General features: G+C 38.0%; 35 protein-coding genes (1 of these 35 cut by a window edge). 13 read left to right on the top strand and 22 right to left on the bottom strand.

Features of this window, described 5'->3' with window-relative positions:
* Positions 1-118 precede the first annotated feature (118 nt).
* From IC610_RS20005 to IC610_RS11005, 10 genes are all read right to left on the bottom strand, one after another.
* Positions 119-268 (bottom strand): hypothetical protein, encoded by a 150-nt coding sequence (locus IC610_RS20005; protein WP_228462912.1) that lies wholly within the window; start codon positions 266-268, stop codon positions 119-121.
* 82 nt (positions 269-350) lie between these two features.
* Complete coding sequence (locus IC610_RS11045) at positions 351-887, bottom strand: adenine phosphoribosyltransferase (RefSeq protein WP_191736911.1); 537 nt, start codon at positions 885-887, stop codon at positions 351-353.
* Positions 887-2,065, bottom strand: a complete 1,179-nt coding sequence (locus IC610_RS11040) for a hypothetical protein (protein ID WP_191736910.1) — start codon at positions 2,063-2,065, stop codon at positions 887-889. The genes IC610_RS11045 and IC610_RS11040 overlap by 1 nt, the downstream gene beginning before the upstream one ends.
* Before the next feature lie 128 nt (positions 2,066-2,193).
* Complete coding sequence (locus IC610_RS11035) at positions 2,194-3,210, bottom strand: hypothetical protein (protein WP_191736909.1); 1,017 nt, start codon at positions 3,208-3,210, stop codon at positions 2,194-2,196.
* A 262-nt stretch (positions 3,211-3,472) separates the two neighbouring features.
* Positions 3,473-4,804 carry a hypothetical protein gene (locus tag IC610_RS11030; RefSeq protein WP_056083557.1) on the bottom strand — a complete coding sequence of 444 codons (1,332 nt, stop codon included), beginning with the start codon at positions 4,802-4,804 and terminating at the stop codon, positions 3,473-3,475.
* A gap of 8 nt (positions 4,805-4,812) precedes the next feature.
* Entirely contained in the window at positions 4,813-5,514 is a 702-nt protein-coding gene (locus IC610_RS11025) for a c-type cytochrome (RefSeq protein ID WP_056083554.1), read from the bottom strand.
* Entirely contained in the window at positions 5,507-6,028 is a 522-nt protein-coding gene (locus tag IC610_RS11020) for a DUF3341 domain-containing protein (RefSeq protein WP_056083551.1), read from the bottom strand. Before IC610_RS11020 ends, IC610_RS11025 begins: the two co-directional genes overlap by 8 nt.
* Complete coding sequence (nrfD, locus tag IC610_RS11015) at positions 6,015-7,412, bottom strand: NrfD/PsrC family molybdoenzyme membrane anchor subunit (protein ID WP_056083549.1); 1,398 nt, start codon at positions 7,410-7,412, stop codon at positions 6,015-6,017. Before nrfD ends, IC610_RS11020 begins: the two co-directional genes overlap by 14 nt.
* A gap of 26 nt (positions 7,413-7,438) precedes the next feature.
* Positions 7,439-10,510 carry a TAT-variant-translocated molybdopterin oxidoreductase gene (locus tag IC610_RS11010; protein ID WP_191736908.1) on the bottom strand — a complete coding sequence of 1,024 codons (3,072 nt, stop codon included), beginning with the start codon at positions 10,508-10,510 and terminating at the stop codon, positions 7,439-7,441.
* Between the two features lie 23 nt (positions 10,511-10,533).
* Positions 10,534-11,901, bottom strand: coding sequence for a c-type cytochrome (locus tag IC610_RS11005; RefSeq protein WP_191736907.1), 1,368 nt, complete (start codon positions 11,899-11,901; stop codon positions 10,534-10,536).
* 185 nt (positions 11,902-12,086) lie between these two features.
* Between IC610_RS11005 and IC610_RS11000 the strand changes: the two genes are divergently transcribed.
* Positions 12,087-12,620, top strand: coding sequence for an SPOR domain-containing protein (locus tag IC610_RS11000; protein ID WP_191736906.1), 534 nt, complete (start codon positions 12,087-12,089; stop codon positions 12,618-12,620).
* A 56-nt stretch (positions 12,621-12,676) separates the two neighbouring features.
* Here the strand turns inward: IC610_RS11000 and IC610_RS10995 are convergent, their stop codons facing one another.
* From IC610_RS10995 to ricT, 5 genes are all read right to left on the bottom strand, one after another.
* Positions 12,677-13,912, bottom strand: a complete 1,236-nt coding sequence (locus tag IC610_RS10995; RefSeq protein ID WP_228462911.1) for a DUF6080 domain-containing protein — start codon at positions 13,910-13,912, stop codon at positions 12,677-12,679.
* A 106-nt stretch (positions 13,913-14,018) separates the two neighbouring features.
* Positions 14,019-15,563 (bottom strand): protein adenylyltransferase SelO, encoded by a 1,545-nt coding sequence (locus IC610_RS10990; RefSeq protein WP_191736904.1) that lies wholly within the window; start codon positions 15,561-15,563, stop codon positions 14,019-14,021.
* A 77-nt stretch (positions 15,564-15,640) separates the two neighbouring features.
* Entirely contained in the window at positions 15,641-18,016 is a 2,376-nt protein-coding gene (locus tag IC610_RS10985) for a penicillin-binding protein 1A (RefSeq protein WP_191736903.1), read from the bottom strand.
* A 6-nt stretch (positions 18,017-18,022) separates the two neighbouring features.
* Positions 18,023-18,484, bottom strand: coding sequence for a gliding motility lipoprotein GldH (locus IC610_RS10980; RefSeq protein ID WP_191736902.1), 462 nt, complete (start codon positions 18,482-18,484; stop codon positions 18,023-18,025).
* On the bottom strand, positions 18,477-19,994 hold the full coding sequence (ricT, locus tag IC610_RS10975) for a PSP1 domain-containing protein (protein ID WP_191736901.1): 1,518 nt from the start codon (positions 19,992-19,994) through the stop codon (positions 18,477-18,479). Before ricT ends, IC610_RS10980 begins: the two co-directional genes overlap by 8 nt.
* Positions 19,995-20,276: 282 nt before the next feature.
* On the opposite strand from ricT, the gene IC610_RS10970 reads away from it, so the two are divergent.
* From IC610_RS10970 to IC610_RS10950, 5 genes are all read left to right on the top strand, one after another.
* The gene (locus tag IC610_RS10970) at positions 20,277-21,512 is read left to right on the top strand and encodes an OmpP1/FadL family transporter (RefSeq protein ID WP_056083524.1); all 1,236 of its coding nucleotides are present in this window, start codon (positions 20,277-20,279) and stop codon (positions 21,510-21,512) included.
* A 13-nt stretch (positions 21,513-21,525) separates the two neighbouring features.
* Entirely contained in the window at positions 21,526-23,061 is a 1,536-nt protein-coding gene (locus IC610_RS10965; RefSeq protein ID WP_191736900.1) for an SGNH/GDSL hydrolase family protein, read from the top strand.
* Positions 23,062-23,144: 83 nt separating this feature from the next.
* Positions 23,145-24,083 carry a ribose-phosphate pyrophosphokinase gene (locus IC610_RS10960; RefSeq protein ID WP_056083518.1) on the top strand — a complete coding sequence of 313 codons (939 nt, stop codon included), beginning with the start codon at positions 23,145-23,147 and terminating at the stop codon, positions 24,081-24,083.
* Between the two features lie 55 nt (positions 24,084-24,138).
* A complete protein-coding gene (locus tag IC610_RS10955) occupies positions 24,139-24,777 on the top strand; it encodes a 50S ribosomal protein L25/general stress protein Ctc (protein ID WP_191736899.1) in 639 nt (212 codons plus the stop codon).
* Positions 24,778-24,936: 159 nt separating this feature from the next.
* The gene (locus tag IC610_RS10950) at positions 24,937-26,157 is read left to right on the top strand and encodes a cysteine desulfurase (RefSeq protein WP_191736898.1); all 1,221 of its coding nucleotides are present in this window, start codon (positions 24,937-24,939) and stop codon (positions 26,155-26,157) included.
* 157 nt (positions 26,158-26,314) lie between these two features.
* Here IC610_RS10950 and IC610_RS10945 read toward each other — a convergent pair whose 3' ends face one another.
* Positions 26,315-28,510 (bottom strand): glutamine synthetase III family protein, encoded by a 2,196-nt coding sequence (locus IC610_RS10945; RefSeq protein ID WP_191736897.1) that lies wholly within the window; start codon positions 28,508-28,510, stop codon positions 26,315-26,317.
* 321 nt (positions 28,511-28,831) lie between these two features.
* Between IC610_RS10945 and IC610_RS10940 the strand changes: the two genes are divergently transcribed.
* From IC610_RS10940 to IC610_RS10925, 4 genes are all read left to right on the top strand, one after another.
* Complete coding sequence (locus IC610_RS10940) at positions 28,832-31,336, top strand: toxin-antitoxin system YwqK family antitoxin (RefSeq protein WP_191736896.1); 2,505 nt, start codon at positions 28,832-28,834, stop codon at positions 31,334-31,336.
* A gap of 176 nt (positions 31,337-31,512) precedes the next feature.
* Positions 31,513-33,204, top strand: coding sequence for a DUF6909 family protein (locus IC610_RS10935; protein WP_191736895.1), 1,692 nt, complete (start codon positions 31,513-31,515; stop codon positions 33,202-33,204).
* 220 nt (positions 33,205-33,424) lie between these two features.
* The gene (locus IC610_RS10930; protein ID WP_191736894.1) at positions 33,425-33,919 is read left to right on the top strand and encodes a DUF1572 domain-containing protein; all 495 of its coding nucleotides are present in this window, start codon (positions 33,425-33,427) and stop codon (positions 33,917-33,919) included.
* 177 nt (positions 33,920-34,096) lie between these two features.
* Positions 34,097-35,938 carry a M1 family metallopeptidase gene (locus IC610_RS10925; protein ID WP_191736893.1) on the top strand — a complete coding sequence of 614 codons (1,842 nt, stop codon included), beginning with the start codon at positions 34,097-34,099 and terminating at the stop codon, positions 35,936-35,938.
* Between the two features lie 153 nt (positions 35,939-36,091).
* On the opposite strand, the gene IC610_RS10920 is transcribed toward IC610_RS10925, so the two are convergent.
* On the bottom strand, positions 36,092-36,829 hold the full coding sequence (locus tag IC610_RS10920; protein WP_191736892.1) for a DUF6261 family protein: 738 nt from the start codon (positions 36,827-36,829) through the stop codon (positions 36,092-36,094).
* Positions 36,830-37,194: 365 nt separating this feature from the next.
* Positions 37,195-38,028, bottom strand: a complete 834-nt coding sequence (locus tag IC610_RS20180; RefSeq protein WP_191736891.1) for a M23 family metallopeptidase — start codon at positions 38,026-38,028, stop codon at positions 37,195-37,197.
* Positions 38,029-38,136: 108 nt separating this feature from the next.
* Between IC610_RS20180 and IC610_RS10910 the strand changes: the two genes are divergently transcribed.
* Positions 38,137-38,895: a type III pantothenate kinase gene (locus tag IC610_RS10910; RefSeq protein WP_191736890.1), complete on the top strand. Its 759-nt coding sequence runs from the start codon at positions 38,137-38,139 to the stop codon at positions 38,893-38,895.
* Positions 38,896-38,948: 53 nt separating this feature from the next.
* Here the strand turns inward: IC610_RS10910 and IC610_RS10905 are convergent, their stop codons facing one another.
* From IC610_RS10905 to IC610_RS10890, 4 genes are all read right to left on the bottom strand, one after another.
* On the bottom strand, positions 38,949-39,383 hold the full coding sequence (locus tag IC610_RS10905) for a nucleoside deaminase (protein WP_191736889.1): 435 nt from the start codon (positions 39,381-39,383) through the stop codon (positions 38,949-38,951).
* Positions 39,384-39,438: 55 nt separating this feature from the next.
* Positions 39,439-40,005 (bottom strand): DUF3575 domain-containing protein, encoded by a 567-nt coding sequence (locus IC610_RS10900; RefSeq protein WP_191736888.1) that lies wholly within the window; start codon positions 40,003-40,005, stop codon positions 39,439-39,441.
* A 69-nt stretch (positions 40,006-40,074) separates the two neighbouring features.
* Positions 40,075-40,656, bottom strand: a complete 582-nt coding sequence (locus IC610_RS10895) for an energy transducer TonB (RefSeq protein WP_228462910.1) — start codon at positions 40,654-40,656, stop codon at positions 40,075-40,077.
* A 155-nt stretch (positions 40,657-40,811) separates the two neighbouring features.
* Positions 40,812-41,669, bottom strand: a complete 858-nt coding sequence (locus IC610_RS10890; RefSeq protein ID WP_191736887.1) for a GLPGLI family protein — start codon at positions 41,667-41,669, stop codon at positions 40,812-40,814.
* Positions 41,670-41,814: 145 nt separating this feature from the next.
* Between IC610_RS10890 and IC610_RS10885 the strand changes: the two genes are divergently transcribed.
* The gene (locus IC610_RS10885) at positions 41,815-42,144 is read left to right on the top strand and encodes a HesB/IscA family protein (protein WP_056083599.1); all 330 of its coding nucleotides are present in this window, start codon (positions 41,815-41,817) and stop codon (positions 42,142-42,144) included.
* A 207-nt stretch (positions 42,145-42,351) separates the two neighbouring features.
* A protein-coding gene (gene sufB, locus IC610_RS10880) for a Fe-S cluster assembly protein SufB (protein ID WP_191736886.1) crosses the window boundary here: on the top strand, positions 42,352-43,725 show its 5' portion. 75 nt of this gene lie beyond the right edge of the window; 1,374 of the gene's 1,449 nt are visible here — the first part of the coding sequence; its start codon is at positions 42,352-42,354; its stop codon lies beyond the right edge, outside the window.

The raw sequence follows: 43,725 nt of genomic DNA, 5'->3' as shown, positions 1-43,725 counted from the left end.
AAAGCTTCTTTATCTTTACCTTCTGTAAGATTTTTCTGTGCAGAAAGATAAGTTTTTACTGCCTCAGCATTTTTTGGAGCTACCACAAACTGCTGGTATCCGAAAAATCCTAATACGCCTAAAATACACCAAAAGCAATACCTAATGGTTTTGAATATTTTTCAAGGAATCTTTCTGTGTTTAAAGCTTCTCTGTCAAGGTCTTTAAAGAATTCCACTGTTTCTTTACCTTCCTGCTCGTTCGGAGCCTTATTTCCCAATTTTGCCATAAATTCTTAAAAATTGAACTGCAAATTTAATTGTTTCTGAATGATTTACAAAATACTTTGCGAGTATTATTAGTTTTAAATTTTAATATTCTAAAGTGCGGTAAATTTCCGCATTGAATTTCTTTAATTTTTCATCTCCTTTAAGGTCTTTTAAACCAATCAGAAAGCTGAACTGCGAGACTTCTGCACCTTGTTTTTCAACCAGTTTTGCGGCAGCTTCGGTAGTTCCGCCCGTTGCCAGGAGATCGTCGTGAATCAGTATACGCTGTCCTTTTTCAATCTGACCTTCACGGGTTTCAATCACAGCACTTCCGTACTCAAGGTCATAGCTTTCAGAAATGACCGGCGGGGGCAGTTTCCCTGCTTTTCTGATTAAAATGAATGGAACTTCCAGCGCGGAAGCAATAGCAACTCCAAACAGATAGCCACGGCTTTCTATTCCGCAGACTGCATCGATTTTTCCTTTGCTGAACTGTACAAAATCTGCGATCACATCTTTATAAAGCTGATGATCCAGAAAAATGGTCGAAATATCTTTAAACTGAATTCCGTCAATAGGAAAATCAGGAATATTTTCTATTGTCTGGTTTAATCTCTTTACAAGTTCCTGAGACGCCATTAAGGATTGATTTTATAGCTTGAAATTTTCCAGTCTCCGTTTACATTTTTCAGTCCGAAAGTTACTTTCAGAGCCGTTGTTTTTCCGCTTTTGTCAGTGACGTCGTAAGTTGCATTTACACTTGCAGCATTAGGATTGGATGCGTTGGTACTGATATTTTTTACAGAAACATTTTTTACCGCTCCAAAACCTGAAGTTGGGTTTGAAAAAGCATCATAACTTCCCCAACTTGGGTTGCTTGATGCGTCAAATGCGGCTTTCAGATTTTGAGAACTTACATTATTCAAAAATTTATTTACTGTAGCTTTTGGATCTGCTGTTGGCTGCTTTGGCGTTGCCGGAGTTGTTGTTGAAGGATCTGCAGGTGTTCCTGTTGGTGTGGTTACATCCGGGAAAGTTGGTTCTGTAATCGCTATGGAATCTACTTTTGGAGGTGCCGGCATTTTTAAAGCAGAAGGATTGACATCCAAACCTATTTTTGTCATTTTTAAAGTCTTCGCAGAGGTTTTTACAGATACGGTGATATCAATTTTACCATCGGTCACCCTTTCTGCCGAAAGCGAAGAAAATTTTAAATAAAATCCTTTAAAATTATTATCCAGCATGATATTTTTTGCGGTAGACAGTTTTACACCATTGTTGAAAACTTCAAGAGTAGTCTCCAAAGTGGCACCACTGAAAGAAACCGGATTTCCTGATGCATCTACCAGTTTCGGGATGATCTGTACGGCAGTCGGACCACTTCCCGTGTCTCCGGAATATCTTGTGATAAGATTTACAGAGCTGGCGCGAACGTCATTTGAATCTACTTCTTTCGGATTCAGATCTCCGAAAATATCCATTTCACCTAAAGATGGCGGAGCTGTGCTCGTCCAGTCCATATTGTTTTTCTGTGCCACCTGATCGGCAAGAGAAAGAATTTCAGGTACTTTTTTACCGTCAATCAGTTTGCCTAGAGCTTTCAGTTCATTAATGTCACCTTCAGCCTCTACACCGAAAGTTTTGAGTACGTATAAAGCTTCATTAAATTTAATCTGCTGCAGTGTGTTCAGACTCGACGTCATATCGTTAATGCTCGACTGCAAAGACTGTGTGGAACTTGCGTCTACATGGTCTTTCTTACACGATGTAAGAAGTGCGAGACCAGCAATCAGTAAAAAGAATCTAACCTTTTTCATATGTACGTATTTATTTTTTTCCTGGCCACATGCAATCGCTATATCATGTTTGTTTCTCCAAATTATAGCGATTTCAATGGATGGTGGTTTGTTGCAAATTTAAATAAAACCTTTTATATGAGCGTTTTTTATTTGGCGTTTTGTTTTTCCTTTAAATCATCTTTAAAGAATGAACTGAAAACAGTCTGCATATTCGGAAATGAAGGATCTTCCCAGTATTTTGTGCTGTAGTTGCTTTGGTTTTTGTTGTATTTTACTTCTTGCACACTATCTTTATCGGCATAATCAAGTTCTGTTGGGTGAAAATTTTTGTAAACAATCACCTGATTATAGTCAGCCTCGCTTTTATGCTTCAGTTTTATGTACATAATCTCGTTGTATTCTGTAAAATCTCTCAGCTGTTTTTTTGATTCTTTTTCAAATGAAAGGTTCATGACTGATCTGAGGTCATAGATTCTGTAGCCCAGGAAAGAAAGTTCTTTTTCCTGAAATGCCTCTCCCGTAACTTCAATCTCGTCTTTGAATGTGCCTTTGAGTTCTTTTATTTTGAATCTTCTCGTTTGATAGTCTTCATAATTTCCTACATTCTTCATTTTTGGCATTTCCATCCACGAATTGTAATCCCACGATCCTGTTTCTTTCTTCTCATTAGTAGCACTTTCAAGACGGAAAATCCTGTACTGTTCAACATGAATGTCTTTAACCTTTCTTGTTTTATTGTCGAAAACATAGGTTGCAACACCGTCTACATAGCAGTTAAGCATATTGTTGACCGTCACATAAGCATTAAAATTTCCTTTGATGAAAAGATATTTGGCGGGCTTTGATTTTTTAATGACTACAGTTTCTATTTCTTTTACTTTATCATTTAGTTTTACAACATCTTTATTGATCTCTGCATAAGAAAGTTCTGCCAATACCAAATTGTCATAGATAAGTTTAAATTTTTCCTGTTCAGGTTTAACAGCAGATTTTTCAATTTTACCATCAATGTCAGAAAAGCCGAGAATATTTCCGTCTTTGCCGAAAACAGAAACTTTGGTAAGTGGTTGTCCGCTTCTTTCAGAAACGAAAGTAATGGTTTGGGCAAAGAAAAAGTTCAGGACAAAAAGCAGCAGAAAAGAAGTTTTAATTTTGAAATTCATAGTTTATTTGTTTTTTTAATATTTATTATAAAGACGAAGAAAATCCGGAATAGTTGTCTTGAATTTATAATTATTTAATGAGTGCTCTCAATTTAGTTTTTGTTACGGGAGATTTATTCTTTGTAAAGAGTACAAAATATGTTTTCATTATAAGCGATAGATAACCTCCAGCATCCATCTTCCAACATCCAACCAAAAAATTCAGCACAAAAAAAGACTGATCCGAAGACCAGTCTTTTGTAATATATTCTGTGACGAAACCTTAGAAAGGATATTCGTAGATTTCAGATTCGTGAAGGTAAGGGTTACCTGTAGGAATCAGTTTCAGTTTAGACAATGCAGAAAGCACAGTAAACATAAACAGTCCAACTACAAACAATACCGCTCCTGCTACCAATAAAAGTAATTCAGGTGTTTTCCAGAAAGGACCAACTGTTCCCGGCATTACCATATTAAAGTAATCTAAAAGGTGACCGAAGATAACGATGCAGGCCATTGTAGTTACCACTTTGTAATTTCTCTTGATGCTGCTGCTTACCAATACCAATAAAGGTAAAAGGAAGTTGAATACCAACATCGGAAGGAAAGTAGGCGAATAGTGCTGGAATCTTCCGAAGAAATAATTTACCTCTTCAGGAATGTTTGCGTACCAGTACAACATGAACTGTGCAAACCACGTATACGTCCAAAGTAAACTTGTAGCGAAAAGGAAAACTCCTAAATCGTGTAAGTGATTGTCATTAAACTGTGGAAGGAAACCATTTTTCTTAAGATAAACACTTAGTAAAATAATAACCGCAACACCACTTGAAAGACAGCTTACCATTGAATACCAGATATACATTGTTGAATACCAGTGAGGGTCAATAGACATCAACCAATCCCAAGCCCATGCTGCAGAAGCAAATCCGAAGAATGCAATGTAACCAACAGCCCATCTGTAAAGGAACTGATACTCAACCAGAGATTTTGTATCATCTACTTTTTTAGACTGTGCCTTAAGTTTCCATGCAAAGAATGATGCTCCACAAACATAGATAAATGTTCTGATCGCGTAGAAAGGAATATTCAGGAAAATTTTCTTTTCAAACAGGATTACATCAAAGTGTGCTGATGTAGGATCTGTCAAATCCGGATCCATCCAGTGGAACAAATGTCCCTGGTGGAAAATGTTAAGTAACATAATCACAATCAGGATTGCTCCACCGAAAGGAATGTATGAAGCAATAGCTTCCATTACTCTCGTGATGATGATTGGCCATCCCGCATGAGCTGCGTGCTGAATACAGTAGAAAAACAATACTGCAGCACTGATTCCGAAGAAAAATACAGCTACAAAGTGAATAGATGCCAATGGCGAATTGTGAATCTGCATTGTTGCGTGCTCAAGATGAGCCTGCTCGTCCTGTGGACCCACCTGCTGGCTTGAGTGCGTAGGTGCATCATGACCTGAAGCGTGTACTTCATGCATCATGTGCTGAATTTTCTCAGTAGATAAACCGCTATTCAGGAAATAACCGGCTATGAAAAGAACCAAACCTACAACAAGAAGTATGAGAGAAGTTGATTTTAATTTTGGTGAAAAACTATACATTTCTTTTCTTATTTTTTAGTTTCAGTAGATTCAGTAGTTGTTGCTGCTGGCGTAGCCGCCGGAGTTGCTGCAGGTGCCGGTGCTCCTTTTTTGAAAGCATTCATCACATACATTGCCACTCTCCATCTGTCGCCAGGGTTCAGCTGTCCTGCATAAGATCCCATGGCATTTCTACCGTTTGTTAATACATAATGCACAGATCCTACAGTTACTTCTCTGTCTGCATAATTTGGTACACCGGCGTAAGCTCCGCTCTGTACGATTGGACCCTGACCATCACCTCCTGTACCATGACAGGCAGCGCAAGTACGCTCAAATAAGAATTTTCCTCTTTCGATATCTTTTTCGGCGTTTGCAGGATTCAAAGGTGACGTTGTTACTGCTTTTGAAGCATCATAACCAGCGTTATATTCATCCGGATTTTTTGGAAGTTTACCTTCAGCAAAAATACCGTCTTTATTCTGAGCAACTGATCCTTCTACAGGAGACAGACCTGTTGCACCGTTATTTTTTACAAAAGCAGGAATTTCGTTTTCATGATCTGAATAAGCATCCTGAGCCTTCATCAAAGGATCGTAAGCTACAGGAAAATACATATCCGGAAAATATACCAAAGGCGTACTGTCTTTTGGTCCGCATGATGTAAACAATGCTGCTGAAAGACCTAAAACGGCTGTAATTTTTAAAATATTATTCTTCATCTTAAGCATCTTTTACAGTTATCTCTTCTACACCGGTCTCAATAAGAAGCTGCTTTACAGATTCTACATCGTCTGTTACAAATTCCATTAAGAATTTATCGTCAGTAGTTCTTGGGTCAGGATTCTGTGCCGGAGCTCCAGGATACATTTTATTTCTTACAAAGAAGGTTAATGACATCATGTGAGCAGTACAGAAAACCATCAATTCAAACATCGGGTCGATGAAAGCAGGGAAGTTATTCACCCAAGTGAATGCCGGCTTACCACCGATATTCTGTGGCCAGTCGTGGTTCATGATGTACCATGATAAAGTAATACCAATGGTTACACCATAAAGAGCAAAGATAAATGCGGCATCAGAAATTCTTGTTTTCTTTAATCCCAAAGCTTTATCAAGGCCGTGAACCGGGAAAGGAGTATAAACTTCGTTTATAGAGATCCCTTTATCGTTGAATGCTTTAACGCCGTTCATTAAATCGTCGTCATCAGCATAAAGTCCGTATACAATTTTAGTGGTGCTCATCTCCTTCTTTTACTTTATAGGTTTCACCTGAAATTTTTAAGATACTCTTCAATTCAGCCTGTGCAATTACAGGGAATGTTCTTGCATATAATAAGAATAATACAGAGAAGAATCCGATTGTTCCCAAATATACTCCAACGTCAATGATGGTTGGTTTAAACATCGTCCAAGATCCTGGAAGGTAATCTCTCGAAAGGTTGATTACAATGATGTCAAAACGCTCAAACCACATACCGATGTTGATAATTAAAGCAATAATAAATGTAGCAATAATGTTTGTTCTTACTCTCTTGAACCAGAATAATGCAGGAACAACAAGGTTACAGATAATCAATGCCCAGAATGCCCACCAGTAAGGTCCTACTGCAGCTCCCGGAGAAAGATAAGTAAAGTCTTCATATCTAGAACCTGAGTACCATCCGATGAAATATTCAGTTGCGTAAGCTACAGTTACCATACCACCAGTCAATACGATTACGATGTTCATAATTTCGATATGATACATTGTGATGTAATCTTCAAGGTGACACACTTTTCTTGCGATTAACAATAGCGTCTGTACCATTGCAAATCCTGAGAAGATAGCACCCGCAACGAAGTAAGGAGGATAGATCGTAGAGTGCCATCCTTTAATAACCGAAGTTGCGAAGTCAAAAGATACCGTCGTGTGTACCGAGAATACAAGTGGAGTTGCCAAACCTGCCAAAACCAAAGATACCTCTTCAAATCTCTGCCAGTGTTTTGCTTTTCCACCCCATCCGAAAGACAGTAATGTATAGATTTTTTTAGTCCAAGGCGTTTTTGCTCTGTCTCTGATCATTGCAAAGTCAGGAATCAAACCTATGAACCAGAATACCGTAGATACTGAGAAATAAGTTGAGATTGCAAATACGTCCCAGAAAAGCGGCGAGTTGAAGTTGGTCCAAAGTGTACCAAACTGGTTAGGAAGAGGGAAAACCCAGTATCCTACCCAAACTCTACCCATGTGAATTACCGGGAACAAAGCTGCCTGTACAACCGCAAAGATCGTCATCGCCTCTGCAGATCTGTTTACAGACATTCTCCATCTCTGTCTAAATAATAATAATACTGCTGAGATTAGAGTACCGGCGTGACCAATACCTACCCACCATACGAAGTTGGTAATATCCCAACCCCAGTTAATAGTTCTGTTAAGCCCCCATGATCCAATACCTGTTCCGATAGTGTATGCGATACAGCCGAATCCGTAGATGAAAAGAACTAAGGCTGCATATAGTGAAATCCACCATAGTTTTCCTGCTCTTTCTTCGATAGGTCGTGCAATATCTTCAGTGATATCGTGATAAGTTTTGTGACCAATAATTAGAGGTTCTCTTATCGGAGCTTCGTAATGTCCTGACATTTTTTACCTATTTATTATTTATAACTTTATTTTTCTACTCTGTTTCTTACTTTAGTGTGATAGAACACGTTTGGTTTTGTGCCGATCTCTTCAAGTAAATGATATCTTCTGTTGCTGCTGTATAGCTTTCTAACTTCAGATTCTTTGTCATTCATGTCTCCAAATGTCATTGCTCCGGTAGAACAAGCAGCTGCACAGGCACAAGAATTTTTAAATTCGTTGTCTGTCACTCTTCTGTTCTCTCTCTTAGCAGCTAAAATTGTAGCCTGAGTTTCCTGGATACACATAGAACATTTCTCCATTACCCCTCTTGTTCTTACAACAACATCCGGATTCAATACCATTCTACCTAAATCGTTATTCTGATTAAAATCAAAACGGTCATTTAAGTTATAAGTAAACCAGTTGAAACGTCTTACTTTATAAGGACAGTTGTTTGCACAGTATCTTGTACCGATACATCTGTTATAAGCCATGTGGTTCTGTCCCTGCTTACCGTGTGAAGTCGCCGCTACCGGACAAACAGTTTCACAAGGTGCGTGGTTACAGTGCTGACACATTACCGGCTGGAAGATCACATCAGGATTTTCAGCTGGATTTTCTAAAGAACCTTCAATTCCAAGAACTTTGCTTCCGTATAATTCAGGAACAGCTTTATCTTGTGCAAGACCGTCATAAACAGTTAAAGTTTCTTTTGAAGAATAGTAACGGTCAATTCTCAACCAATACATATCTCTAGACATTCTGATCTCTTCTTTTCCTACAACAGGAACGTTGTTCTCAGCCTGACATGCGATGATACATGCACCACAACCAGTACATGAGTTCAGGTCAACAGATAAGTTAAAGTGAGGTCCGTCTGTATCATCAAAAGCATCCCAAAGGTCGATTTTCGCTGCAGGAAGTGCTCCGCTGATGGTGTGATATTCCAAAGGCTTGTTCCATCCTTTGTGTTCGTCATCGAAAGGTACGTTGATGAAATCTGCCAAAGGAACTTCTCTTGCAATTTCGTAACGGCCCATTAAAGTATTCTGAAGCTGTACTCCAGCAAATTCGTGGTCTTCTCCCGTCTTATCGATTTTTACACCGGAAAGAACAAGGTTTGAACCATCAAACAAAGGATAAGCATTTACTCCTGTATCAGCAGTAGCTCCGGAATTTTTCTTTCCGTAACCAAGCGCAAGACCTACAGATCCTTCTGCCTGACCCGGCTGTACAAATACAGGAACGTTTTCTAATTTTACTCCGTTTACTGTAAGGTTTACGTAAGAACCATCCAGCTGCATTCTTGCGTTAAGATCATTTTTAATCTCAAATTTATCAGCATCTTTTGGAGAAATGGTAAGGTAGTTATCCCAAGACATTCTTGTAATAGGATCCGGTAATTCCTGCAACCAAGGGTTGTTTGCCTGAGTTCCGTCTCCCATCGCAGTTTTGGTGTACAATACCAATTCTAATTCGGCAGGTTTGAAGTTTCCTAATTCAGCTAATGCCTGACCAGCGTTTCCGCCAGCGTAAGAAAGCATTGTTGAATTTGTAGAAGCTACAAAACCGTTATATAAAGCTTTGTTGAATGAAGTTCCTCCTAAAAGAGAACCTGCATTTGCTTTTAAATAATCGTAATAGTTATTAGCAGCATTGTTTTTTCCATTCTTCCAAACCAATAAAGACTCTTCAATCTGTCTTGATTTGTAGATTTTCTGGATTGTTGGCTGCATTAATGTATAAGCACCTGTCTGAGGTTCCATATCTCCCCAAGATTCCAACCAGTTGGCTACAGGAATTACAGCTTTCGCTGCTTTGTACATTTCGTTTTTCTTATCAGCAACAGCAACGATGTACGGTACTTTTGCCAGAGATTTTTTGAAATCCTGACCTTTGTGGTAAGAATAAATCGGGTCTACATTGTTTGTGATTAAAACACCAACCTGTCCACCGTTTACCCATCCTAAGAATTCTTCAAATCTTGCTTTGTCAAATTCTTTAAGGAAGTTTGCTTTACCTGTGAAAGCTACAGAACCTAATTTTTGGTTGATTAAGTGTGCTAAAACCTGAGCAGCTTTAGAACCGTCTGCAAATACTACAGCTTTGCTTCCTTTAGCCTGAAGTTCTTTTACGATTTCTGAAGCAGTTTTGTCAGCCGGAGCAGTTCCTCCTACGATCGCGTTGTAAACTTCAACCAAAGTTTTGTTTACAGCACTTGGCTTCAGTCTGTATCTTGAATCGGCATTTGCACCGGTTAAAGACATATTAGATTCAACCTGAATGTGTCTCAACATCGTTGCTCCCGGAGTTCTTGCAGCAGCGTAAGAAGTTTCAAGGCTTGAAGCATTAAAATCTCCTAAGAAGTCTGCCTGGAAAGCTACTACCAATTCTGAACCTTTAAGGTCATAAACCGGTAAAGCTCTTGTTCCGAACACTTCCTGAGCCGCATCTAAAGCTGCATTGTGAGGGAAAGCATCATAAGTTACCAACTCTGCAGTCGGATATTTTGCTTTAAATTCCGCAAATAATTTTTTGAATGTAGGTGAAGCAAAAGACTGAGATAAAAGAACAATCTTTTTACCTGAAGCCTGTGCCTCGTTTAATCCTTTAATAACGAAATCATCTACTTTATCGAAAGTTTCGTCTTTCCCATCCAGTTTCGGCTGCTTTACTTTATCATTGTCATACAAAGAAAGTACAGCTGCCTGAGCTCTTGCATTAGTTTTACCTAAATCGCCTGCTGCCGGGTTCGGATCAATTTTGATTGGTCTTCCTTCTCTGGTTTTTACCAAAACGCTGGCGAAGTCGAAACCGTCAAAATATGTTGAAGCGTAGTAATTGGGTACCCCAGGAATAATATCGTGTGGCTTTACTACATAAGGAATCGTTTTGATTACCGGAGCTTCACAAGCCGCCAGCGTTACCGCTGCTGTTGAGAAACCTAATAGTTTTAAGAAATCTCTTCTGGTTGTACTTGCATCGCTGGTTTCCGCTTTGTCGATAAAATCTTCTACCGGAATTTCTTCCTGGAACTCTTTAAGAGCCAACTTACCGTTTAAGGCAGGGTCTTTAAGTTCGTGAATACTTCTGAATTGTATTTTATTTGAAGCCATTTATACTTCTAATTTTTTAGTTATTAATAATGACATTTACCGCACTCAAGACCTCCAATTGCATCTACAGTGATCTTACCACCATCCTGAGGATATTGTTTTTTCAACTTATCGTGTAGATTTTTGAAATAATCTTTATTATAACCGTTGGTCATATCTATTTCCGTAGTTCTGTGACATTCGATACACCATCCCATCGTGAAATCATTCGCCATCTGCACAACGTTCATGGTATCAATTTTACCGTGACATGCTTTACAGACTACATCGATTTTGCTGTCAGGATTCTTCTTGTTGAAAGAATTAATGATCGCTTTTTCTCCGGCAACAACGTGCTGTGAGTGGTTGAAGTAAACGAAATCAGGCATATTGTGAATTCTCGTCCATTCTACAGGTTCTGTTTTTCCTGTGTATTTCTGTGCAGCAGGATCCCATCCGGTAGCAGCATAAATCTTCTGGATTTCTCCGTCGTAGAATGCTTTATCTTTTCCTGGCTCCATGTAATGATCTTTGTTGTACTCAGAAATAGTTCTGTGACAGTTCATACAAACGTTCATTGAAGGGATTTCAGAAACCTTACCGTATTTTGCACTTGAGTGACAAAGCTGACAGTCGATTTTCTGTTCTCCAGCGTGAATTTTGTGAGAGAAATAAATCGGTTGTTCAGGCTTATATCCTTTGTAAACGCCAATCCACATAATCCAATTCCATACACCGTAAGCAGCAAGGATTGCAAGAACTGCAAGAAGTCCTTTACCCACCATGTGGTATTTCTCGTAGATTTCGCTGAAAGATTTTACTTTAGATTGATTGTAATCAGATAATTCGTCAGACTGACCTAATTTTACCAATTGTCTCAACTTCAGTAAAATCCAAACTAAAAGTCCGGCAATTGCTAAAAGAGAGATAATCATGATTGTTGTAACGCTTTTATCAACAGGAGCTGCGGCTGCAGTTCCGTCTGCGTTGGCTGCACCTGCACCAGCTGCAGGTTTTGGCTCTTCTACAGGAGGATTAGTTGTATAAGCTAAGATGTTATCAATATCCGCATCAGAAAGATTTGGAAAGACCTGCATTTCAGTCTTATTGAATTTTTCAAAGACCTCATTGGCATACTTATCGCCAGAAGCTCTAAGTGCCTTGTTGTCTTTAATCCACTTATGAAGCCATTCTGTATCCAGGCCCTGCTCAGACTTCAGTCGTTCTACCACACCTTTCAGTGCCGGTCCTACTACCTGCTTGTCTAAAGCGTGACATGCTGTACAATTTGCTTTGAAAAGTGTCTCACCTGCTTTAGGATCGCCATCTTGCCCGTAAATTGAAGCACTTGTCGACAGCAACATACCAATTGCAATCAACGTTTTTTTGTAATGCTTTCTCCAACTAATCATTTAAATTATCTTATATTAGTAATTATTGAATTTGTAATCAATCCCGCAAAAATAAGATTTTTAAGAAGATTTTAACGACTGCTGTAAAAGGTAAAATGTCATTTCCGTTTAATTTGTAACTATTCTAAATAACCTTGCTTGCTATGTTTTTTATTATTTATAACTTTGCAGAAACAAGGTTTTAAATGAAAAAAATTATTGCGACATTTTCTGTTCTTGCCTTATGTGGTATTAATACTGTTGATGCACAGCAAGTTGTAAAGAAAGATACGATCTCCGGAACTGAGCTTGTTTTGACGATGGATTCTAAAGTGAGCGATGCTTTGGGCAGTTTGGAAGAGCGTTGTGAGAAATCTACCTACGGCAAATCTTTTGAAGATCCGGACAGCGAAGTGAAAAAACCCGCTAAAATATATGTTCCGAACCGTGAACTGACAAAAGCTGAAATCTGTGCAAAAAACCCACGGATTTTAGGTTTTAAAATTCTTATTACAACTGTAAAATCTAATGAGGAGGCTAACGAGGTAAAGGCCTATTTCAGAAAGAGATTTCCCAATCTGAAAGTGGAAACTGATGCCTCTTTAAGACCAAACTATAAAATTTTAGCTGGAAGTTATTTCTCTAAACAGAGTGCTTCAAGCGATCTTTCAAGAGTAAGGGAATATTTTAAATCTGCTACCTCAGTTCAGTACAGAATCTTCTGTTCTGAAGCGAAATAAGAAAAATTTAATTGAAAATATAAACGTCTGCAGTGTTGACTGCAGACGTTTTTTTTTTAGTAATACCGGTTTACAAAATCGAAAAATTCTGTCATTCGGTAAAAATTATTTAAACCCAAATACAGGGTCATGATAAAGATTGAGCAAGCTAAAAATGAAAGTGTTTTAGGCTGACTTCTGTAGATAAAAAACAGCCATCCTAAAATCATTGGATAAACAAAAACAAAGTGACCGCCGTAAATATAGGAAGTATGAAGGCCAAATCTGAAAACGCAGTGAATTGCGATGTCAACAGCAAAAGAAATCATCAGAATCTGTACAAGTTTGTTTTTGAAATTTCTGAAATAGCTCCAAAATATCAAAAGAAGTAATAATCCGATGAAAATATACGGAACAGCAGAAGTGTACACATCCATGAACAAAGCTTTGTAATAAAAGCCCTGCATATTGTGTTTTTCTCTGATAAAGAAACTTGGGAACAGAATATTTCCGCCAAAAAAGTAAGAATAAATCATATCCCAAACCGGAGTGGAATTTACATTCGAGAACTTTTCATACTGCTCACCAGATTTAGAAAGAATATTTTCATACTTAAAATTGATTCTGTTTAAATACAGCAAAACAAAAACAACGCACGAAATTCCAACTCTCAATGCGGCAAATCCGAATTTTTTCCAGCTTTTGAAAAGTTCTTTTTCAAATAAAACCGGTATGAAGATCTTAACAATATTCGTTACCGTCAAACCTCCCACAACTGTTGATCCTAAAACCAAAGAAAGTCCTGAAATTTTGCCGTCATTTTTGAGTTTTACAGCTGAATAATAGTTGAATGCTGTGAGCAATAGCAAAGTGTAGGTATAAGTTTCCGGTGTGAATGATAAAAGAATGCACGTTGAAAATAAACCGAAAAACAAGACCAGAAGCAAATTGATGAAAAGCGGTGTCTGAACAATGTTTTTTAAATATTTATACACCTGAACGATGCTTAAACTCACAATAAAATTGCTGATCCAGACCAGAAAGAGCCTGAATTCCATGCCCATTTTCCCGTTGGTGAAAAGGAAAATAAATTCTCTTATCCAATTAAAAAAATACCAGGAAAGCGGATGTCTTTCAAAACTTCCCCCAGTCATCACAATCGCTTTGTTGTCAAAACTGAAATAGGCATCCCACGGAATCCGGCTGTCGAAAACAATTTTGTAATGCTGCGCCAGAAAAGTCCCGAAAATACCGTAAGCTGCGAGGAAAAAAATGAAAATTCCCAGTTCAACAAAAGTGGAGGGAAAAATCATTTTAAAAAAATGACTGAGTTTTGATTGAATAGACATTCAGTATAAATTTCTGCAAAAATAGGATTTACAAAAGTCTTTTCCGAAGTCATAGAGGTTTAAATTTAAATTATGAACTGCAGGAAAGCATCGAACAGCCCGCCACACCTTCAAAACCGTCAGGTCTTTTCACCGAAAATTCGGGGAATTTTTCTTCGTAAGGGTTTTCTAAAGCGGTAATCAGTTTTTCAAGTAAATCTCTTTTTCCATGTTCAAGCTCTTCAATGCATTGGTACAAAAGATAATTTCTTAAAGTGAATTTCGGGTTATTTTCCTGCATCAGTTTTTTAGATTCCTCGGAAGAAATTGAGTTTTGGGATAATCTTTTTTCATACTCAGACAAAAAACTTGTGAATTTTTCAAGCTTTTCATCGTCGATCAATCCGTAAGAAATTTTTTGAAGCTGTTCAAAAGTTGTTTTTTGGTTGAAATGACTTTCAAGTTGGTTAAAAAACAGGGTGTAATCTAATGAAAGTTCCTGCATCAGGCTTTGCCATTGAGAAAAGAAATCATCATCGCCGGAAATCAGTTTTTCAAAACCGAATTTTCTGCACAACATCTCATCATGCTTTTTCCAGAAGTAAGTTCCGAATTCGTTTAATGTTTTCTCCAAAAACTTTTCATCCTTGATAACCTGAAAAAGTGAGTTGGCAAGCTGCCAGAGGTTCCACTGCGCAATCTGTCCCTGCTTTCCGAAAGCATATCTTCTGCCCGGCAAATCTGTGGTGTTTGGGGTGAAATTCAAATCATATTCATCCAACATCGAATAAGGACCAAAGTCGATACTTAAACCTAAAACCGACATGTTATCGGTATTCATCACACCATGTACAAAGCCCACGCGATACCATTCAACCATCAAATCAGCCGTTTTGGTGCAGACTGCTGTGAAGAATTCCTGATATTTCTGTTCGCCCTCAGATATTATTTCGGGGAAATAATTTTTAACAGTGAAATCAAGTAATTTTTTTAAAGTATCTGTTTCTTTCTGTGCGGCAAGAAGTTCAAAGTGTCCGAATCTTAAAAAGCTTTCGGCTGTTCTGATGACTACTGCTCCCTTTTCGTATTGAGGATTTCCGCTGTACATGATGTCGCGGACTACATTTTCTCCGGACAATGCCAAACTTAAAGCTCTTGTGGTAGGAACTTTTAAATGAAACATCGCTTCACTCATCAGATATTCCCGGACGGATGATCTCAAGACAGCTCTTCCGTCTGCGTGTCTTGAATACGGCGTGGCACCGGCGCCCTTCCACTGGATTTCAGACTTTTTGCCCATATCATTCTTAATTTCTCCTGCGTAAATCGCTCTTCCGTCACCGAGTTGTCCTGCCCAGTTTCCAAACTGATGTCCTGCATAAGCGGTTGCGTAGGTTTTTATATTTTGAGGCAAATCTGTACCGACAAGAAAATTTAGATCAGATTTTTCATTAAACTGACCGAGACCGATTTCATCAGATAATTTTTGATTAAATATAATCAGTTCGGGATTTTCAAAACCTGAAGGTTCAACAGTTGAGAAAAGCATTTTTGGTGTCTGCCGCTGCATGGTGTCTCCGGAAAAATCTCCCGGAAACTGTTCTGTGAAAGGTTGTTTTATCTGATTGAGATTCATATTTCAAAATTAATCAAAAACTTCATAAAAAAAGACCTCCCAATATGGAAGGTCTCTATAGTTATAGTTGAGTATTCTTATTTATTGAAATCTATTTCTTCAGACTTATTAAGATTCTCATTTACATTCTCTTCTTTTCTGCCAGGTTGTTTGGTGGTGTTATCGGCAGGTTTCGGATTTTTGATTTCGTCAATGGTCTGTAATCCGCCTTCGTCACCGTATCCTGAACTTAAACCTTTGAGATTTGTGCATCCGTCTTTCCATTCTGACGGTTTTACGAATTTGTCATCAGGTGAGATTTTCAGAGACTTGTCTGCCCAAACTTTCTTCATAAAGATAGCCCAGATCGGCAATGCCATTTTCGCACCCTGACCTTCGCCTGTTCCGAGGAAGTGAGTTGCTCTGTCTTCCCATCCTACCCAGGCTCCAGTTGCTAATTTAGGAGTAATTCCCATAAACCAACCGTCTGAGTTGTTCTGAGTTGTTCCGGTTTTACCTGCAATTTCAACTGCTTTAGAAATTCCTTTTCTTCCCAATTCTCCTGAAGCAGTTCCGTATTGTGCAACACCTTTCATCAATTCAATCATGGTGTATGCGTAATTAGGATTCATTACCTCTTTAGGCTCAGCATTAATTTCCTTGATAACTCTGTTGTTGGCATCTTCAATTCTCCAGATCATCTCCGGTTTGTTGTAGTTTCCGTAGTTGGCAAAAGTACTGTAAGCACCCACCATTTCGTAGATGGTAATATCTGATGCACCTAAAGCCATCGGTAAACTCGTAGAAATATCCTGAGTTACACCTAAATCCCGTGCAGTCTGAATAACACTCTGTGTTCCTGCCATTTCAGCAAGACGAAGCGCAACAGGGTTTTGGGAGTGTGCCAATGCATCTTTTAATGTCAGCATTCCGCCACGTCCCGGTACACTGTAGCTTCCTTTGGTAAACGTTCCGTTGGAAACTACCGAACAAGGTGTCATTCCCAGTTTCATAATTGCTGTCGCATAAACAAAAGGTTTGAAGGTAGATCCTACCTGTCTTTTTCCCTGTTTGATGTGATCGTACTGGAAGTGCTGCCAGTCGATACCACCAACCCATGCTTTAATTTCACCTGTTCCCGGAACCACAGACATCAAACCTGCCTGAGCAACCTGTTTGTGCCATCTGATGGAGTCCCATGGAGACATTTCAACTTCTTCTTCACCATTCCAGGTAAATCTTGACATTTTAATAGGCTTGTGGAATTCCATCATGATAGAATCTTCCGGCATATTTTCAGCTTTCAGAAGTCTGTATCTTCCGGTTCTCTTTACTGCCTGCATCATCACATTGTTTACCTGCTCGTCGTTAAGATAGTAGAAAGGTCTGTTTTTCCTTCTGTTCTGCTCGGCATCAAATCTTTTCTGAAGATCGGTAAGGTGTTCTTTAATTGATTCTTCGGCGTATTTCTGCATTTTAGAATCCAGAGTAACGTAGATTTTTAATCCGTCTTTATAAAGATTCAGTTTTTTTCCTGTTTCTTTTTCATAATCATCCAGATATTTATCTATTTCTTTCTTCAGATAAGATTTAAAATAGGCAGAATATCCCTGAGTAACATCTTTAATAGGATGATAATCTACCACAACTGGAGCTTCAATTGCTTTCTGATAAGTTCCGTTATCGATATATCCTGTTTTAAGCATCTGCTCCAAAACAACATTTCTTCTTTCCTTGGCTCTTTCAGGGTATCTGTGAGGATTGTTTTTGTTCGGGTTTTCCAGCATTGCTACAAAAGTGGCAGCTTCCGGAAGAGTAAGCTCTGAAGTTTTTTTATTGAAATAAATTTTAGAAGCCATCTCAACACCATTGGCATTGAAAAGGAAATCGAATTTGTTAAAATAAAGCTCGATAATTTCCTGCTTGGTGTATCTTTTCTCCAAGCTTACGGCAACTACCCATTCTTTCAGTTTTTGGATACCTCTTTCGATTTTATTTCTGGAAGCAGTTCCTGTAAATAAAAGTTTAGCAAGCTGCTGCGTAATTGTAGATCCACCACCACGCTTACCTCCGTATGCAACGGCTCTTACAACAGACTGCAAATCGATTCCTGAGTGCTCAGAAAAACGCTCGTCTTCTTTTGCCTGTAAAGCATAAATAAGATAAGGAGGAAGCTCCTGATATGTAATTGGCTGTGTTTTCTCTTTTTCAAATTTACCTAAAACCACCCCGTCTGATGAGATGATTTCTGAAGCCACAAAAATATCGGGATTTTCAAGCTCTTTCACATCAGGCATTTCTCCCAGAAATCCCTGTGATACTGCAAAAAATAAACCTGAAATTCCCAAAACAACAGCTAAGAAACCGATCCAGACAAATTTCACTCCTCTTTTCCAGCGGGTATCTTTCTTTTTTTTAGGCGGAAGCGGGAAAGTTTTCCCTTTGCCTCCGGAAATGTTTTTATTTTCTTCCATGTATGATTACGGTTTTGCCGTTTCTACTTTAATTCCTAAATCTTCAATGCCCGGCAGATTATCATTTCTCATAGCCTGCGTTACATTGATCTCATACTTTCCGTTTTTCGGAAATCTGTAGTTCACTTTATAAAGAAACAGGGTCTCCTTAGTATCTCCAAAACCAGTTCCCAGCCACTCGCCGTTGGGCTTTGCAAGAATGTAATTTAAGGTATCGACTTCACTTTTTTTGTTCTGAAGATCCTTGAAATCAACAATAAATCTGAGATTGCTGTAAGGATAACTGTCGTTGTTTCTCACAACAAATATAATATTTTTAGGATTTTGATTATCAGAAATACTCACATTATATTTCTGCACTGTTTTTCTGTTCCATTTTCCGTTTACAGGATTCATGATGACGTCTTCCGATGAAGAGCCACAGCTGATGAACAGGGCAAAAACTAATAAACCTAAAAATTTATGCATTATTGTTGTTGTCTTTTTTTGGAGGATATTTCTTCTTAAAATTCTTTTTGTTCGGATTCGGATTCTGAGGTTTTGGCTTGTCAGAATTTACTGCATTTTCCACCTTTACCACTTTTTCCGGACGTTCAGTTTTTTCATTCTGACCCTTTGGCGGCTGATTTTTCTGAGGTCGCGGAGTGTTTTGATTTTGATTGTTCTGATTCCTGTTTTGCTGATTTCTTCCTGAATTTCTTTCAGTATTTTTATCTTCTGCAGGACGTTCATTACGTTCAGGTCTCTCAGTGCGTTCAGGTCTCTGAGGACGTTCAGTTCTTTCCGGGCGGTCTGTTCTTTCACCACGGGGTTTATTTTTCTGTCCGCTGTTTCTGTTTTGATTACTGCCCTGTCCCGGATTTGAGTTTCGGTTTCTGTTGTTTCTGCCTTTCTTTTCAAAACGGTCAACACTGTTCTCCTGAATAAGATCTACCGATGTTACTGAGAGTTCAGGTATTTTAAGATCTTCAAGCGGAGGTGCTTTTTCACCTTTCTTGTTCTTGGCAATCAGTTCTTTAACCAAATCGATATCGAAATCGTACCACGCCATAGAATTATCTACGTAGGCGAACCACATTTTCTTTTTGAAAACGTCGATTTTTATACAGAAAGCTCTACCTTTTTCAGTGTCTAATGTGGTTGAAGAAGATGGAAAATGGCTTAAGGCATCCAGATAACTGTCGAGCTCGTAATTAAGACAGCACTTTAATTTTCCACACTGGCCTGCCAGTTTTTGAGGGTTAATGCTCAATTGCTGGTATCTCGCAACGTTGGTATTTACAGATCTGAAATCTGTTAACCATGTTGAACAGCACAATTCTCTTCCACAAGATCCGATTCCTCCTACTTTTGCAGCTTCCTGACGGAAACCAATCTGTTTCATATCAATCTTTGTACGGAATGCTGATGCATATTCCTTAATCAAAAGTCTGAAATCCACTCTGCTTTCTGCAGTATAGTAAAAAGTTACCTTTGAGCCGTCTCCCTGGTATTCAACATCAGTTATTTTCATCTCAAGACCAAGTCTGTGAGAGATTTTTCTGGCTTCAACCTTGATGGTTTCTTCCTTTTTTCTGGCTTCCTGCCATACTTCGAGGTCCTTTTGGTTGGCCTGTCTGTATATTTTAAGAGCAACATCTTCGGGAGCTCTCTTTTTTTTCATCTGAATCTTTACCAATTCACCGGTGAGACTTACTACGCCCACATCATGCCCGGGGCTTGATTCTACCGTCACTACGCTACCTATATGTAAAGGAATACTGTTTACATTTTTAAAAAATGCTTTCCTTTCATTTTTAAATCTAACTTCCACAAAGTCACATCGTTCTGATGTAGGATTTTGAATGTTAGACAACCAGTCGAAAACACTTAATTTATAACTATTACCACAGGTATTTACACTTTCGCAGCCACTGGCGGTTTTTTTAGGTCCGCACGAATGGGTAGAATCGCCGGACGTTTTACATCCACAACTCATATATTGTATATTAATTTAATTTGCAAATTTATCGATTTTTATTTTTACATAATTCCAAAAATAACATTTATTCTGTTTGTTAAATGTTTAAGTTTAAACGGATGTATAATAATTTTTATATTTTAATCATAAAAGTCTTGTTAATAGTTACTTATCTCACCTATTCGGGGAATTGTTATTTTAAACATAGTTTTCTTTTAACCTAATGTTTAAAAATTATACTTTTATTAACAGACGTTGCCAAAATAATTTTATATTTGACTTAATTAATAATAATACCCTATGAAAAAAATATTAGTATCAACGGCTTTGCTGGCTGGGGTCTTATCTTATGCAGGAGGCTTCAGGGTTTCGCTTCAGGGAGTAAGACAATTGGCGATGGCACATACCAGTGCGCATACGGAAGATGCGAGTGTTGCATTCTTCAATCCGGCGGGAATGTCTTTCATACCTTCTAAGCTAAGTATTGTGGCGGGAGGTTTTGGAGCAAGTAATAAGGTTACATTCCAAAATCTAAACACGCTTCAGAGTACAGAAACAGATAATCCTATCGGAACACCTATCTACGCTGCTATTGCTTATAAGCCTATTGAGAATTTATCTGTAGGTTTCAGTTTTTCGACCCCGTTTGGAAGTACAATTGAATATCCTTATGATTGGGAAGGCCGCGAAATGGTGCAGATGCTGGAACTGAAAAGCTTTTATTTTCAGCCAATGGTTTCTGTAAAAATGGCTCCATGGCTGTCATTTGGTGCGAGCTATATCTACGCATCAGGAAAAGTAAACTGGGATAAAGCTGTAACGCAGTTCGGTGGAGACGTAAATCTGAAGAGTGAGGATGCCAGTGGCCACGGATTTGGTTTTGGTTTCTACTTTAAGCCGGACGATAAGTTTGAAGCGAGTGTTGCATACCGGTCACCGGTAGATATGAAAGCTGAAAATGCAACTGCAACATTCAGATTCCCATCACAGTCAGTTTATGGACTTTTAGGATTAGGAACAGACGGCATTGACAATTTTAACGCTACCCTTCCTCTTGTTGACGAGTATACAATCGGTATGACTTATAAAGTAACACCAAAATGGCTTGTTTCCGCAGATTTCAACTATCACGGATGGGAAAGATATTCAAAACTGACTATTGATTTTGCTAAAGCTCCGGCAGGAAACCAGGCAGATCCAACAGTTTTGGTTGCGCCGAAGAACTTCAGAAATTCTAAAACTTTCAGACTGGGAACTCAATATGCCTTCTCAAATATGATCTACGGAAGATTGGGAGGTTACTATGACGAATCACCTTACACAGACGAAAATTTCATCCCTGAAACTCCATCATTCAATACATTTGTACTTACCGGTGGTTTAGGATTTAAACTTAAAAAATTCGGTGTAGATGTAGCCGGAGGATACACATTCCCGCAAAGCAGAAGTGTAAACAACAGCTACTTAGGATTTAACGGACAGGCAAAAGCGCAGGCTTTCTACTTCGGTCTGGGACTATCGTATAACGCCCTTTAATTTTGATTATCTTATGAAAAAAATATTAATATCTTCTATAGCTGTTTCAGCATTGTTTTTTACAACAGGCTGTGAAACAGATTTTGAAAATGACGTAACCGACATTGCCGTAACAAGCGGTGAGGCCAATTTTACCACTTATGTAGCATTGGGTAATTCTTTAACGTCAGGATACAGAGACAACGCTTTGTATATCGACGGGCAGAATGAATCTTACCCGAGTATGATTGCAGCACAAATGCAGCGTGCCGGCGGAGGAGCTTTTGTACAGCCTCTGATGGCAGACAACAACGGAGGACTGGTTTTTGGGACAACGCCTATTCAGGGAACGAAACTTTATATTAAATCTTTTGTAGACGGATCTCCGGTGATTGAAAATGTGGCTGGCGCACCTACAACTAGCGTTACAACAAAAGTAACAGGATCTCTGAATAATTTCGGAGTTCCGGGTGCAAAATCTTTCCATCTCATTGCTCCGGGATATGGTAATGCTGCCGGACTTTTATCCGGAACTGCAAACCCTTATTATGTGAGATTCTCATCCAGCGCAACTTCTACAGTCGCTGATGATGCTGCTAACAGAAATCCTACTTTCTTCTCACTATGGATTGGAAATAACGACGTATTGAGTTATGCAACAAGCGGAGGTTCAGGTATCTATCAGTCATCTGCAACTACCAATCCTGCAACTTACGGTTCTAATGATATTTCTAATCCGGCGGTTGTGGCAGGTTCCATTCAGACTGTACTGGAAAAGCTGAAAGCAAAAGGAGCAACAAAAGGAGTGGTGGCTAACATACCTTATGTTACTTCAATCCCGATGTTTACTACAGTTCCTTACAATCCGCTTACACCAGCTGCTTTGGGAGCCAATCTTAATACTTTAAATACAAGTTTATATGGGCCTCTTAAGCAGGCTTTAACAGCTTTTGGTGCAGGTAACAGAATTAATCTGCTTTCATCTACGGCATCAAACCCTGTTTTAATTAAAGATACATCTCTTACAGATCTTTCTGCACAGCTTACTGCAGCTCTTACTCCTTCTTTAGGATTGCCAACAGCAACAGCTTTCGGCCAGATTTTCGGACAGGCAAGACAGACGACATCTGAAGATTATATTCTTTTAACGTCAAGATCAGTTATCGGAACTACCTTTGCAGGAGCACCGGCACCTGTGAATGTCTACGGCATCTCTTATCCTTTACAGAATCAGCATGTTTTAACTAAAACTGAAGCTGCTACTGTGAAAACAGCTACTGATGCTTACAATACTTCAATTAAAACGCTTGCAGATACTTATGGACTTGCGTTCGTAGATGCCAACAAAAAAATGGTGGAACTCAACGGGGCTTCCGGGATCTCTTTTGACGGCGTGAAGTATACTGCTAAGTTTATTACCGGAGGAACTTTCTCATTAGATGGTGTGCATCTTACAGGAAGAGGCTATGCTGTAGTCGCCAATGAGTTTATAAAAGCGATCAATCTGAAATACAAATCTACCTTACCTCAGGTTGATGCCAACAAATATTCAGGAGTGAAATTCCCTTAAAAGGACGAAAAATAAAAAATGAAAACCACAGGATTGATTCTTGTGGTTTTTTTTTAAATTTGCAAATCTTTAAAAATGTAAAAATGGCCGATCAGTTAAGTTACCTATTTTCTACAAGAACCAGTAAAGAGCTGGCAGAAAAAATTGCCCAGCATTACGGGAAAGAATTAGGAAAAATCATTATTCAGGAGTTCAGCGACGGGGAATTTGAGCCTGTTTTAGACGAATCTGTAAGAGGAGGAAGAGTTTTTCTGATTGCTTCTACATTTCCGCCAGCAGACAATCTTTTAGAACTGCTTCTGATGATTGACGCTGCCAAAAGAGCTTCTGCAAAGAGCATCACAGTTGTTTTACCTTACTTCGGTCTTGCAAGACAGGACAGAAAAGACAAACCAAGAGCACCAATCGGAGCTAAACTGGTTGCCAATCTTTTGACAGCTGCTGGAGCTACAAGAATTATGACAATGGATCTTCACGCAGACCAGATTCAAGGGTTCTTTGAGATTCCTGTGGATCATTTGTATGCTTCTACAATCTTTGTAGATTACATCAGAGATCTTAATTTAGAAAACCTTACAATTGCTTCTCCGGATATGGGCGGTGCAAAAAGAGCGAAAAACTATGCAGGTCACTTAGGTGCAGACGTGGTAATCGCTTATAAAGAGCGTAAAAAAGCCAATGTTGTAGAAGAAATGTTCCTGATCGGGGATGTGGAAGGCAAAAATGTAATTCTTATCGATGACATGATTGATACTGCAGGAACGCTTTGCAAAGCTGCCGATATTTTAATGGAGAAAGGTGCAAAATCTGTAAGAGCCATGGCCACTCACGGAGTGCTTTCCGGTAAGGCTTATGACAATATAGAAAACTCACAATTACTGGAAGTTATTGTAACTGACTCAATTCCTGTGAAAACTAATTTGTCAACTAAAATAAAAGTGCTATCTTGCGCCCCATTATTTGCTGATGTTATGAAGATGGTGCACGAGCATCAATCAATTAGCAGTAAATTCGTTATCTAATTGATAATTAATTACTTGCAAATTAAAACGAAACAATTTTTTTAAATTTTTATAAATGAAATCAATTACAATTCAAGGTACAAAAAGAGAAAGCGTGGGCAAAAAGTCGACAAAAGCTTTACGTGATGCTGAATTAGTTCCTTGTGTTGTTTACGGAGGTGGCGAGCCATTGAACTTCTCTGCATTGGAGAAATCGTTCAAAGGTTTAGTGTACACTCCTGAAGCACACACGGTATCTATTGAAGTTGACGGACAGGTAATTCCTGCAGTTCTTCAGGATATTCAGTTCCACCCAATTACAGACAAGATTATTCACGCAGACTTCTACAGATTATCAGACGATAAGCCGGTAGTAATGGAAGTTCCTGTAAGAATCACAGGTCGTTCTAAAGGTGTTGTAGCTGGTGGTGTTTTACGTCAGACTTTCAGAAAACTGAAGGTAAAAGCTATCCCTGCAAATTTGCCGGATGAGGTAGTGGTAGACATTACTCCGCTTAAAATCGGTAACAAACTTTATGTTGGATCTATCAAAGCTGAAGGTTATACTTTCATGCACCCTGACAACGCAGTTGTAGTAGCTGTTAAAATGTCTAGAAATGCAGCGAAAGGTGGTGCTATGGCTGATGATGACGATGAAGAAGAAGTTGCAACTGAAGGAGAAGCTCCTGCAACTGAAGAAGCAGCAGCAGAATAAGAATTTTCTTATCCTAAATAAATTAACCTGTCAGATTCTGGCAGGTTTTTTTGTTTTTAGATTAAATCTATTATGGCTGTAAGCATCAAATCTTTTCATAAAAAAGCCGTAAATTTGACGTGTTCTAAATAATGAACGTTTTAATTAAAATTTTAATAAATGTTTGACATTCAGGAAATCAGAAGTCAGTTTTCTATATTAAACCGCGAAGTGAACGGTAAGCCATTGGTTTACTTAGATAATGCAGCAACATCTCAAAAACCTAACTCAGTTCTTGAGGTCTGGAATGAATATTATACAGAATTGAATGCCAACGTACACCGTGGAATTCATACTTTGAGCCAGCTGGCAACCGAAGAAATGGAGCTTTCAAGAAGAAAAATCCAGAAGTTCATTAATGCCAAAAATGATTTCGAAGTAATTTTTACCAAAGGAACTACAGAAGGTTTAAATCTTATCTCCTATATTTTAACTTCGAAATTAAAACAAGGTGATGAAATTATTATCTCTTATCTGGAACATCACTCGAATATCGTTCCGTGGCAATTGCTGTGTGACAGAACCGGAGCTAAACTGAGAGTAATTCCGATTGATGAAAACGGAATTTTACAGTTGGATTATTTAGATCAGTTTTTGAGTGAAAAAACGAAAGTTGTTTCCGTAAATCAGGTTTCCAATGCTTTGGGAATTGTAAATCCGATTGAGGAAATTATTGCCAAAACAAGAGCTAACTCAAATGCTTATATTGTAATTGACGGCGCTCAGTCCGCGCCACATTTCAGTATTGATGTTCAGGCTTTGGACTGTGATTTCTTTGTTTTTTCCGGGCATAAAATGTACGCCCCGATGGGTACAGGTATTTTGTACGGAAAGCAGGAAATTCTTGAAGATCTCCCTCCTTTTCACGGTGGCGGAGAAATGATTGCCGTATGTTCGTTTGATGGAACAACTTACGCAGGTTTACCCTTTAAATATGAAGCCGGAACACCCAACGTAGGTGGAAATATTGCTTTGGGAGCTGCTGTCGATTTTATGAATAAAATTGGGCATCAGAATATTCAGAATCATGAAAATGCATTGCTTGATTATGCTCAAAAACAGCTTTTAAAAATTGATGGCCTGAAGGTTTATGGCGAAAATGCGAACAGAACCGGCGTTGTTTCTTTTAATTTAGAAGGAGTTGGGATTTCATCCGACGTCGGAATGATTCTCGATAAAATGGGCGTTGCCGTCAGAACCGGACATCACTGTACCCAGCCGATTATGGATTTCTTTAATATTGCCGGAACAGTACGCGCAAGTTTCGCTGTTTACAATACTTTCGAAGAAATTGACCTTTTGGCAGAAGGAGTGAAAAAAGCACAGAGAATGCTGTCTTAGTTTTAAATAGAGAATAATTAAAATATTTTAAATACATCAACCCTGCCAGCGTTTGAAACGCTGGCAGGGTTTTTTTTTGAATCTGCAGATAAGATCAAAAACAAATTCCCCGCCTGAGATGGCGGGGAATTTTCACTAATATGGAACTTTAAAGATGTTATCTTGTAAATAACATTTCTCTGTATTTGGTCATTGGCCAAAGCTCGTCATCAACCATCATTTCAAGATTATCAGATGCTTCTCTGATTCCCTCAAATAATGGGATTACTTTCGTGCAGTAATCTTCTGCCTGAGTTTGGCTGTCAGATACCGATTTTGCAGCTTCTCTTGCTTTGATCAAGTCTTCAACACCCAATTTGATTATTGAAACATTTTCAGAAATGTTTGTAATCAAACTCATCTGCTCTTTTGCCAGTGTTTTGAATTCTTTTTCTCCGAAGATTTCTTTAAGACCTTTTACGTTTTCAATCAGTCTGTTCTGATATTTTAAAGCGGAAGGGATAATGTGGTTTCTTGCGATATCACTTAAAACTCTTGCTTCAATATCAATTACAGTTGAATATTTTTCTAATTTGATTTCGTTTCTTGCTTCAACTTCTCTGTGATTGAAGATTCCGATTTCTTCATAAAGATCAAGGAATTTCTGGTTCATTTCCTGCTTCAAAGCTTCAGGAGTAGTTTTCCAGTTGTTTAAGCCTCTTTTTTCAGCTTCCAAAGCCCAGTCATCAGAATATCCGTCTCCTTCAAACATAATGTTTTTACACTGCTTGATGTATTCTCTCAATACATTGAAGATCGCTTCGTCTTTTTTAAGACCGGTTTCAATTAAAGCATCTACCTCTATTTTGAAATCGCTTAACTGTTTTGCGGCAATCGTGTTCATTACCGTCATAGATTCTGCACAGTTTGCAGAAGATCCTACCGCTCTGATCTCAAATTTATTTCCTGTAAATGCAAATGGAGAAGTTCTGTTTCTGTCTGTGTTATCCAACAGAATCTCAGGGATTTTTCCAACTACATTCAGTTTTAAATCTGTTTTTTCATCCGGTGAAAGTTTCCCTTCAGTTACTTTTTCAAGCTCTTCCAAAACTCTGAACAGTTGACTTCCGATAAATACAGAAATAATTGCCGGTGGAGCTTCGTTTGCGCCCAGTCTGTGGTCGTTGCTTGCAGAAGCGATGCTTGCTCTTAAAAGATCTGCATATTCATGAACAGCTTTGATGGTATTCACGAAGAATGTTAAGAACTGTAAGTTTTTCTTTGGGTTTTTTCCCGGGCTTAAAAGGTTTTCGCCAGTATCAGTTGCCAAAGACCAGTTGTTGTGTTTTCCGCTTCCGTTTACACCTGCGAAAGGTTTTTCGTGGAATAAAATATGGAAATGGTGTCTGTGAGCAATTCTTGCCATAACGTCCATCAACAGAGAGTTGTGGTCAACAGCAACGTTTACTTCTTCAAACATCGGAGCCAACTCAAATTGGTTTGGAGCCACCTCGTTGTGTCTTGTAGTAACAGGAATTCCCAGTTTCATACATTCAACCTCCAGTTCTTTCATGAAATTCATGACTCTTGTAGGAATTGAACCGAAATAATGGTCATCCAACTGCTGTCCTTTTGCAGGAGAGTGTCCTAATAAAGTTTTACCTGTTAAAACCAAATCCGGACGGGATTGATACAATGCTGAATCAACCAGAAAATATTCCTGCTCCCAACCTAAAGTCGGCGTTACTTTCGTTACATTTTTATCAAAATACTGCATTACATTCGTTGCAGCTTCGTCTACAGCGTTCAAAGCTCTCAAAAGAGGTGCTTTATAATCCAAAGTTTCTCCTGTGTAAGAGATAAAGATTGAAGGAATACAAAGGGTAGTTCCCATAATAAATGCCGGAGATGTAGGATCCCAGGCAGTGTAACCTCTTGCTTCAAAAGTGTTTCTGATACCACCATTCGGGAAAGAAGATGCATCCGGCTCCTGCTGAATCAATAAGTTTCCACTGAATCTCTCGATTGCTCTGCCACCTTCAATTGGCGTGAAGAATGAGTCGTGTTTTTCTGCAGTGCTTCCTGTTAATGGCTGAAACCAGTGTGTATAATGTGTTACACCTTTGCTCATTGCCCAGTCTTTCATTGCTACAGCTACCTGATCTGCGATGTGTCTCTGGATTTTAGTTCCTTTTTTCATCGCATCCAAAATAGATTGGAAAGCTTCTTTCGTTAAGTATTCTCTCATCGTTTCCTCAGAGAAAACATTCTGGCAGAATAATTCTGACAATTTTACAGGAACTTCAATAGAATTATCTTTTCTGAAGTCCTTGAATGGTAAAGTTTCTAACGCTTTGAATCTTAAAGTTGACATATAGGTTGATTTTTACGGGGCAAATTTACAAAAAATATAAATCAAAAATGATATACCCCTAAATTTTATGATAATTTAAAATTAATTTAAGTTTAAATTAAGCCTCTGTCATATTTTCAACAGGGGTGTTTTAAAATTTTTAAAATTTAAAATGGAATAGAGTACCGTTTTGTATAAATGATATCTTAAACCACATTTTAAATTTACAATTCATATATCTATCTTCATGAATACTTATTATTTACCATCATAAAATACATGTTTGTAAATATCAGATTGAATACAAGCTAAAATTCCTATTTTTGAATAAATCGAACTCAAATGACAAATAGATTAATTCTCATTATCTCATTTCTGATATCTCAGATTTATTATTCCCAGAAAACTGAACTTATTTACTACGATAAAGACTGGGAAATTACCACAAAAGCAAACGCTTCATTTTACAGATTAATGCCCATGAAAGAAATCGGTGAACTGGTTCTGGTTCAGGATTTTTATATAAATGGGATACCGCAGTTTGAAGGTTATGCTCTGAAAAGTGACAATGATTCTTATGTAGGTGATATCATCTGGTACGACCAAAACGGAAATGACGAGAATTTCAAACAGTACCGTAACGATACAAAAAATGCTACCCTATTATATTATCATCAGAATGGAAAACTTCGGAAGAAAGTGCAGTATAAAGAAGGTGTTAAAGATGGCGAAACAATTATTTACGGAACCGATGGATCAGTTTTAATGAAAGGGATTTATGTAAAAGGGAGACCCGAAAGCGGAAGTTTCGAAAAGGTAAAACATAGTGACAACTACGATTACAACACAAAAATCGAGCAAGTGGATATGATACAAGGGGTTGGCGAAGTGATAAGTGATAATGTAAGAATGGTTCCACCACCACCACCTCCAGCTCCTCCGAGTACTGATGGAAGGCAGCTGCAAATGACTGTGCCGCCAGGCGAATATGAAGATAAGTATATTGCCGAGAGTAAAAACAACAGAAAAACAGTAACTGAGAAAATATTTTGGGCAAACTCAAAACAGCTGGCTCAGGAAACGGTTTTTGTAATTGGATCCTATGACTTTAAACCTGTTTCCCGCAAAAATTACGATAAATCCGGAAAGCTAATTCAATCTTTAAATGAAACTCAGTTTAGGAAATACGTAGATGGTGTTGAAAATGGATCTGAATACGAATATTATCTTCAGAATAATTTTGCGACCAATCTAAAATCTGTTTCAAACTATATTAAAGGCGAAAAGTCAGGAAAAGAGCTTGTTTATTTCCCAAATGGAACTAGTTCTTTAGAAACAAACTATAAAACTCGTTATAAAGAAGGTGAAGAAACCGTCTTTAACGAAAATGGATCTGTGAAAAGCAAAAGAGTGTACAAAGAAAACGAACCATTTAACGGCAATTTCGACGTGAGAGTAGGCGGAATGCTTGTCAATCAAAATTACACAAACGGTGTAAGAGAGGGAGAAGCGGTCGTGAAAAATGAAGACGGGAAAGTTGTTGGAAAAGGAATTTATAAAAACGGAAAATCTTTTAACGGAACTTTTATTGAAGACAATGGAAATCGTTCTGACACCTATGAATTAATCAATGTTGAAAATTTCAAAAAAACCGGTCTGCAGAAAGTGTTTGGTTACAGACTGGAGAATTTAGAAAAAACCTACACCATCCAAAATGAAAAACTCAACGGAATCACTACTTTCTATGATGACGGAAAAGTCGTGGGAACTTTAGAGTATAAAAATAACGAACCGTACAACGGAAACCTGGTTGAAAGTGAGAAAACTTCGGTTTTCAAAAACGGAAAAATTACAGAAGAAACGTATTTTAAAGATACTTATAACAAGGATAACATTCGGAAGCAAAAGCTGTATGAAAATGGAATTCTCGTAAAGGTTAAAGATTTTTCTTTTGATATTTCAGAAAACCCTCAGGAACTTTATGAAGGTGTTTTTAAAAATAGCAAACCGTTCTCAGGATATTTTGAAACAGAAGACAACTGTGAATTTAAGCAGGTCAATTATTACGAAAACGGAATTCTGAAATTTCAATATTCAAACGATTATCTGAAAAACATGGATAATTTGAGACATCAGTCTTATGATATTAAATCTACTTACAAGGATGGAAAAATATACGATGGCGTTGAGTATGTTTTGAACGAAAAACAGTTTACGTCCAAATACTGGAAAAACGGAGTGTTGCAGGCGTTCGACTGGGATTTGTTTGCAGTGCATTATTTCAACAGACTTCATTTTGAACTGAAAAATAATACGATTGAAATCAGCGATATGCAGGCAAACAGAAAGGCTGAAATTAAAATTGACCCATCAAAAAACACGTTTACCAAACAGCTTTCTATAGATGGAAAAGTAGTTGACGGTACCAGAAAAGATTATTTAGATTCAAAGTATAAAGAAAGCATTATTGTTTATCGCGAGAAAAACGGAAAAATTGTCTCAAGTACCGTAAATCCGGTTGATGAATCGATGGAGCCGATGGAAGGAACTGAGTTGTTCTACAAAGTTTACACGCTGGTGAATGAAAGTTCAGGTCTTCAGGAGAATTTCAATAGGTTGGCAGAGAAAATTTCAGGCAACAAATTTATTGAAGAAACCGACGAAAACCTTATCATCACGGGAATTCAGATGGATGCTGAAGGAAAACCCAAAGAGGGAATTCTGATTACTCCTACCCAAAATAATACGTATACTGTACAATTCTATCTGAATAGAAAACTGATGAAAACAGTAGAAAAAGTCACCGTAGAAAAAATGGAGACCGTAATTAAGAAAATAGATAATTAATTACGGAAGCAATATGAATAAAACTTATTCCAAAATTCTTTCTCAATCAAACCGTAAATATTAATTTTAAATCGTTTAAAAATTTAGTTTAAATGGTAATTATTTGGTTTTAAGCTTTTTAAATCATTAAATTTATTTTCCGTAACTTAGCAGACTTTTTATAAAAAATTTAATATATGACAAATTCTAGAGCAAGAGAAACCACCGAGGCAATTGAAAGACTATACATTTCTATGAGACATCTGTTTTATAGAGGTTTTTTCAAGCCAAGCGGAGTTTCCGGAGAAAGCATTAGAAGTTTGTTGAAAACGATCAATCCCGAAATTTACGGTACCATGAGCGTTCCAAGCAAATTGGAGCTTGATGGTTTGATGTATGTTTTAGACAGGCTTCCGGAAGGAATAGAAGAATGTGCTTTCATTCATCTTACATCAGACGAAGGTTTTGACAAAGGAAGTTTCGAGCCGATCGTTCCTAAAAAGAGAAGAAGAAACTGTTACCGTATCGATGAACATCAGATGAACATTGAAGTTCTTTTGGGACGTTCTGAAATCTATGATATCCTTACCCACTTAACATTCTTATTTATAGAAGCCGATAAAATCCGTAATCTCGCATTTATTCAGGATGAAAACTGGAAGCCGACACGTGCTTTCAAAATTATTGAAGAGGTTGTAAAGGGTGAGAAAAAATTCAGCAGAAGAGAAAAAGAAGTGGCATTGATTCATCTGTCTTCTCTAATAGGAAGAACTTTCGATGAAACTTTAAATGCGTACAATACTTTTGGCGACGATGAAAATCCGGACAGATTATTCAAAATCATTTATCATTTAGGAAAAGTAAGTCTTGAAGATGCTAAACAAAGCCGTGAAAGAGAAATTTACTTTAGCGCAATTCTTAAAGAAAGAGTAGGACACCATTATTTCGGTGAAAAATGGGCTCACAAAGTAAAAGAAGTTTTATTTGAAAATGATCTTCACATGCGTCCGTTACATATTATTTCCGCGAATATGCATTCGGTGAAAAATATGCTGTACAGCAATGATGCTTTAAAGAAAAAAGATCCTAAAGACGTTGATTACAAACTTTACGGAGAAATTTCAGATAAAAAAGATCTTCGCGACAAAGTTTCAAAATACGCTTTGGAAGAAGGTTTAATTTATATCAACGACAAAAGCGGAAGTAACATCGACGTTCAGATTATTGATTTAAGCAAAACCAATCTTAAAAATACTCCTTTTGGTCACTTGAAATATGACGGAGACGATGTAATCATGGTTTTCGATTATGCTTTTGGCGAACAGGCCTTTGAGGTGATGGATGAATTATTGAGACCTTTCGAGCAAAAAGGTGAGGTGTACATGATGAAAGTAAAATCTGTTTCTATCATGGGGAAAGCGGGAATTCTATCAGGTGGAAAAGGCGACATTATGATTCCGACTTCCCACATCTTTGAAGGAACGGCAGATAATTATCCGTTTGAAAATGCTCTGAAGCTGGAAGATTTTAAAGATGACGAACTGCAGGCATTCGAAGGGCCGATGATTACCGTTTTGGGAACTTCACTTCAAAACAGGGATATCCTTTCATACTTTATGAATACTTCATGGAAAGCCATCGGACTGGAAATGGAAGGTGCACATTATCAAAAAGCGATTCAGGTAGCCTCTAAAATCAGGCATCATATTGCGCCGGATCTGTTTGTAAGTTATGCTTACTACGCTTCAGATAATCCTTTGGAAACGGGAGCTACCCTTTCTTCGGGAGGATTAGGATTGACTGGTGTAAAACCGACATATCTGATTACTTTAAGAATCCTGGAAAAGATTTTACAAAGCGGAAAGAAAGAAATTTCTTCGAAAAAATAAGTCTGATCACTCAGAATACACTTAATCCTTCAAGGTTTCTAAAACCTTGAAGGATTTTTTTGGTTTTAATCTTGACGAACCTTGACAAGGTTACTTGGAACAGATAGTACCGGTTCATTCGTGAATTTGTGGCAATAATTATTTTGCTGTTTTTAAAAAACCTGTGTAATCTGTGTGAACTCAAAAAATATTATCTTTAAGATATTTAAATGTAAAAGAAATGAGCACACCCTCACAGTTAGCCAAAAGATTCCGTGAAGTTTTATTGGATGGAAAATGGATTGCCAATACCAATTTTAAAGATCAGCTTTCAGACGTAACCTGGCATCAGGCAAACACTAAAATTGCCGATCTCAACACCATTGCAATGCTCACATTTCACATAGACTATTATATTGACGGAATTCTCAATGTTTTCGAAGGTGGCAATCTGGAAATCAAAGATCAGTTCAGCTTTGATATTCCACCAATTGAATCTCAGGAACAATGGGAATCTCTTTTACATAAACTGTGGAATGATTCTGAAAAGTTCTCAACATTATTGGAACAGATGCCCGAGTCTCAATTGAATGAAGTTTTTATCGATGAAAAATATAATACCTATCTCAGAAATATAGATGGAATGATCGAGCATTGCTATTATCATTTGGGACAGATTACTTTAATTAAAAAAATAATTCATTTCAACGCAAACAATACGGATGCTTTTCACTAATAGGTAAGCCTACTTGGTTAAATTTAAAAAGCACAGGTATAGGGACGCTGGTAATTAAAAACTCCTCACAGATTACACAGATCTTCACAGATTCCTCTACTCTGCAATCCGTGAAAATCTGTGTGATTCGTGCGAAACTCAAAAAAATACTTACCTTTAAAAAAAATAAAATCTTCAATGAAAAAATCGTTTGCAATACTCTTTGCTTTGATCATTTCGCAGTTTCAGGCGCAGCAGAACGCTTATTATCAGCAGGCTGCCCAATACAAAATGGATATTGATGTCAATGCAGAAAAATTTACCTACGAAGGAAATCAAACTTTAAACTATTCCAATAACTCGCCGGACGAACTCAATGTCGTGTACTTCCATTTATATTGGAATGCTTTTAAACCCAATTCAATGATGGATCAGCGGGTGGCCGGACAGGGAAGAAACGGAGATTCGAGATTGCAGAAAGACGGAGTTTCAAGACTGGCATCCATTCCAAAAGATCAGGAAGGCGCACAGAACATCCACTGGATCAAACAAAACGGAAAGAATCTGAAGTTTGAAATTCAGGAAACCGTGATGAAGGTTTATTTAAATGAACCTCTAAAACCCAATTCCAAAACTACTTTTACCATGGAGTGGGATGCTGTGATTCCTCAGCAGATCAGACGCAGTGGAAGAAATAACCGTGAAGGAGTTGATATGACGATGACACAGTGGTATCCGAAAATTGCTGAATACGATTACGATGGCTGGGCAACTTTCGATTATGTGGGAAGAGAATTTCATGCCCCGTTTGCAGATTTTGATGTTACCATTAAAATCAACAAAGACTATGTTGTTGGCGCAGGCGGAACACTTTTGAATCCTACAGAAGTGAAAGGTTACGACGCTTCAGCAAAAATTAGAGCAGATAAAAACAAAGCTACATGGAAATGGTCAGCCAAAAATATGCTCGACTTCGCATGGGCGGCAGACAAAGACTATTCGGTAGAAAGTTTTGATATTCCACAAGGGCCGAAAGTGTTTTTTGTATATCAAAAGAATGATAAAACAAAAGTCTGGGGCGAGGCAAAACCTTTAATAACGAAATACTTCCAGATTATGAACTCCCGTTTCGGGAAATACGCTTATCCATCTTATACATTCATTCAGGGCGGCGATGGCGGAATGGAATACGGAATGTGTACAATGATTTTAGGTGAAGCAGAGGGCATTGAAGATTTAATGGGACTGATGGTTCACGAAGGTTCGCACTCATGGTATCAGCAGATGCTCGCAACCAACGAACCGCTGAGACCTTGGATGGACGAAGGTTTTACAAGTTATGCCGAAAGCATCGTGATGCATCAGCTTTTTCCTCCAAAAGACGAGCGGCCAAATCCGTTTGTTGAGAAAATTGATGCCTACAGAAATATTGTTAAAAGAGGAATTGAAGAGCCTGCCGTTTGGTTGGGCGATCATCATGACAACGGCACGGCTTACAGTTTTGCAAGTTATGTGAAAGGTGAATTGTATCTGGTGCAGTTAGGCTACATCGTTGGCGAGCAGAATTTAGAAAAAATAATGAAAGAATATTTTGATCAGTGGGCAATGAAACATCCTACCGACAGAGATTTTCTTCACATCGCACAGAAAGTTTCGGGGATGGATTTAAAATGGTTTCACCATTACTGGATCAACACCACAAAAACCATCGACTACGGAATTAAAGATGTAAAGTACGACGCAAAATCTACAACGATAACTTTAGTTAACAACAGTCAGATCCCGATGCCTATTGACTTCAGCATCATGACAAAAGAAAATAAAATCGTTACTTACCAAATCCCGATGAACATGACCCGCATTTGGAAACAACAGGACGGCTACGGCGATTTCAAAACAGAAAAATACTGGCCTTGGACGCAGAAAGAATATATTCTTACAATTCCTTACTCAAAATCTCAATTATCAATGTTGGGCATAGATTTGAGCCAAAGAATGGCGGATGTAAATCCGACGGATAATTTTATTGATTTGAGATAATTTTTGGATCAGAGTTAAATTGAAAAGCCCTGAAAGGGCGACATCAAAAGCATTGGGTGAAGCCCAATGACCTTAACAGACCGACAGTAAGAAAGCCCTGAAAAGACGACATCAAACAAATCCCCGAAGATTAACACTTCGGGGATTGTGTATTTATGATGACTTGTCCGCCTTTTCCTCAGTAGACAGATTTTTTCTGTTCATCAACATTGTATTATACTGATCAATTAATGCGTTAAGCTCGTTAATCACTTTGGTGTACGGCGATTCCACGGTTTCCGAGAAAGCATGGAGTGCATCTATACGGTCGCGCAGTGCATAATAGGCAACTTTGGTTTTCTCTCTTTTAGATTTGATGGTTTGGGGATTTGCGTCTCCATATTCCTGCGTCCGCAGAAGATATTCAGTATTAAATTCAGTGTTGGCGTCATTCAGTTCGTTCAGCCACGAAGTTAATCCCAAAGAAATCACTGCATCCGACAGGTTACTGTCATTCGTCCATTCGCTGAAGATATTATTAAGAATAGCCGTTTCAGACTGATAATTTTCGCGGGCAATCCCACTTCCGTAATTGGCAAGATTTCTCAGAAGAATCTGAGCATTATGTCTCTTTTGATCTTCAAAATGGTACTCGTGAGACTCCAGAAAAACGGTTATCCCATTGATCGCATCATCTCTTCTTTGGTCGAGTGCCAGAAGAATTTTGGTCTTATCGCTTGCGACTGCTTTTTTAAACAAACCTTCCAGCTCATTGGTTTCGTCTGTAAGTGCTGAAAGTTTACCATCAATCTGCAGACCTGCCGGATCATTAAGACTGATGACGCCCGCAAAATCTTTTATAAACTGCAGATATTCTGCATTGCGGAGTTTGGGTAAATGAATAGATTTCATATTTAAATGTGTTTTTTAATATTGATTATGAGATTGTTTCCTGCACCACTGTAACGGGGTTTCATTATGATGAGAAAGTTGCCCGCACCCTCGCAACACCTTTTCTCACGATGAGAAAGTCTGCCGCACGCGTGAAGTGAACTTTCTCATCATGTAGAGTGTTTGTTGCAGTAGTGCAGAGGCGATTCTCAAAACCTTTAAAAATAGTACATCCTATTTTACAGGTTTACCGTAAACCAAGTTCGGGAGATGCTGGATCTACTATATTAATTATGTGGCGTGTTATTTTTGAACAATTTAATTTAGATGAAATTTGATGAACTGTATAAATAATTGGTTGATCATATTAATAAGTTTCAAATCAATCAATACTCCCTCAAATAGGTCTTCTTCTCCTCCAAAAACTCCGCCTTACTCCCATCACCGGTTCTGAAAAGGGTTTTCAACGTTGTTCTGAATTTCTCCGCCGTCGGATTGGAAATATATACATTGAAGTGCAGATGCGGACCTTTGCTCCAGCCTGTATTTCCGCTCAGGGCAATGGGTTGGCTTTTGATAACGGTATCGCCGATTTTCACTTTTGCTCCATTCTGTTTTAAATGATAATACTGGGCAATCGTGCCGTCAGGATGTAAAATAGAAATATAATTTCCGAACGGTGCACAGTCTCTGGTGGGGCAGCTTCGGTTGTTGCTCTGCACAACTTCGATTACCATTCCCTCTCTGGCTGCCAAAACCTCTGTGCCTTCAGGCATCGTAAAGTCTAATGAATTTTCGTTCTGATGAGAAAATGTGCCATTGTAGCCCTGATACATCAGATAAGACTCTCCTTTTTTGTAAGGAAGATCGTATTGGTAATTTTTATCGTAATCCTTTATAGTAATATCTCCGAGATAAGATTTGTAGCCGGGCATTTTTCTAATGCTCCAGCCTTTTGTTCTGTCGTTGACTACAAAATAAGTAACTCTGTATTTCACTGCATTTCCGGGTATAACCTGAGTGGTTTTAAATAATTCCGGTTTTTTCAGATTCTCGGTCTCAGGCTGACCGTTAAACACCAGTGATACAGGATAAATATCTTTATTATCAACGTAAAAGGATATGGAATCGCCTTTTCTTTCGTTATACATTTTGATGTTTTTCTGAGAGAATAGTATCGTAAACTGACTGATGAGCAGGAGAATTAAAAGTTTTTTCATAGGTGTTTGGAGTTTAATGAATTGATTTTACAATGATAAATCATTTTACCAAATATTGAAAGGCTCTTTTTATTTTAATTATTAAATTTACCCCCGAAAAGCTATTCAATGAATTCAATCGTAATCAACGTTGGCAACAGCAACATCAGATTCGGACTTTTTAATGGTGACAACTGCGAGATCTCGTGGGTCATCAATACAAAACCTTATCGTACAGCCGATGAGCTTCACGGCCAGATGCTGATTCTTTATCAAACCTATAAAGTTGATCCTGAAAAAATCAAAAAAATCATTATCGGTTCTGTAGTTCCGCAGCTGACCAGGGAAATAAGCTCTGCAATCAGAAAGATTCACGGAATCATGCCAGTAATGGTCGACCGAAATACGCCTTCGGGAGTAGTAGCCAAGTCAAAACAAATGGGAACTGATATTTACGCCAACCTCGTGGCAGCGCACAATATGTATCCAGACAGAAAAAAAATCGTCCTTGATTTTGGAACTGCGCTTACTGCCAGCTGCGTCGCCGAAAGTGGCGAATGTCTGGGCGTTATTATCGCTCCGGGCATTGTGACAGCTTTGAATTCATTAATCAGTCAGACTGCCCAGCTTCCGGAAATAGAACTGGTAAAACCGAAATCTGTTTTGGGATTAGACACCGTTTCCTGCATGCAAAGCGGGATGGTTTATGGTTTTTTAGGAATGGTAGAAGGTTTCATCAACCGTATTAATGATGAAGTGAATGACGATTGTTTCGTCATCGCCACTGGAGGCGTTTCCCACGTTTACAAGCCATTGACTGATAAGATACATCTTGCAGACAGACTTCACACTTTGAAAGGACTGTACTTTTTAGGGAAAGATATTTAACTAAGGTTAAGGTTAAGGTTGAAAAGCTTTACATCTCAGCCTAAACCTAAGCCTCAACCTCTTTTTGATTTAAAAAACTCTTTCACAATCGCTGAACATTCATTTTCCATAATTCCGGAGACAATTTCTGTTTTGGGATGAAGGCTGAGATTTTTGTTGATAAACCCCCGCTGTTCGTCTCTGGCACCTATGACTACTTTTGAAATCTGCGACCAGCTCAAAGCTCCCGAACACATGACACAGGGTTCTAAAGTGACATACAAAGTGCAGTTGATCAGGTATTTTCCACCCAGAAAATTGGCGGCGGAAGTAATTGCCTGCATTTCGGCATGGGCAGTAACATCGTTTAAGGTTTCGGTTAAATTATGAGCTCTTGCAATAATTCTGTCATTTGAAACGATCACGCAGCCAATCGGAACTTCATCTTTTTCAAACGCGAGTTCAGCTTCCTGAAAAGCCATTTTCATAAAATATTCGTCGGTAAACATAAAAAATAAAAGCTTAGTGCAAAACTAAGCTTTTCAGGATATATTTTTATTATAATTAAAACCTGTAACCAATGCCACCCATGATTTTTCCGGTGACCGGGCCGATATCATATGTGTTGAAATCTCCGAATCTTCTGGCAATACCGCCACTCGCTTCTATTACCAAACGGTCTTTAATAACCCATTTTCCTCCGACTCCAAAACCAATTCCAACAGTCGTTAAATTTTTCTTGGAACTGTTGACGTAGTAATAATTGTTGTTAATATCATCATATTGATAGCTGTAATACACATCGTTTTCCACTGTTACAGGTACAAATCCTTCAAAAAAGAATCCCTGTGCATATTTTCTTCCCATATAATACCTGAAATACGGAGAAAACTGTTTGAAGTCATCTACTTCGTCACTTAACGTTACCATTGCATTCACCCCGACACCCATATCTTTGTTGAGAATTCTTTCATAAGAAATATTGATCATTGGTACTGCAATGAGCAGAATAGGATCTACTACAATGTCGTTTTTTCTCTGGGAACCGGATTCATTATTTGGATTAAGATCCTGTGCGAAAAGGTTTATTACTGAAAATAAAACCGTTAAAACTGTAAAAATCTTTTTCATGAAGTTTTTTTTGCCAAAAATAAACATTCCCACGACATGGTGAAGTTTTTTTATGAATTTTAATTAATTTTAATCAAATTTCAGACTTAATGGCAATTTAAAGCGGGATCTTACAGCTATTCCATTGATATAGGAGGGCGAAAATCTTTCTACAACAGAATATAATGCAATTTCAGCCTGTCTGTTGAGTGTGAAATTTTCCCCTTCAGCCTTTACATTAGAAATGCTTCCGTCTTTTTCAACGATAAATGCAATCTGAGTTTTAACATCTCTTATTTCAGAATAAACACCATCAGAATAAAAAAGATTTGCAACTTCCTGTCTCAAAGCATTAATGCCTCCCGGATAATCTGCGTTTTTATCGATGGTTTGCGGGAGATCCTGAAGATTGTTAAGGTTCAATTTCAGTCCTTTAAAATGCTGTAAGTCTTCAAGGTTTTTGGTTTTCAGAAGGGCGCCTATTAATGCAACATTTTCAATGCTGTCCATCTTTCTCATGAAGAGTTGAAAGTCATTTTTGATGGAAACTTTCACGAAGTTATTCTTCTCTTTATCAAATTTCTTTTTAAATTCCTGATTCAGCATGCTTCTGTGTTGATTATAGTAGGTTTTTACAGAACGGAAATCTTCCGTCTGCTGAGAAAAAACCATAGCTGAAAGGTTTAAAAAAAAGAAAATAAAATATTTCACAAAAGGTTATTTATGTAAATATAAACAAAATAGCGTGTAACTTATTTATTTTGAAGCTTTAAAGTTTAAGATAACAAAAAAACCGAAGCTCGTGAAAACTTCGGTCTATATTTTATCTAATTTAATTCGATTGGATTGCTGTTGCGCTTGATTTCCTCCTTCATTCTTTCTTGTCTTCTTTTTCTCATCTCAGCAGAATTTTGATTTCCGCCGCCACGACTCATCGGCGGACTTGGTGCACCAATTCTTATACTGCCACCGCCGCCGCCAGTGTTTTGTGAACTCATGAAAGCTTCAGGATCTTTTCTGAATTTTTCCTGCTGCTTGGCGTAATCTGTACGTTTTACTTTCATTGTATTTCCAAACTGGTTCATTGCCGGGAAGTCTGCAATTTTGTAGTTCTTCATCAGGTCGAAAGAATATTCTCCTTTATCATCTTCTGCTTTTACCACCAAACCGGGAAGTCCTGAAAATTTGTACGGTCCGTCCTGATAAGGTAGATCAGTTGTAAACCATGCCGTCCATTTTCTGCCTGCAAATTCTGTTTCAGCTTTCTGTACTTTATAGTCTCCGATCTTTGTGGTTTCAGAAAGCATTTTCCAGTTGACGGGTCTGTCTTCTTCGTATGAATACAAATCCCTGCCGATTCTGTTTTTAAACGTCGTTTTTTGAGATTTTTTGTCTTTTTCTATGGTGTAATCGATGTTTGATCTTAAACCTTCCATCTGTTCACGGTTAAAGTTTCGTGCACCTCCACTTTGAAACATGGCTTGCATTACAGAATCTCTCTTGATTCTGTTCTCGGAATAGAACTGAGATTTCTCTGCTGAAATATCGAGGTAGGCGTTTTCTGTTTTTACATCATTCTTGTTTTCAGCATCAGATTTCATGGTGACCTGATATACAAAACGGTTCACTTGTGCATTAATACTGAATGCCACAAAGCACGTCGCTAAGAAGAAATTTTTTTTCATTCTGTTTAATTTTAAGGTTGGATATTAATCTTCTGGCAAAGTTAAACTTATCAATGATAAAAATAGTTAAAAATAAAAACACTGATTTTTATTTACTGATTATTAGTCGTAAATTTGCAGACTAAATTCATTCTAAATAGAAACAATGATAAAAGTAAGCGATCAGGCAAAGGTGAAAGCAGTTCAGCTGATGACAGAAGACGGCTTCAATCCTACTGAAGATTATATAAGAGTTGGAGTGAAGAGCGGTGGTTGTTCAGGTTTAGAGTATGTGCTGGGTTTCGACAATAAAAAAGAAGAAGGTGACCAGATTTTTGAAGATAACGGGATCAAAATCGTTGTTGAGAAAAAAGCAATACTTTATCTGGCAGGAACTGTTTTGGAATACTCCGGAGGGTTGAACGGAAAAGGATTTATTTTTAATAATCCTAATGCATCCAGAACCTGTGGTTGTGGAGAGAGTTTTTCACTTTAATTAAAATTGAGGTTTAAAGTTCAAAATTGAGATGATGCTCAATTGTATATGAATCAGACATGAAAGTTTGATTTTAAATAAAAAGCGAAAGCTTAAAAAAACGGAGACTTTATCATTGGAAATTGATTTTTAAAGTTTCTACATTTAATACAGATAAAATTAATTCAGAAATTCAGAATTTTGGGTTTTGGATTTTGAATACTGATTATGAGTAAATATACTGAAGACGACTTAAGAGTCGATTTAGAAAATAAAAAATACGAATTCGGCTGGGAAACCAAGATCGATTACGAGGATTTCCCGACAGGTTTAAACGAAGACATCGTCCGTGCTATTTCTGCTAAAAAAGAAGAGCCGGAATGGATGACAGAATGGCGTTTGGAATCTTTCAGAATCTGGCTGAAAATGACAGAGCCTGAATGGGCAAACATCAAATATCAAAAACCGGATTTTCAGGCGATAAAATATTACGCCGCACCGAAAGCTAAACCGGAACTGGCAAGCTTAGATGAAGTGGACCCTGAATTATTGGCAACTTTTGCCAAATTAGGAATCAACATTGAAGAGCAGAAAAGACTTTCCAATGTTGCCGTTGATATTGTAATAGATTCTATCTCTGTAAAAACGACATTTCAGGATACTTTAGCAGAAAAAGGAATTATTTTCTGTTCAATTTCCGAAGCGATTAAGAATCATCCGGATTTGGTTAAAAAATATCTTGGAAAAGTAGTTCCTAGAGGAGACAATTTCTATGCAGCATTAAATTCCGCAGTATTTTCTGACGGAAGTTTCTGCTACATTCCAAAAGGAGTAAGATGCCCGATGGAATTATCCACTTATTTCCGTATCAATCAGTCTGGAACAGGCCAGTTTGAAAGAACGCTTGTAATTGCAGATGAAGGAAGTTATGTTTCTTATCTTGAAGGCTGTACCGCTCCGTCAAGAGACGAAAACCAGCTTCACGCTGCGGTTGTTGAATTGATTGCTTTGGATAATGCCGAAATTAAATATTCAACTGTTCAGAACTGGTATCCTGGAAATGAAGAAGGTAAAGGTGGAGTTTTCAACTTTGTAACCAAAAGAGGATTGTGCGAAACCAAAGCGAAAATCTCATGGACGCAGGTAGAAACAGGTTCTGCAGTAACATGGAAATATCCTTCTTGCATCTTAAAAGGTGACGGTTCGATCGGTGAGTTTTACTCTATCGCCGTGACCAATAATCATCAGTATGCCGATACCGGTACAAAGATGATCCACATCGGTAGAAATACAAAATCAACCATTATTTCTAAAGGAATTTCTGCAGGAAAATCTCAAAATTCGTACAGAGGACTGGTAAAAGTAATGCCTTCCGCAAAAGGGGCGAGAAACTTCTCACAGTGTGACTCATTATTGATGGGTAACGAATGTGGAGCGCACACTTTCCCTTACATCGAAATTAAAGATCCAACAGCTCAGCTGGAGCACGAAGCTACGACTTCAAAAATCGGTGAAGATCAGATTTTCTACTGTAACCAGAGAGGAATCGACACAGAAAGAGCAATTGCTTTAATTGTAAATGGTTTCAGTAAAGAAGTTTTA

This window comes from Chryseobacterium caseinilyticum (assembly GCF_014837145.1).
Classification (GTDB): domain Bacteria; phylum Bacteroidota; class Bacteroidia; order Flavobacteriales; family Weeksellaceae; genus Chryseobacterium; species Chryseobacterium caseinilyticum.
The sequence above is the reverse complement of the archived record's forward strand: the minus strand, read 5'-3'. Positions and strand labels throughout refer to the sequence as shown.

Excerpts from the sequence above, each read along its gene's own strand:
- IC610_RS11000 (WP_191736906.1), top strand. The coding sequence starts at position 12,087 with ATGAAAAAAATTATTGCGACATTTTCTGTTCTTGCCTTATGTGGTATT.
- IC610_RS11005 (WP_191736907.1), bottom strand. The coding sequence starts at position 11,901 with ATGATTAGTTGGAGAAAGCATTACAAAAAAACGTTGATTGCAATTGGT.
- IC610_RS10905 (WP_191736889.1), bottom strand. The coding sequence starts at position 39,383 with ATGTTTACCGACGAATATTTTATGAAAATGGCTTTTCAGGAAGCTGAA.
- IC610_RS10955 (WP_191736899.1), top strand. The coding sequence starts at position 24,139 with ATGAAATCAATTACAATTCAAGGTACAAAAAGAGAAAGCGTGGGCAAA.
- IC610_RS11010 (WP_191736908.1), bottom strand. The coding sequence starts at position 10,510 with ATGGCTTCAAATAAAATACAATTCAGAAGTATTCACGAACTTAAAGAC.
- IC610_RS10935 (WP_191736895.1), top strand. The coding sequence starts at position 31,513 with ATGACAAATTCTAGAGCAAGAGAAACCACCGAGGCAATTGAAAGACTA.
- IC610_RS11020 (WP_056083551.1), bottom strand. The coding sequence starts at position 6,028 with ATGAGCACCACTAAAATTGTATACGGACTTTATGCTGATGACGACGAT.
- IC610_RS10920 (WP_191736892.1), bottom strand. The coding sequence starts at position 36,829 with ATGAAATCTATTCATTTACCCAAACTCCGCAATGCAGAATATCTGCAG.
- nrfD (WP_056083549.1), bottom strand. The coding sequence starts at position 7,412 with ATGTCAGGACATTACGAAGCTCCGATAAGAGAACCTCTAATTATTGGT.
- IC610_RS11030 (WP_056083557.1), bottom strand. The coding sequence starts at position 4,804 with ATGTATAGTTTTTCACCAAAATTAAAATCAACTTCTCTCATACTTCTT.
- IC610_RS20180 (WP_191736891.1), bottom strand. The coding sequence starts at position 38,028 with ATGAAAAAACTTTTAATTCTCCTGCTCATCAGTCAGTTTACGATACTA.
- IC610_RS10885 (WP_056083599.1), top strand. The coding sequence starts at position 41,815 with ATGATAAAAGTAAGCGATCAGGCAAAGGTGAAAGCAGTTCAGCTGATG.
- IC610_RS10940 (WP_191736896.1), top strand. The coding sequence starts at position 28,832 with ATGACAAATAGATTAATTCTCATTATCTCATTTCTGATATCTCAGATT.
- IC610_RS10960 (WP_056083518.1), top strand. The coding sequence starts at position 23,145 with ATGGCCGATCAGTTAAGTTACCTATTTTCTACAAGAACCAGTAAAGAG.
- IC610_RS10990 (WP_191736904.1), bottom strand. The coding sequence starts at position 15,563 with ATGAATCTCAATCAGATAAAACAACCTTTCACAGAACAGTTTCCGGGA.
- IC610_RS10985 (WP_191736903.1), bottom strand. The coding sequence starts at position 18,016 with ATGGAAGAAAATAAAAACATTTCCGGAGGCAAAGGGAAAACTTTCCCG.
- IC610_RS11045 (WP_191736911.1), bottom strand. The coding sequence starts at position 887 with ATGGCGTCTCAGGAACTTGTAAAGAGATTAAACCAGACAATAGAAAAT.
- IC610_RS11040 (WP_191736910.1), bottom strand. The coding sequence starts at position 2,065 with ATGAAAAAGGTTAGATTCTTTTTACTGATTGCTGGTCTCGCACTTCTT.
- ricT (WP_191736901.1), bottom strand. The coding sequence starts at position 19,994 with ATGAGTTGTGGATGTAAAACGTCCGGCGATTCTACCCATTCGTGCGGA.
- IC610_RS10950 (WP_191736898.1), top strand. The coding sequence starts at position 24,937 with ATGTTTGACATTCAGGAAATCAGAAGTCAGTTTTCTATATTAAACCGC.
- IC610_RS10970 (WP_056083524.1), top strand. The coding sequence starts at position 20,277 with ATGAAAAAAATATTAGTATCAACGGCTTTGCTGGCTGGGGTCTTATCT.
- IC610_RS10930 (WP_191736894.1), top strand. The coding sequence starts at position 33,425 with ATGAGCACACCCTCACAGTTAGCCAAAAGATTCCGTGAAGTTTTATTG.
- IC610_RS11035 (WP_191736909.1), bottom strand. The coding sequence starts at position 3,210 with ATGAATTTCAAAATTAAAACTTCTTTTCTGCTGCTTTTTGTCCTGAAC.
- IC610_RS10890 (WP_191736887.1), bottom strand. The coding sequence starts at position 41,669 with ATGAAAAAAAATTTCTTCTTAGCGACGTGCTTTGTGGCATTCAGTATT.
- IC610_RS10965 (WP_191736900.1), top strand. The coding sequence starts at position 21,526 with ATGAAAAAAATATTAATATCTTCTATAGCTGTTTCAGCATTGTTTTTT.
- IC610_RS11025 (WP_056083554.1), bottom strand. The coding sequence starts at position 5,514 with ATGCTTAAGATGAAGAATAATATTTTAAAAATTACAGCCGTTTTAGGT.
- IC610_RS10895 (WP_228462910.1), bottom strand. The coding sequence starts at position 40,656 with ATGGTTTTTTCTCAGCAGACGGAAGATTTCCGTTCTGTAAAAACCTAC.
- IC610_RS10995 (WP_228462911.1), bottom strand. The coding sequence starts at position 13,912 with ATGATTTTTCCCTCCACTTTTGTTGAACTGGGAATTTTCATTTTTTTC.
- IC610_RS10925 (WP_191736893.1), top strand. The coding sequence starts at position 34,097 with ATGAAAAAATCGTTTGCAATACTCTTTGCTTTGATCATTTCGCAGTTT.
- IC610_RS20005 (WP_228462912.1), bottom strand. The coding sequence starts at position 268 with ATGGCAAAATTGGGAAATAAGGCTCCGAACGAGCAGGAAGGTAAAGAA.
- IC610_RS10910 (WP_191736890.1), top strand. The coding sequence starts at position 38,137 with ATGAATTCAATCGTAATCAACGTTGGCAACAGCAACATCAGATTCGGA.
- IC610_RS10980 (WP_191736902.1), bottom strand. The coding sequence starts at position 18,484 with ATGCATAAATTTTTAGGTTTATTAGTTTTTGCCCTGTTCATCAGCTGT.
- IC610_RS10945 (WP_191736897.1), bottom strand. The coding sequence starts at position 28,510 with ATGTCAACTTTAAGATTCAAAGCGTTAGAAACTTTACCATTCAAGGAC.
- IC610_RS10900 (WP_191736888.1), bottom strand. The coding sequence starts at position 40,005 with ATGAAAAAGATTTTTACAGTTTTAACGGTTTTATTTTCAGTAATAAAC.